The organism is Enterobacter sp. UCD-UG_FMILLET (assembly GCF_000762975.1).
Taxonomy (GTDB): Bacteria; Pseudomonadota; Gammaproteobacteria; order Enterobacterales; family Enterobacteriaceae; genus Enterobacter; species Enterobacter dykesii.
Genome location: NZ_JRJC01000027.1, coordinates 1 through 55008 on the forward strand (window position 1 = coordinate 1; position 55008 = coordinate 55008).

At 51.8% G+C, this 55008-nt stretch carries 62 protein-coding genes and 1 pseudogene (1 of these 63 only partly in view); 39 read left to right on the forward strand and 24 right to left on the reverse strand.

Annotated elements, in window-relative coordinates; genetic code table 11:
* Positions 1-168 (reverse strand): annotated as a pseudogene (locus LA04_RS24805) (acyltransferase family protein); the annotation flags it as partial.
* Positions 169-424: 256 nt separating this feature from the next.
* Here LA04_RS24805 and lolC point away from each other — a divergent pair.
* The 5 genes from lolC to cobB are packed head-to-tail and all read left to right on the forward strand — an operon-like array spanning position 425 to position 5363.
* On the forward strand, positions 425-1624 hold the full coding sequence (gene lolC, locus LA04_RS12685; protein ID WP_047651841.1) for a lipoprotein-releasing ABC transporter permease subunit LolC: 1200 nt from the start codon (positions 425-427) through the stop codon (positions 1622-1624).
* Positions 1617-2318 (forward strand): lipoprotein-releasing ABC transporter ATP-binding protein LolD, encoded by a 702-nt coding sequence (lolD, locus tag LA04_RS12690; RefSeq protein ID WP_047651843.1) that lies wholly within the window; start codon positions 1617-1619, stop codon positions 2316-2318. Before lolC ends, lolD begins: the two co-directional genes overlap by 8 nt.
* Positions 2318-3562, forward strand: a complete 1245-nt coding sequence (gene lolE, locus LA04_RS12695) for a lipoprotein-releasing ABC transporter permease subunit LolE (protein WP_047651844.1) — start codon at positions 2318-2320, stop codon at positions 3560-3562. Before lolD ends, lolE begins: the two co-directional genes overlap by 1 nt.
* A 53-nt stretch (positions 3563-3615) precedes the next feature.
* Complete coding sequence (gene nagK / locus LA04_RS12700; protein WP_047651845.1) at positions 3616-4527, forward strand: N-acetylglucosamine kinase; 912 nt, start codon at positions 3616-3618, stop codon at positions 4525-4527.
* A gap of 14 nt (positions 4528-4541) precedes the next feature.
* The gene (gene cobB / locus LA04_RS12705) at positions 4542-5363 is read left to right on the forward strand and encodes a Sir2 family NAD+-dependent deacetylase (RefSeq protein ID WP_047651846.1); all 822 of its coding nucleotides are present in this window, start codon (positions 4542-4544) and stop codon (positions 5361-5363) included.
* Between the two features lie 45 nt (positions 5364-5408).
* Here the strand turns inward: cobB and LA04_RS12710 are convergent, their stop codons facing one another.
* Entirely contained in the window at positions 5409-7340 is a 1932-nt protein-coding gene (locus LA04_RS12710; protein WP_047651847.1) for a methyl-accepting chemotaxis protein, read from the reverse strand.
* Positions 7341-7577: 237 nt separating this feature from the next.
* Between LA04_RS12710 and LA04_RS12715 the strand changes: the two genes are divergently transcribed.
* Positions 7578-8807 carry an EAL and HDOD domain-containing protein gene (locus LA04_RS12715; RefSeq protein WP_047651849.1) on the forward strand — a complete coding sequence of 410 codons (1230 nt, stop codon included), beginning with the start codon at positions 7578-7580 and terminating at the stop codon, positions 8805-8807.
* Between the two features lie 45 nt (positions 8808-8852).
* On the opposite strand, the gene potD is transcribed toward LA04_RS12715, so the two are convergent.
* Genes potD through potA form a run of 4 tightly spaced genes read right to left on the reverse strand, consistent with a single transcriptional unit; the run spans position 8853 to position 12661 of the window.
* Complete coding sequence (gene potD / locus LA04_RS12720) at positions 8853-9887, reverse strand: spermidine/putrescine ABC transporter substrate-binding protein PotD (RefSeq protein WP_047651851.1); 1035 nt, start codon at positions 9885-9887, stop codon at positions 8853-8855.
* Complete coding sequence (gene potC / locus LA04_RS12725; RefSeq protein ID WP_023311176.1) at positions 9884-10675, reverse strand: spermidine/putrescine ABC transporter permease PotC; 792 nt, start codon at positions 10673-10675, stop codon at positions 9884-9886. The genes potD and potC overlap by 4 nt, the downstream gene beginning before the upstream one ends.
* Positions 10672-11529 carry a spermidine/putrescine ABC transporter permease PotB gene (potB, locus tag LA04_RS12730; protein WP_047651852.1) on the reverse strand — a complete coding sequence of 286 codons (858 nt, stop codon included), beginning with the start codon at positions 11527-11529 and terminating at the stop codon, positions 10672-10674. Before potB ends, potC begins: the two co-directional genes overlap by 4 nt.
* Positions 11513-12661: a spermidine/putrescine ABC transporter ATP-binding protein PotA gene (gene potA, locus LA04_RS12735; protein ID WP_185807237.1), complete on the reverse strand. Its 1149-nt coding sequence runs from the start codon at positions 12659-12661 to the stop codon at positions 11513-11515. Before potA ends, potB begins: the two co-directional genes overlap by 17 nt.
* Positions 12662-12898: 237 nt before the next feature.
* Here potA and pepT point away from each other — a divergent pair, with 237 nt between their 5' ends.
* Positions 12899-14122: a peptidase T gene (gene pepT, locus LA04_RS12745; RefSeq protein WP_023311179.1), complete on the forward strand. Its 1224-nt coding sequence runs from the start codon at positions 12899-12901 to the stop codon at positions 14120-14122.
* 42 nt (positions 14123-14164) lie between these two features.
* On the opposite strand, the gene LA04_RS12750 is transcribed toward pepT, so the two are convergent.
* From LA04_RS12750 to rluE, 8 genes are all read right to left on the reverse strand, one after another.
* The gene (locus LA04_RS12750) at positions 14165-15286 is read right to left on the reverse strand and encodes a ribosomal protein uL16 3-hydroxylase (RefSeq protein WP_047651856.1); all 1122 of its coding nucleotides are present in this window, start codon (positions 15284-15286) and stop codon (positions 14165-14167) included.
* A 91-nt stretch (positions 15287-15377) separates the two neighbouring features.
* The gene (phoQ, locus tag LA04_RS12755) at positions 15378-16841 is read right to left on the reverse strand and encodes a two-component system sensor histidine kinase PhoQ (RefSeq protein WP_047651857.1); all 1464 of its coding nucleotides are present in this window, start codon (positions 16839-16841) and stop codon (positions 15378-15380) included.
* A complete protein-coding gene (gene phoP, locus LA04_RS12760) occupies positions 16842-17513 on the reverse strand; it encodes a two-component system response regulator PhoP (protein WP_028019015.1) in 672 nt (223 codons plus the stop codon). It lies immediately after the preceding gene.
* 123 nt (positions 17514-17636) lie between these two features.
* Positions 17637-19007, reverse strand: a complete 1371-nt coding sequence (gene purB, locus LA04_RS12765; protein WP_008500757.1) for an adenylosuccinate lyase — start codon at positions 19005-19007, stop codon at positions 17637-17639.
* 19 nt (positions 19008-19026) lie between these two features.
* On the reverse strand, positions 19027-19656 hold the full coding sequence (gene hflD / locus LA04_RS12770; RefSeq protein WP_013097081.1) for a high frequency lysogenization protein HflD: 630 nt from the start codon (positions 19654-19656) through the stop codon (positions 19027-19029).
* Positions 19657-19682: 26 nt separating this feature from the next.
* Entirely contained in the window at positions 19683-20795 is a 1113-nt protein-coding gene (gene mnmA / locus LA04_RS12775; RefSeq protein ID WP_032657963.1) for a tRNA 2-thiouridine(34) synthase MnmA, read from the reverse strand.
* Between the two features lie 40 nt (positions 20796-20835).
* Positions 20836-21309: an NUDIX hydrolase gene (locus tag LA04_RS12780; RefSeq protein WP_047651859.1), complete on the reverse strand. Its 474-nt coding sequence runs from the start codon at positions 21307-21309 to the stop codon at positions 20836-20838.
* A 9-nt stretch (positions 21310-21318) separates the two neighbouring features.
* Complete coding sequence (gene rluE, locus LA04_RS12785; RefSeq protein WP_023311239.1) at positions 21319-21972, reverse strand: 23S rRNA pseudouridine(2457) synthase RluE; 654 nt, start codon at positions 21970-21972, stop codon at positions 21319-21321.
* A gap of 117 nt (positions 21973-22089) precedes the next feature.
* Here rluE and icd point away from each other — a divergent pair, with 117 nt between their 5' ends.
* The 3 genes from icd (at position 22090) to LA04_RS23610 (ending at position 24791) form a co-directional block, all read left to right on the forward strand.
* Complete coding sequence (gene icd, locus LA04_RS12790) at positions 22090-23340, forward strand: NADP-dependent isocitrate dehydrogenase (RefSeq protein ID WP_032657958.1); 1251 nt, start codon at positions 22090-22092, stop codon at positions 23338-23340.
* 414 nt (positions 23341-23754) lie between these two features.
* Positions 23755-24237 (forward strand): outer membrane beta-barrel protein, encoded by a 483-nt coding sequence (locus LA04_RS12795; RefSeq protein WP_047651860.1) that lies wholly within the window; start codon positions 23755-23757, stop codon positions 24235-24237.
* Between the two features lie 17 nt (positions 24238-24254).
* A complete protein-coding gene (locus LA04_RS23610; protein ID WP_040017163.1) occupies positions 24255-24791 on the forward strand; it encodes a helix-turn-helix transcriptional regulator in 537 nt (178 codons plus the stop codon).
* A gap of 142 nt (positions 24792-24933) precedes the next feature.
* Here the strand turns inward: LA04_RS23610 and LA04_RS23125 are convergent, their stop codons facing one another.
* On the reverse strand, positions 24934-25533 hold the full coding sequence (locus LA04_RS23125) for a helix-turn-helix domain-containing protein (protein ID WP_052119547.1): 600 nt from the start codon (positions 25531-25533) through the stop codon (positions 24934-24936).
* 568 nt (positions 25534-26101) lie between these two features.
* Here LA04_RS23125 and LA04_RS12805 point away from each other — a divergent pair.
* A complete protein-coding gene (locus tag LA04_RS12805) occupies positions 26102-27403 on the forward strand; it encodes a polysaccharide biosynthesis protein (protein WP_235211334.1) in 1302 nt (433 codons plus the stop codon).
* A 156-nt stretch (positions 27404-27559) separates the two neighbouring features.
* Here LA04_RS12805 and LA04_RS12810 read toward each other — a convergent pair whose 3' ends face one another.
* From LA04_RS12810 to LA04_RS12830, 6 genes are all read right to left on the reverse strand, one after another.
* Positions 27560-28687 carry a site-specific integrase gene (locus LA04_RS12810; protein ID WP_040017164.1) on the reverse strand — a complete coding sequence of 376 codons (1128 nt, stop codon included), beginning with the start codon at positions 28685-28687 and terminating at the stop codon, positions 27560-27562.
* Positions 28668-28913, reverse strand: coding sequence for an excisionase (locus LA04_RS23615; RefSeq protein ID WP_071785721.1), 246 nt, complete (start codon positions 28911-28913; stop codon positions 28668-28670). The genes LA04_RS12810 and LA04_RS23615 overlap by 20 nt, the downstream gene beginning before the upstream one ends.
* 52 nt (positions 28914-28965) lie before the next feature.
* Positions 28966-31446, reverse strand: a complete 2481-nt coding sequence (locus tag LA04_RS12820) for an exonuclease (protein WP_081957700.1) — start codon at positions 31444-31446, stop codon at positions 28966-28968.
* A 176-nt stretch (positions 31447-31622) separates the two neighbouring features.
* Complete coding sequence (locus LA04_RS12825; protein WP_042863370.1) at positions 31623-31805, reverse strand: DUF1482 family protein; 183 nt, start codon at positions 31803-31805, stop codon at positions 31623-31625.
* Positions 31802-31924 carry a hypothetical protein gene (locus tag LA04_RS25110; protein ID WP_268747268.1) on the reverse strand — a complete coding sequence of 41 codons (123 nt, stop codon included), beginning with the start codon at positions 31922-31924 and terminating at the stop codon, positions 31802-31804. Before LA04_RS25110 ends, LA04_RS12825 begins: the two co-directional genes overlap by 4 nt.
* A 306-nt stretch (positions 31925-32230) precedes the next feature.
* Positions 32231-32650 carry a helix-turn-helix domain-containing protein gene (locus LA04_RS12830; protein ID WP_047651862.1) on the reverse strand — a complete coding sequence of 140 codons (420 nt, stop codon included), beginning with the start codon at positions 32648-32650 and terminating at the stop codon, positions 32231-32233.
* Between the two features lie 77 nt (positions 32651-32727).
* On the opposite strand from LA04_RS12830, the gene LA04_RS12835 reads away from it, so the two are divergent.
* The 10 genes from LA04_RS12835 to LA04_RS12880 all read left to right on the forward strand — a co-directional run bounded on the left by LA04_RS12835 (position 32728) and on the right by LA04_RS12880 (position 38044).
* On the forward strand, positions 32728-32940 hold the full coding sequence (locus LA04_RS12835) for a Cro/CI family transcriptional regulator (protein ID WP_047651863.1): 213 nt from the start codon (positions 32728-32730) through the stop codon (positions 32938-32940).
* Positions 32940-33392, forward strand: coding sequence for a hypothetical protein (locus LA04_RS12840; RefSeq protein WP_047651865.1), 453 nt, complete (start codon positions 32940-32942; stop codon positions 33390-33392). Before LA04_RS12835 ends, LA04_RS12840 begins: the two co-directional genes overlap by 1 nt.
* Before the next feature lie 22 nt (positions 33393-33414).
* On the forward strand, positions 33415-34332 hold the full coding sequence (locus LA04_RS12845) for a helix-turn-helix domain-containing protein (RefSeq protein WP_047651867.1): 918 nt from the start codon (positions 33415-33417) through the stop codon (positions 34330-34332).
* A gap of 2 nt (positions 34333-34334) precedes the next feature.
* Complete coding sequence (locus tag LA04_RS12850) at positions 34335-35075, forward strand: ATP-binding protein (protein WP_047651869.1); 741 nt, start codon at positions 34335-34337, stop codon at positions 35073-35075.
* A 17-nt stretch (positions 35076-35092) separates the two neighbouring features.
* On the forward strand, positions 35093-35749 hold the full coding sequence (locus tag LA04_RS12855) for a DUF1627 domain-containing protein (protein ID WP_047651870.1): 657 nt from the start codon (positions 35093-35095) through the stop codon (positions 35747-35749).
* Positions 35750-36187: 438 nt separating this feature from the next.
* A complete protein-coding gene (locus LA04_RS12860) occupies positions 36188-36511 on the forward strand; it encodes a hypothetical protein (RefSeq protein WP_047651872.1) in 324 nt (107 codons plus the stop codon).
* Positions 36512-36686: 175 nt separating this feature from the next.
* On the forward strand, positions 36687-36905 hold the full coding sequence (locus LA04_RS12865) for a hypothetical protein (protein ID WP_047651873.1): 219 nt from the start codon (positions 36687-36689) through the stop codon (positions 36903-36905).
* A gap of 144 nt (positions 36906-37049) precedes the next feature.
* Positions 37050-37343 carry a Ref family recombination enhancement nuclease gene (locus LA04_RS12870; RefSeq protein ID WP_039261958.1) on the forward strand — a complete coding sequence of 98 codons (294 nt, stop codon included), beginning with the start codon at positions 37050-37052 and terminating at the stop codon, positions 37341-37343.
* Entirely contained in the window at positions 37336-37704 is a 369-nt protein-coding gene (locus LA04_RS12875; RefSeq protein ID WP_039261960.1) for a RusA family crossover junction endodeoxyribonuclease, read from the forward strand. Before LA04_RS12870 ends, LA04_RS12875 begins: the two co-directional genes overlap by 8 nt.
* A complete protein-coding gene (locus LA04_RS12880) occupies positions 37697-38044 on the forward strand; it encodes an antiterminator Q family protein (RefSeq protein ID WP_047651874.1) in 348 nt (115 codons plus the stop codon). The genes LA04_RS12875 and LA04_RS12880 overlap by 8 nt, the downstream gene beginning before the upstream one ends.
* 26 nt (positions 38045-38070) lie before the next feature.
* Here the strand turns inward: LA04_RS12880 and LA04_RS12885 are convergent, their stop codons facing one another.
* From LA04_RS12885 to LA04_RS12890, 3 genes are read right to left on the reverse strand one after another with little or no spacing between them, the layout of a single operon-like run.
* Positions 38071-38688 carry a hypothetical protein gene (locus LA04_RS12885; RefSeq protein ID WP_047651875.1) on the reverse strand — a complete coding sequence of 206 codons (618 nt, stop codon included), beginning with the start codon at positions 38686-38688 and terminating at the stop codon, positions 38071-38073.
* Positions 38689-38691: 3 nt separating this feature from the next.
* Positions 38692-39051 carry a hypothetical protein gene (locus tag LA04_RS25010; RefSeq protein WP_235211335.1) on the reverse strand — a complete coding sequence of 120 codons (360 nt, stop codon included), beginning with the start codon at positions 39049-39051 and terminating at the stop codon, positions 38692-38694.
* A 9-nt stretch (positions 39052-39060) separates the two neighbouring features.
* Entirely contained in the window at positions 39061-39807 is a 747-nt protein-coding gene (locus tag LA04_RS12890; RefSeq protein WP_047651877.1) for a TIGR04255 family protein, read from the reverse strand.
* Between the two features lie 340 nt (positions 39808-40147).
* Here LA04_RS12890 and LA04_RS12895 point away from each other — a divergent pair, with 340 nt between their 5' ends.
* The 18 genes from LA04_RS12895 to LA04_RS12980 form a co-directional block, all read left to right on the forward strand.
* A complete protein-coding gene (locus tag LA04_RS12895) occupies positions 40148-40450 on the forward strand; it encodes a hypothetical protein (RefSeq protein ID WP_052119548.1) in 303 nt (100 codons plus the stop codon).
* Positions 40450-40986: a lysozyme gene (locus tag LA04_RS12900; RefSeq protein WP_047651878.1), complete on the forward strand. Its 537-nt coding sequence runs from the start codon at positions 40450-40452 to the stop codon at positions 40984-40986. The genes LA04_RS12895 and LA04_RS12900 overlap by 1 nt, the downstream gene beginning before the upstream one ends.
* Positions 40983-41516: a hypothetical protein gene (locus LA04_RS12905; RefSeq protein WP_047651880.1), complete on the forward strand. Its 534-nt coding sequence runs from the start codon at positions 40983-40985 to the stop codon at positions 41514-41516. The genes LA04_RS12900 and LA04_RS12905 overlap by 4 nt, the downstream gene beginning before the upstream one ends.
* A gap of 84 nt (positions 41517-41600) precedes the next feature.
* The gene (locus LA04_RS12910; protein WP_047651881.1) at positions 41601-42128 is read left to right on the forward strand and encodes a hypothetical protein; all 528 of its coding nucleotides are present in this window, start codon (positions 41601-41603) and stop codon (positions 42126-42128) included.
* Positions 42129-42319: 191 nt separating this feature from the next.
* A complete protein-coding gene (locus LA04_RS12915) occupies positions 42320-42808 on the forward strand; it encodes a DUF1441 family protein (RefSeq protein ID WP_020884621.1) in 489 nt (162 codons plus the stop codon).
* Positions 42808-44910 (forward strand): phage terminase large subunit family protein, encoded by a 2103-nt coding sequence (locus LA04_RS12920; protein WP_047651883.1) that lies wholly within the window; start codon positions 42808-42810, stop codon positions 44908-44910. Before LA04_RS12915 ends, LA04_RS12920 begins: the two co-directional genes overlap by 1 nt.
* Positions 44907-45122 carry a hypothetical protein gene (locus tag LA04_RS12925; RefSeq protein WP_001704123.1) on the forward strand — a complete coding sequence of 72 codons (216 nt, stop codon included), beginning with the start codon at positions 44907-44909 and terminating at the stop codon, positions 45120-45122. Before LA04_RS12920 ends, LA04_RS12925 begins: the two co-directional genes overlap by 4 nt.
* Positions 45119-46618 (forward strand): phage portal protein, encoded by a 1500-nt coding sequence (locus tag LA04_RS12930; protein WP_010429887.1) that lies wholly within the window; start codon positions 45119-45121, stop codon positions 46616-46618. Before LA04_RS12925 ends, LA04_RS12930 begins: the two co-directional genes overlap by 4 nt.
* A complete protein-coding gene (locus LA04_RS12935) occupies positions 46545-48578 on the forward strand; it encodes a ClpP-like prohead protease/major capsid protein fusion protein (protein WP_181875814.1) in 2034 nt (677 codons plus the stop codon). The genes LA04_RS12930 and LA04_RS12935 overlap by 74 nt, the downstream gene beginning before the upstream one ends.
* 82 nt (positions 48579-48660) lie before the next feature.
* Positions 48661-48987: a DUF2190 family protein gene (locus LA04_RS12940; RefSeq protein ID WP_010429891.1), complete on the forward strand. Its 327-nt coding sequence runs from the start codon at positions 48661-48663 to the stop codon at positions 48985-48987.
* A gap of 25 nt (positions 48988-49012) precedes the next feature.
* Positions 49013-49255 carry a DNA breaking-rejoining protein gene (locus tag LA04_RS12945; RefSeq protein WP_029485040.1) on the forward strand — a complete coding sequence of 81 codons (243 nt, stop codon included), beginning with the start codon at positions 49013-49015 and terminating at the stop codon, positions 49253-49255.
* Between the two features lie 9 nt (positions 49256-49264).
* Complete coding sequence (locus LA04_RS12950; protein WP_032623278.1) at positions 49265-49843, forward strand: phage tail protein; 579 nt, start codon at positions 49265-49267, stop codon at positions 49841-49843.
* Positions 49840-50241, forward strand: a complete 402-nt coding sequence (locus LA04_RS12955) for a phage minor tail U family protein (protein WP_047651886.1) — start codon at positions 49840-49842, stop codon at positions 50239-50241. Before LA04_RS12950 ends, LA04_RS12955 begins: the two co-directional genes overlap by 4 nt.
* A gap of 9 nt (positions 50242-50250) precedes the next feature.
* Positions 50251-50973 carry a phage tail protein gene (locus LA04_RS12960; RefSeq protein WP_047651888.1) on the forward strand — a complete coding sequence of 241 codons (723 nt, stop codon included), beginning with the start codon at positions 50251-50253 and terminating at the stop codon, positions 50971-50973.
* A 10-nt stretch (positions 50974-50983) separates the two neighbouring features.
* Positions 50984-51415, forward strand: coding sequence for a phage tail assembly chaperone G (gene gpG / locus LA04_RS12965; RefSeq protein WP_047651889.1), 432 nt, complete (start codon positions 50984-50986; stop codon positions 51413-51415).
* Between the two features lie 50 nt (positions 51416-51465).
* Positions 51466-51738 (forward strand): phage tail assembly protein T, encoded by a 273-nt coding sequence (locus LA04_RS12970; protein ID WP_047651891.1) that lies wholly within the window; start codon positions 51466-51468, stop codon positions 51736-51738.
* On the forward strand, positions 51722-54865 hold the full coding sequence (locus LA04_RS12975) for a phage tail tape measure protein (protein WP_047651892.1): 3144 nt from the start codon (positions 51722-51724) through the stop codon (positions 54863-54865). The genes LA04_RS12970 and LA04_RS12975 overlap by 17 nt, the downstream gene beginning before the upstream one ends.
* A 3-nt stretch (positions 54866-54868) precedes the next feature.
* Positions 54869-55008: the 5' portion of a phage tail protein gene (locus LA04_RS12980; protein WP_047651991.1), read on the forward strand. Its footprint extends 208 nt past the window's final position; the window shows 140 of its 348 coding nt (coding positions 1-140); the start codon lies at positions 54869-54871; its stop codon lies beyond the right edge, outside the window.

A 55008-nucleotide genomic window follows, 5' to 3' on the forward strand; every position in this document is an offset into this window, starting at 1 on the left:
CGGTGCGAGATAGAGGTTAAAATAGACCCAGCATTTGGCGAGAAGGCCGGAGAGCGGGTGTTGTAGCCCGATCAGATGCGGATAAAACGTGATAACCGAATGATAGATAACCACCAGGCAGATACACAGCCCTTTTATCTGGTTAATCCATAATGCTTTTTGCTTCATTGTTCGCCACTACCTTATTGCCATAAACGAACGAGCAATTGTTGTAAAACGAAGCCGGGATGTAATGGGTAACAGTCTGTATCCGGCGGTTTTTCGGAAAAGGTGGAGGTTGCGAGGTGAGTATTCAGACAATAGCATCCTGATTTATCTGAATTTTTCGGAAAAATGATTACCAAAGCTTACGGTTTCAGTCATTTACGCTTAACGGATTCGCTTATATACTCGTGGGTCTGCTATCAGCAAACAGACGGATTTCATGTATCAACCTGTCGCACTCTTCATAGGCTTACGTTACATGCGTGGGCGCGCCGCGGACCGCTTCGGTCGCTTTGTCTCCTGGCTTTCGACTATTGGCATTACGCTTGGCGTGATGGCACTGGTGACGGTGCTTTCCGTCATGAATGGCTTCGAACGCGAGCTGCAAAACAACATCCTGGGGCTGATGCCGCAGGCCGTTCTCTCATCATCCAACGGTTCGGTTAACCCGCAACAGCTGCCGGAAAGCGCGGCGAAGTTACAGGGCGTCACGCGCGTCGCGCCGTTGACGACCGGCGACGTGGTGCTGCAAAGCGCCCGCAGCGTGGCGGTCGGCGTGATGCTGGGTATTGACCCGGCGCAAAAAGACCCGCTGACGCCGTATCTGGTTAACGTGAAGCAGACCGATCTGGAAGCCGGAAAATACAACGTGATTCTGGGTGAACAGCTTGCCGGACAGCTTGGCGTCAGCCGTGGCGATCAGCTGCGCGTGATGGTGCCTTCTGCCAGCCAGTTTACGCCGATGGGACGCCTGCCAAGCCAGCGCCTGTTTAACGTGATTGGTACCTTTGCCGCCAACAGCGAAGTCGATGGCTATCAGATGCTGGTGAACATTCAGGACGCGTCGCGCCTGATGCGCTACCCGGCAGGAAATATCACCGGCTGGCGCCTGTGGCTCGACGCGCCGCTGAAGGTCGATACCCTCAGCCAGCAAAAACTGCCTGACGGCACCAAATGGCAGGACTGGCGCGAGCGTAAAGGCGAACTGTTCCAGGCCGTGCGGATGGAAAAAAACATGATGGGGCTGCTGCTGAGCCTGATCGTGGCCGTGGCCGCATTTAACATCATCACCTCGCTGGGCCTGATGGTGATGGAGAAGCAGGGCGAAGTCGCCATTCTGCAAACCCAGGGGCTCACGCCTCGCCAGATCATGGCGGTGTTTATGGTGCAGGGGGCCAGCGCAGGCATCATCGGCGCGCTGCTCGGCGCCGTGCTGGGGGCCTTGCTTGCCAGCCAGCTTAATAACTTAATGCCGATCATCGGCGCGCTGCTCGACGGCGCGGCGCTGCCGGTGGCTATCGAGCCGCTGCAGGTGGTCGGTATTGCGCTGGCCGCGATGGCCATTGCGCTGCTTTCTACGCTTTATCCTTCCTGGCGCGCTGCCGCCACTCAACCCGCTGAGGCTTTACGTTATGAATAAGATCCTGTTGCAATGCGACAACCTGTCCAAACGCTATCAGGAAGGCACTGTGCAAACCGACGTGCTGCACAATGTGAGCTTCAGCGTGGGCGAAGGCGAGATGATGGCGATTGTTGGCAGCTCCGGCTCGGGCAAAAGTACGCTGCTGCATCTGCTGGGCGGACTGGATACGCCAACCGAGGGCGACGTGATCTTCTCCGGCCAGCCGATGAGCAAGATGTCCTCCGCGGCGAAGGCCGAGCTGCGCAACCGCGAGCTGGGCTTTATCTACCAGTTCCACCACCTGCTGCCGGATTTCACGGCGCTGGAAAACGTGGCGATGCCGCTGCTGATTGGTAAAAAGAAACTGGCAGAAATTAACGCCCGCGCCAGCGACATGCTGAAAGCGGTAGGCCTGGGCCATCGCGGTAACCATCGTCCCTCTGAGCTTTCCGGCGGCGAGCGCCAGCGCGTGGCGATTGCCCGTGCACTGGTCAACAACCCGCGTCTGGTGCTGGCGGATGAGCCTACCGGTAACCTGGATGCTCGCAATGCGGACAGTATTTTCCAGCTTCTGGGCGAGCTGAACGCCTCGCAGGGCACCGCGTTTCTGGTCGTAACCCACGATCTGCAGCTGGCAAAACGCATGGGGCGTCAGCTTGAGATGCGCGACGGCCATCTGAACGCGGAACTGACCCTGATGGGAGCTGAGTAATGGCGTCACCGTTATCGTTACTCATCGGTTTACGTTTTAGCCGCGGCCGCCGTCGCGGCGGCATGGTGTCGCTGATCTCCGTCATCTCGACCATCGGTATTGCGCTGGGCGTGGCGGTGCTGATTGTCGGCTTGAGCGCCATGAACGGCTTTGAGCGCGAGCTGAATAACCGCATTCTGGCGGTAGTGCCGCACGGGGAGATTGAGCCGGTTAACCAGCCGTGGACGAACTGGAGCGATGCGCTCGCCAAAGTCGAAAAGGTGCCGGGCATTGCCGCGGCCGCGCCCTACATCAACTTTACCGGGCTGGTGGAGAGCGGGGTAAACCTGCGCGCCATTCAGGTGAAAGGAGTCAACCCCGCCCAGGAAGCGCGTCTCAGCGCGCTGCCAAACTATGTGCAGAACGGCGCGTGGGCCAACTTTAAGGCCGGCGAGCAGCAGATCATCATGGGTAAAGGCGTGGCCGATGCCCTGAAGGTGAAGCAGGGCGACTGGGTATCGATCATGATCCCCAACGCCAGCGCCGACCACAAACTGCAGCAGCCTAAGCGCGTGCGCCTGCACGTCACCGGTATTCTTCAGCTGAGCGGTCAGCTCGATCACAGCTTTGCGATGGTGCCGATGGAGGATGCGCGCCAGTATCTCGATATGGGCGACAGCGTGACGGGCATTGCCATTAAGGTGAACGACGTCTTTAACGCCAACAAGCTGGTCCGCGACGCGGGCTTGGTGACCAATAACTATGTCCACATTAAAAGCTGGATCGGCACTTACGGGTATATGTACCGTGATATCCAGATGATCCGCGCCATTATGTATCTGGCGATGGTGCTGGTGATTGGTGTAGCGTGCTTTAATATCGTCTCGACGCTGGTGATGGCGGTCAAGGATAAGAGCGGTGATATCGCCGTGCTTCGTACCCTCGGGGCGAAAGACGGCCTTATTCGCGCCATCTTCGTCTGGTACGGTTTGCTGGCGGGGCTGTTCGGCAGCCTGTGCGGCGTGGTGATTGGCGTGGTGGTTTCCCTGCAGCTGACGCCGATTATCAACGGGATTGAAAAGCTTATCGGCCACCAGTTCCTGTCGGGTGATATCTATTTTATTGACTTCCTGCCGTCTGAACTGCACTGGCTGGATGTTTTTTATGTGCTGGTTACAGCACTTTTACTGAGTCTGCTGGCAAGCTGGTATCCGGCGCGTCGCGCAAGCCGAATTGATCCGGCGAGGGTATTAAGTGGCCAGTAATTACGTCATGATCTAGCGGCTTTCGGGCCGCCAGGTTAAAAGAGGAATGCGTTATGTATTACGGATTTGATATTGGCGGCACCAAGATTGCGCTCGGCGTGTTTGATAAAAACCTCAGGCTGCAGTGGGAAACCCGCGTTCCCACGCCGCGCGAAAGTTATGACGAATTTTTAACCGCGATTGCCGCGCTGGTGGCGCAGGCCGATGAACGCTTTGGCGTCAAAGGCAGCGTCGGCATCGGCATTCCCGGGATGCCCGAAACCGACGACGGCACGCTGTATGCCGCCAACGTGCCTGCCGCCAGCGGTAAACCGCTCCGCGCCGATCTCTCTGCTCTCCTTGAACGCGACGTGCGTTTAGACAATGATGCTAACTGCTTTGCGCTCTCCGAAGCCTGGGACGATGAGTTCCGTCAGTATCCGCTGGTAATGGGGCTGATCCTCGGTACCGGCGTCGGCGGGGGGATTGTGATCAGCGGGAAGCCCATCACCGGGCGCAGCTACATCACCGGCGAGTTTGGCCATATCCGTCTGCCGGTGGACGCGCTGGAAGTGTTGGGGCGTGATTTCCCGCTAACCCGCTGCGGCTGCGGCCAGCACGGCTGCATCGAGAACTATCTCTCAGGGCGCGGGTTTGCATGGCTTTACGAACACTTCTATCATCAGAAACTTGAGGCCCCTCAAATCATTACCCTGTGGGAGCAAGGGGATGCGCAGGCGCGTGAGCACGTCGAGCGCTATCTGGATCTGCTGGCGGTGTGTCTGGGAAATATTTTCACCATCGTCGACCCGGATCTGCTTGTGATCGGGGGAGGGCTTTCAAACTTTACCGCGATTACGGAACGGTTGTCCGGGCGTTTGCCCCGACACTTATTGCCGGTTGCCCGCGTGCCGCGTATTGAACGCGCGCGACACGGGGACGCAGGAGGCATGCGCGGAGCCGCATTCCTTCATCTCACCGATTAGTTTACGAGGTTTCTATGCTGTCGCGTCGCCAAGGTCGACTCAGCCGTTTTCGCAAAAACAAACGCCGCTTGCGTGAGCGCTTGCGCCAGCGGATCTTTTTCAGAGACAGAATGATGCCAGAAGCAATGGATAAACCCAGAGTGGTGGTGCTGACCGGGGCGGGGATCTCCGCTGAGTCAGGCATTCGAACCTTTCGCGCGGCGGACGGGCTGTGGGAAGAGCACCGCGTGGAGGATGTCGCCACGCCGGAAGGCTTTGCCCGCGACCCGGATCTCGTCCAGGCGTTTTATAACGCCCGCCGTCGTCAGCTTCAGCAGCCTGACGTTGCGCCGAATGCGGCGCATCTGGCGCTGGCGAAGCTGGAAGAGGCGCTGGGCGATCGTTTTCTGCTGGTAACGCAGAATATCGACAACCTGCACGAACGGGCCGGTAACAAGAACATCATCCACATGCACGGCGAGCTGCTCAAGGTTCGCTGCGCCTGGAGCGGTCAGGTGCTGGACTGGCAAGAAGACGTGCTGCCAGAGGATAAGTGCCACTGCTGCCAGTTCCCGTCGCGCCTGCGACCGCACGTGGTCTGGTTTGGCGAAATGCCGCTGGGAATGGATGAGATCTACAGCGCGCTGGCGATGGCAGACGTGTTTGTCGCCATCGGCACATCCGGTCATGTTTACCCGGCGGCGGGCTTTGTCCACGAAGCGCGACTGCACGGTGCGCATACGGTAGAACTCAATCTTGAGCCAAGCCAGGTGGGCAGCGAGTTTGAAGAGAAACACTACGGTCTGGCAAGCACGGTTGTCCCGGAGTTTGTCGACAAGCTGCTGAAAGGGCTGTAACGGCAATCGCGTGAAAAGGCACCCGTCCAGCGGGTGCCTTTTTATTTATGAATGGAAGAACGCCAGCGTCTTCTCGAGCGATTTAGCCTGCTCATCCAGCGAGAGCGCCGCCGCAGAGATCTGCTGAACCAGCGAGGCGTTCTGCTGGGTTGTACTGTCCATCTGGTTAACGGCGGTGCTGACCTGGCTAATCCCCCGATTCTGCTCGTCCAGCGCCTGTACGATATCGTTGATGACCAGATGCACATGCGACACCGCTTCAATCACCTGTTTCATCATCACGCCGGTTTCATTGACCAACTCAACGCCTTTGCTCACGCGCCCTGAAGACTCGGCAATCAGCTGAGAGATCTCTTTCGCTGCGTTAGCGCTTCGTTGGGCAAGATTACGTACTTCACCTGCGACCACCGCGAAGCCGCGCCCCTGTTCGCCTGCCCGTGCCGCTTCAACGGCAGCATTCAGCGCCAGGATATTGGTCTGGAAGGCGATGCCATCGACGATGCTGTTAATCTCGCCGATCTTACGCGCGCTCTCATCAATTTCCCCAATCACCACGACCACGTCGTTCACCAGCGTTTCGCCATGCCCGGCGAGGCTCGCGGCGCGATCGGTCAGCGTGGTGGCCTTGTGGGCGTTGTCGGCGTTATTTTTCACCGTGACCGAAATCTCTTCCATGCTGGCTGCTGTTTCAACAATCGCAGCCGCCTGTTCCTCGGTGCGCGAGGCGAGGTCAAGGTTGCCCGCCGAAATTTCGCTGGTGCCGCCGTGCACGGAGTGGCTGGCTTCGCTGATATTGTCGACGATGCGCTTGAGCTGCATCTGCATGGTGTGCAGGGCGTAAAAAATGCTGTGGGTATCTCCGGAACGCACCGGGATAGTGTTGTTCAGATCTCCCCGGGCAACGGCCAGGGCGATCCCGGCGGCCTCTGAAGGTTCCCCCCCAACCGGACGGTCAACCTTGCGGGTAAAGATCTGGGCCATCACCAGGCTGACCGCCACGATGCTTAACACCATCATGATGATGGCTTTCAGTAAAAATGCCCGCGCTTCGGCCATCACTTCGCTGACCGGGGTGATAATGGCGAGTTTCCACGGCGTCTGGCTATTACCGACGGCGATGTCCTGCCAGGTGATGAACACGTCCTCCTTCAGGAGCGGATCGTTTACCCGGGTGACGTCATGACCGGCAATCTGACCGGCGTAAGGCTTGCCTGCCGCGCGTTTGTCCGGGCTGGACACCACGTTATTACCTGCAGAGAGGAGCAGGGCATAGCCCGTGCCGTTCCACGGTTTAATCGCGCCGATCGTCGATTGCAGCGTGGCGAGGGAGAAGTCAGAGGTAACCGAGCCCAGAAACTGACCGTCACGCATGATGGGAGCGGCAATCGAGGTGAGCATCACGTCCACCCCGTTGTAGGGATAGATATAGGGTTCGATGATCACATCTTTATGCCTTTGTTTCGGCAGCAGATAATAATCGCCGCTGCCGGGCGTTTCGATGTCCGTGAGCAGGTGTAATGCCGGTTTGCCGGTGGCGTCGCGGTCGACGTAGCGGGCGTAGCGCCCGGCAGGATCTTCACCGCTCTGACCGGCAAAGGCGGCATCTTTATCGTCAAACGCGTTAGGCTCAAAGGCCATCGACATGGAGAGAAACGATGGGTGAGCCGAGAGGTAGTGGATGAGCAGCTGGTTCAGGCTCTGACGATCGGATACCCCCGCCTCGCGCAGCGCCAGGGCGCTGTTGCCCATATCCCTCGCGGCAGTCAGGGCAGAATCCAGCTGTTTGCTGACCTGCAATGCTTGTACCTCGGCAATCTGGCGGATATGTTTTTTGGCCAGAACCTCCTGCTGGGCCATCCACTGCCACATCATAAACCCGATCGTTGCCGTAAAGCCCACCGTCACGGTGAGGAAAATGGACAATAGCATCAACGTCTTGACTCTTATTTTTTGTCTTCGGACCATGGCGTCTTTCATTCTCATTTCCCCTAAAGTCGTGCATGTCGGGCAGGCACAAATTACTTATCGGATATTTCATCCTCTTTCTGTAGAGCTCCGGGTATATTTAATTTAAATAACTGAATATAAAATCCTGTTAATTAGTGTGGATGCTTTTATTTTGTGCATTCAATCAAAATAGCGCTCGATAAAACTCGTTATCGTGGTGTAGAAAGAGGATGCTAATAAATATAAAGTTGTAGAGGAGGATGGGATATGTACGGATTTATTGCGCGACAACCCATTTTTAACCCTGAGATGAAGACGGTAGCCTACGAGCTGCTCTTCAGAGATGGGATGACAAACCGTTTTCCGGATGTGTCGGCGGAATATGCCACCTCCAGGATGATATCAGATCAGTTTTTATGCGTGCCGTCCCAGCGCATCGCCGGGACACATACGTCGTTTATTAATTTCCCTTCGCGAATGGTCATAGACCGCAGTGGAGAAGCGCTGGATAAAGAGAGCGTGGTCATTGAGATCCTGGAAGATGCTGTACCGGGAGCGGAGCTGTTGCAGGCCGTCAGGGAGATGAGTGCGGATGGTTATCAGTTTGCGCTTGATGATTTCACCCTTGCTCCAGAATGGGATGCTTTTTTACCCTATATTTCAATACTGAAATTTGACGTCAGAAATTATACCTTAGCGCAAATTAAACAGTATCTGAAAGATCGTAAACATTTAACCAAGCATATTAAATATCTCGCTGAAAAAATTGAGACTAAAGAGGAATTCAGCCAATACCGGGAAGAGGGATTCTCGCTGTTTCAGGGCTATTTTTTCTGCCGTCCGGAGATCATTAAATATAAGCGGCTATCGCAAAATCAGCTGGCTATTTTTCGGCTGCAAATGGAGGTCGGACGCAATAAACCCGATTTTCGGATCGTCGAGTCGTTGATTAAAACCGATCTCACGCTGTCCTGGAAAATCATGCGCTATATGAAGCATACGGCGTTTAAGCATGTCGGCGCCTGTAATTTCAGCAAGTTAACCCTGAGCGAAGTCCTCAGATACCTTGGAGAAAATCAGCTGAGACGGTTTGTTGCCGTCGTGGTCCTGGCAAGCGCGGGCAATGACACCGTCAGCGAGCTTTACCCGCTGAGCATGATGCGCGGTAAGTTCTGCGAGCTGATAGCCGAGACGATGAACGAACCGACGCTGGCTGAAAATGCCTTCATGTGCGGCCTGTTTTCTCTGCTCGATACCCTCCTCGAACAGCCGATGGCCGAGTTGATGAAGCAAATTGCGGTGCCGCAGAGCGTGAGCAACGCGCTGTGCCATCAGGAGGGGCAGTTAGCCGACATGATTAACCTGTGCCGTTATTATGAACAGCAGCAGTGGGATGAGGCGACCCGGGTTCGTCAGGCACTGGGTCTGTCGGATAAGGACGTGGTTGAGGCGATGAGAAAGGCGACAATTTGGGCTGGGGAGAATGCGGTCAGTTAATCCTCCTCACGCCGTACGGGCGGCGTGAGGAAGAACGCAATACCGTTACCGGCCCGCTTTTAATTTCTGGTAATACTCTTCGTAGAGACGGCTGGCGTCACCGACATCGTTCTGCCATTCACCTTTGCTGATGGTTTCGGCATCCGGGTAGAGCGATTTATCGTTAGCTACCTCAGGCTTCAGCAGTTTGCGTGCGGCGAGGTTTGGCGTCGGGTAGCCAATCGTCTCGGCAACCTGTTTCGCCACGTCCGGGCGCAGCAGGAAGTTAATCAGCTTATGCGCCCCTTCAACGTTTTTCGCGTTGGCGGGGATCGCAAGGCTGTCCATCCAGAAGATCCCGCCTTCTTTCGGCCAGACCACTTCAAGCGGCGTACCGGCCTGGCGGGCGACATACGCAGAGCCGTTCCACACCATCCCCAGATTCACTTCGCCTTCCATATACGGGTTTGCCGGATTATCAGAGTTGAACGCCGCCACGTTAGGCATCAGCTTTTTCAGCTCGGCATATGCCGCTTCGATCTCTTTGGGATCCGTCGTGTTGCCTGAGTAACCCAGCTTGCGCAGCGCGACCTGGAACACCTCACGCGCGTCGTCGGTTAACAGCAGGCTACCCTTGTATTCTGGTTTCCACAGATCCGCCCAGCTTGTCACCGTTTTCGGATCGACGGCCTCGCTGTTCACGCCAATCGCGGTTGCTCCCCAGATGTACGGAATGGAGTAGTCGTTATTAGGGTCGAACGGCTTGTTGAGCATCTCAGGATCGAGGTTTGAAAAATTGGTTAGCTTCGTTTTGTCGATCTTCTGAATCATGCCCTCTTTGCGCATTTTGTCGACAAAGTAGGTGGAAGGCACGACCAGATCGTACGCGCCGTCTTTGTAGGTTTTCAGCTTGGCGTACATGGTTTCATTCGACTCGTAGGTCGAGTAGATCACCTTGATGCCCGTCTCCTTCGTGAACTGTTCCAGCAGGCCCGGCGGCACGTATTCGGTCCAGTTGTAGAAGTAGAGCGTTTTACCGTCATCAGCGTGTGCGGCACCCATGCCAAGCACCAGTGCCGCAGCGGCGAGCATTTTTTTCATTTCATTGTCCCCTGAGATTTTGTTTTATCACGAGCAATAACCTGGCTGGCGATCACCAGAACCAGCGAAAACACCAGCAGAATGGTCGCCAGCGCGTTCACCTCCGGTGAGACGCCGACTTTCACCATTGAATAGATCTTCAACGGCAGAATTTCATAGCTCGGACCGGTGACGAAGGAGGACACGACCACGTCATCCATCGACAGGGTGAAGCTAAGTAGCCATCCGGCCGCCACGGCAGGCATCGCCAGCGGCAGGATGATTTTGCGCAGGATGATCATCTCGCTGGCGCCCAGATCTTTCGCCGCCTCCAGCATGCGCACGTCGAACCCTTTCAGGCGCGCGAAAACGGTCACCACCACAAACGGCAGGCAGAAGGTGATGTGCGAGAACAGCAGCGACCAGAAGCCAAGCTGTACCCCCAGCAGCATAAACAGCACCAGCAGCGAAATGGCCATTACGATGTCCGGCGACATCATCACCACAAACAGCATGCCGCTGACGAACGGTTTGCCGCGAAAGCGATAGCGGTAGAGCGCCACGGCGGTGAGCGAGCCAATCAGCGTGGCGAAGGTAGCGGAGAAGATCGCCATCGTCAGCGAGTGCTGAGCGGCCTGCAGCAGGCTGTCATTGTTCATCAGCAGGCTGTACCAGTTGGTGGTAAAACCCTGCCAGTTAATCCCGAAGCGCGAGCTGTTAAACGAGTTCACGATCAAAATAACGATCGGGATATAAAGATAGGCATAAATAGCGGTCATAAAACCGCCGCGAAGCAGTCGACCGATCATTCGAGTTCCACCTTCTTGTTCAGCAAGCGTGAGGCGCGCCAGTAGACCAGCAGCATCAGCCCCATGACCACCGTCAGCGTAATGCTGGTCGCGGATCCGAACGGCCAGTCGCGGATGTTCAGGAACTGGCTCTTGATCACGTTACCGATCAGCAGGTTTTTCGCGCCGCCCATCAGATCCGACACGTAGAACAAGCCCATCGCCGGGAGCATTACCAGCAGACAGCCCGCGATAATGCCCGGCATGGTCAGCGGGATAATAATGCGGATGAAGGTCTGGAGCCTGTTGGCACCCAAATCTTTTGCCGCTTCCAGCAGCGGTTTATCCAACTTTTCGATGCTGGAGTAGAGCGGCATCACCATAAACGGCAGCAGGATATAGACCAGACCGATAATCACCGCGCTCGGGGTAAACATGATGTGGATCGGCGTATCAATCACTCCCAACCACAGCAGAAACTCGTTGAGATAGCCCTTTGTGCTGAGGAAGATCTTCAGGCCATAAATACGGATGAGCGAGTTGGTCCAGAAGGGAACAATCAGTAAAAACAGCAGCAGGGGCCGCACCTTTTGCGGCAGGCCCGCGAGGAACCATGCGAAAGGATAGCCCAGCACCAGACAGGCAAGGGTGGCGATCAGCGCCATATTGAGCGAGTGCAGCAGCACGTCAAAATAGAGCGGATCGAGCAGGCGCGCGTAGTTGTCCAGCGTAAAGACCAGCGAAACGAAATTAGCGTCGTCGCGGGTCAGGAAGCTGGTGGCAACGATCATCAGGTTGGGTAAAAAGACAAACAGCACAAGCCAACCGACGATCGTGGCAATCACCACATTCTGGAATTTACTTGTGTTCTTCATCAGCCAGCACAACCTCCCAGCTTTCAACCCAGTTGATAACCATTTTCTGGTCGAGAGAGTGGTCGAAGTCAGGGTCGTCTTCGTTAAAAAACTCGCTGACCATCACCATTTTGCCGTTCTCCAGCTCGACAACGGACTCCAGCGTCATTCCTTTGTAGTTGCGCTCGCGGATATAGCCGATTAACCCTTCGGCCTCAGCATTGCCGTGAATTTCATCGACGCGCAGATCTTCCGGGCGCAGCAGAACGCTGAGCTTTTGTCCCTTTTCGACGGGGAAAGTCACCGTGATATTGCACTCGCGTCCTTCGACGCTGGCGCGCACGCGCTGGTCGTCCAGACGCTCAATCACCGTGGCGTCGAAGATATTAATCTCCCCGATGAAGCTGGCGACAAACAGATTCTTCGGCTCTTCGTAGATTTCACGCGGCGTGCCGTCCTGCTCGATTTTGCCGTCGCGCATCACCACGATGCGGTCGGACATGGTCAGGGCCTCTTCCTGATCGTGGGTGACGAAGACAAAGGTAATGCCGAGCTTGCGCTGCAGGGCTTTGAGCTCATTCTGCATCTGCTTGCGCAGCTTGTAATCCAGCGCGGAGAGGGATTCATCCAGCAGGAGCAGGCGCGGCTTATTGACGACGGCGCGGGCGATGGCCACGCGCTGCTGCTGGCCGCCGGAAAGCTGATGGGGTTTACGCTGGGCAAACGTCTCAAGCTGCACCATGCGCAGGGCGTCGGTGACGCGCGGTTCGATCTCATTCGCCGGCGTTTTTTGCATCTGCAGGCCAAACGCCACGTTTTCAAACACGGTCATGTGCGGGAACAGGGCGTAGCTCTGAAAGACGGTATTGACGTGGCGATCTTCGGCAGGAACTCGGGTGATGTCCTGGTTTTCAAGATGGATATGGCCGTTATCGACGCTTTCCAGCCCGGCGATAAGGCGCAGTACGGTTGTTTTGCCGCAGCCAGAGGGGCCAAGCAGCGTCAGAAACTCACCGTCATTGATGGTCAGAGTGAAGTCGGAGATAACGTCTTTACCATCAAAACTTTTACGAATTCGTTCCAGTTGCACCAGCGGTGAACGTGAACGGGATTGTGTATTCAATTTTTGCGCTGTCCCATATAGACGCCTCAGGCAGCAGACTGAAGCGGGGTTTGTGTGTAACCACCTTGGTGACTCGTAATGAGGGCGGACATTCTACGGCAATCCCCTGCAATCGCCAATCCTTGTCACTGATTCATAAGCTACATTAACTAACGCATAACGATATAAACGGAAAATATTCTCGTTTGCGGGATAAAAGTGACCTGACGCAATATTTGCGTTTTGATGCTTATTGATAATGTTGTCACAAAAAGTGAGGGTGACTGCATGGATAAATTACTTGAGCGTTTTTTACAGTACGTTTCGCTGGATACCCAATCTAAGCCGGGTGTTCGCCAGGTGCCGAGCACCGAAGGCCAGTGGAAGTTGTTAAACCTGCTTAAAGAGCAGCTTGACGCCATGGGGCTGGTCAACGTCACGTTAAGCGAAAAAGGCACTGTGATGGGAACGCTGCCGGCGAATGTCCAGGGTGACATTCCGGCGATTGGCTTTATCTCTCATGTCGACACCTCTCCGGATTTTAGCGGCAAACATGTGAACCCGCAGATTGTGGAAAATTACCGCGGCGGCGACATTGCGCTGGGCATTGGTGACGAAGTGCTCTCGCCGGTGATGTTCCCGGTACTGCACCAGCTGCTGGGCCAGACGCTGATCACCACCGACGGGAAGACGCTGCTGGGGGCAGATGATAAGGCGGGGATCGCGGAGATCATGACGGCGCTGGCGGTGCTGAAGGGCAAAAATATCCCGCACGGGGATATCCGCGTGGCCTTTACGCCGGATGAAGAGGTCGGCAAGGGCGCGAAGCATTTCGACGTGGAAGCCTTTAACGCGCAGTGGGCCTATACCGTCGACGGCGGTGGCGTCGGTGAACTGGAGTATGAAAACTTCAATGCCGCGTCCGTCACGATTAAAATTGTCGGCAACAACGTTCATCCCGGCTCGGCGAAAGGCGTCATGGTAAACGCGCTGTCGCTGGCGTCCAGAATTCATGCAGAAGTCCCGGCGGAAGAGAGCCCTGAACAGACCGAAGGGTATGAAGGTTTCTATCACCTGACCAGCATCAAAGGCACCGTAGATAGCGCGCAGATGCACTACATCATCCGCGATTTCGACCGCAAAGCCTTTGAGGCGCGCAAGCGCAAGATGATGGAGATCGCGAAGAAGGTCGGTAAAGGGTTACACCCTGATTGCTATATTGAGCTGATCATTGAAGACAGCTATTACAACATGCGCGAGAAGGTGATGGCGCATCCGCATATTCTCGATATCGCCCAGCAGGCGATGCGCGACTGCGATATTGAACCGCAGCTGAAGCCGATTCGCGGCGGCACCGACGGTTCTCAGCTGTCGTTTATGGGGCTGCCGTGCCCGAACCTGTTTACCGGTGGCTATAACTATCATGGTAAGCATGAGTTTGTGACGCTGGAAGGGATGGAAAAAGCGGTGAAGGTGATAGTGCGGATAGCGGAGTTAACCGCTAAACGCTAAGAAAAAGCCCGGTGGCGAAGCGCCGCCGGGCATGAGAGCGACTCAGTCCTCAAAGAACCAGTACCCGCTGTTGACCAGCGCGGCCAGCATCGCGAGGAAGGAAGGATCTTCCAGCGCATCGCCAAAGGTGTCAGCAGTCAGCACCAGATGGCTGGCAATGGCTTCCAGCGCCGGACGGTGCGGAGAGTCCAGCCTCTCGCCGTTGACGAACACCTCCTCACCAATGCGCAGCACGCGCAAACCGCCCAGACGCGTCAGCTTGTCGCCCTGCTGAAGCGCATCATAAATCTCGTCAGCCTGATAAGGTGGCTCCGGCGGCGCAACGTCCAGCTCATGACGAGACTGGCTGATAAACTCCCCAAACCACTGTTTGAAATGTTCCGGCTCGTTGATCAGATCCAGCATCATGCCGCGCAGCTTATCCAGCTCTGCGGGCAGGATATCGGCCGGATGCTCGCGCGCAGGCACACCAGGGTCGCTGTAACGATAGCTGCCCAGCTCGCGCTGCAGAACGTAGTCGGCAAATCCGCTGATCATCTCGCGGCCGCTTGGCGCGCGGAACCCCACGGAGTAGTTGAGTGAGTTTTCCAGGGAGTAGCCTTCGTGAGGGAATCCCGGCGGAATGTAGAGAATATCACCCGGTTCCAGCTCTTCGTCGATAATCCCTTCAAACGGGTCAACCTGAAGCAGATCCGGATGCGGGCAGTGCTGTTTCATTGGCACTTTTTCGCCCACGCGCCAGCGGCGGCGGCCCGTACCCTGAATGATGAACACGTCGTACTGGTCAAGATGTGGACCTACGCCGCCGCCCGGCACGGAGAAGGAGATCATCAGATCGTCCATGCGCCAGTCGGGCAGGGCGCGGAACGGGCGCATTAATGCGGCAGTGGGCTCATGCCAGTGGTTGACCGCCTGCACCAGCAGCGACCAGTTGTTTTCACCGAGGTGATCGTAGCTTTCGAAAGGACCGTGGCTAACCTGCCATTTCCCGTCCTGGTGGCTGACCAGACGGCTGTCGACTTCGTTTTCCATGGCCAGACCTGCCAGCTCGTCAGGCGAGATAGGGTCGACAAAATTGCTGAATCCGCGTTTCAGAACCACCGGGCGTTTTTGCCAGTAACGTTCAATAAACTCGGGCCAGTTAAGCGTTAAGTGATAATCCATATTTTTTTATTCCGCAGGCTCTTACTGACTCGGATTATAACGGAAGCTCAGCCCCCAGGCTGCGAGATCCTCGCATTTTTCACATAACGGGTTAACTATCGTTCAATGTGGGCTGCTGGCGACCCAAAATAACCTCCATTCTGGCGCCGCCCAGCAAGCTCTCACTGGTTTCTATTTTCCCGTCGTACTGGTCGACAATCTCGCGGGCGACGGCCAATCCTACGCCCTGGCCAGGACGTAGCGTATCGGCTCGCTGACCGCGATCGAACACCACGTCACGCTTATTGCTTGGGATCCCCGGGCCATCATCCTCAACGATAATATGCAGTTCGGTTTCCGTCTGACGCGCAGACACTTCCACGAACTCCAGACAGTATTTGCAGGCGTTATCCAGCAAATTACCCATCACTTCCATGAAGTCATTTTTTTCACCCACAAAGCTAATCTCTGGCGAGATATCGAGGCTGATGTTCACCCCTTTACGCTGATACACCTTGTTGAGGGCGGACGTGAGGTTATCCAGAAGCGGGGCTACCGGGTGCAGCTCGCGGCTCAGAAGCGCGCTGCCGGAACGCATGCTGGCGCGGTGCAGGTAATAGCCAATTTGCTGGGAAATACGGCTGATCTGCTCCAGCATCACCGGCTCGGCATCATCGACGCTCAGCTTCGAGCTGCGCATTGAACGCAGGGTACTTTGCATGACGGCCAGGGGAGTTTTCAGGCTGTGGGTCAGGTCGGTAAGGGTGGTACGGTATTTATCGTAGCGTTCGCGTTCACTTTTCAGCAGGCGGTTGAGGTTACGCACCAGGCTGGTGAGCTCACGGGTGGTTTCCGGGTTCAGCTTCTCGCGATGATGTTCTTCCAGCTCACGAACCTCTTTCGCCAGTGATTCAATGGGGCGCAAGCTCCACCACGCCGCCACCCACAGCAGTGGGATCACCAGCAGGAGATTCGCAGCCAGAACGTAGATGAACCAGCTCCAGACCATATAAGAGCGCTTCAGCTCGACCGGAATGGTGTCGATCACCACGATGGTCAGCTGCGGCATGTTCAGCGTCGCTGGATAGAGGTTGATCGCGACGGAGTGCGTCATCTCCGTCTCGGCGTTGTCGGCGCGGATCTCGTTCAGCTTTTGCTGCAGGGAGCGATCTTCATGGATCAGCGAGCTGGTGGTGTTGAGATCGGCTTCAATTTCGTGAAATCCGTTGGTTTTGAGCCATTCCGGACGAATGCTTTTGACCAGCCAGGGAATATCACGCTGCGCCCACAGTAATTTCCCCTTTTCGTTATAAATCAGGGCTAGCGTCGGGCTCTGCTGGTTGAGGTTTTCCGGCATTTCGACGGTAATTTGATTGTTTTCCCACTTCGCCAGGGTATAAAACAGATTGCTTTCGCCACGTAACAGCCGAAAGGTGGTTTTATCAAAGCTGACGCTGTAGCCTACCAGGGCGACCATGCCGTAGGAGAGCGACAGCACCAGCACGACGGCAGCCGTGGCCAGTAAGAAACGAACCCGCAGCGAGAGGGGCAGAATGTGGCGTAAAATCCGTCTCATTTAGCGTAATTCGAACAGATAGCCCTGGCCACGGACGGTGGTAATCACATCCTGCGGATACTGCGCCTGAATTTTCTTACGCAAACGTCCCATCAGCACGTCAATGGTATGGCTCTCGCGCAGTTCAGCATCAGGGTAAAGCTGGAGCATTAAGGAATCTTTGCTCACCACTTTGCCATTGTTGCGGATCAGCGTTTCCATGATGGTGTATTCGAAGGCGGTGAGCTTAATCACTTCATCATTGATCGCTAATTCCCGGCGGGAGAGATCGACCTGGAATGGCGGAATGGAAATAACCTGTGAAGCCAGCCCGCTGTTGCGGCGTAACAGCGCCTGCATGCGCGCCGCCACCTCTTCAATATGAAACGGCTTGGTGACGTAATCGTCGGCACCCGCGCTGAGCACTTCAACCTTATCCTGCCAGCCTTCACGGGCGGTCAGAACCAGAACCGGTAGAGAGACATCGTGGCTGCGCCAGCGACGAATTAACGACAGACCATCTTCGTCAGGCAACCCTAAATCGACAATGGCGATATCCGGCAGATGTTCATTGAGATAATAATCGGCTTCTTTCGCATCTTCAGCATCGTCCACCTGATGTCCCATCTCCTGAAGCTGAACCTTCAGGTGATGGCGTAGCAATGCGTTATCCTCAACAACCAGTACGCGCATCATCTCTTCTCCCTAAATAATTGGTATGAATAGTTTAACGCTGATTATGTTGTTGTGGGGATAAACATTGAGTAAACCGGGAAAAAGCATCCCCCTTTTCGGGCGAAGAGGGGGAGAAGGGCGTTACTTCAGCTCGTCGACCATGGTGATGGCGCGGCCAATGTAGTTCGCCGGGGTCATCGCCTTCAGGCGCGTTTTCTCTTCTTCCGGCAGCGCCAGACCGTCGATAAACTGCTTCATGCCTTCGGCGTCAACGCGTTTCCCGCGGGTCAGCTCTTTCAGCTTCTCGTACGGTTTTTCGATACCGTAACGACGCATCACGGTCTGGATTGGCTCCGCCAGCACTTCCCAGTTGTGATCCAGCTCGTCCAGCAGACGGTCACGGTTCACTTCCAGTTTGCTCACGCCTTTCAGGGTGGACTGGTACGCGATCAGCGCGTAGCCAATGCCCACGCCCAGGTTACGCAGTACGGTGGAGTCGGTCAGGTCGCGCTGCCAGCGGGATACCGGCAGTTTGCTTGCCATATGCTGCAGCACGGCGTTCGCCAGGCCCAGGTTGCCTTCGGAGTTTTCGAAGTCGATTGGGTTTACCTTGTGCGGCATGGTGGAAGAGCCGATTTCACCGGCGATGGTTTTCTGCTTGAAGTGGTTCAGGGCGATGTAGCCCCACACGTCACGATCGAAGTCGATCAGGATGGTGTTAAAGCGCGCGATGCAGTCAAACAGTTCGGCGATATAGTCGTGCGGCTCAATCTGCGTGGTGTACGGGTTCCACTGAATGCCCAGAGAGGTCACGAACTCTTCGCTGAACTGGTGCCAGTCCACTTCCGGATAAGCGGCGATGTGGGCGTTATAGTTACCGACCGCGCCGTTGATTTTGCCAAGAATTTCAACCTGTTCCAGCTGACGGTACTGGCGTTCCATGCGGTACGCGACGTTCGCCATCTCTTTACCCATCGTGGATGGCGTGGCTGGCTGGCCGTGGGTACGGGAGAGCAGCGGAATGTCGCGGTATTCCACGGACAGCGCTTTTACCGCGTCGATGATTTTACGCCAGTAAGGCAGCACCACCTCTTTGCGCGCGGTGGAGAGCATCAGCGCATGAGACAGGTTGTTGATGTCTTCAGAGGTACAGGCGAAGTGAATGAATTCAGACACGGCGTGCAGGGCAGGAACGCTTTCCACTTTCTCTTTCAGGAAGTACTCAACCGCTTTCACGTCGTGGTTGGTGGTGCGTTCGATGGTTTTAATGCGCGCGGCGTCTTGTTCGCTAAACTCGGCAACGATTTTATCAAGGTAATCGTTTGCCTTTTCGTCAAAAGCAGGAACTTCCTTGATTGCTGCCTGGGCGGCCAGCTTTTGCAGCCAGCGTACTTCAACCTGAACACGGAACTTCAGCAAACCATATTCGCTGAAGATCCCGCGCAGCGCGCTGACTTTATCGCCGTAGCGTCCATCGACAGGGGATACGGCGGTCAGTGAGGATAATTCCATAATTCGCAACTCCGGGAGGTTAACAATGAGCAAGAATTTGTTTTGCCTGAGTGGTCAGGCGATTACGAGAAAACATTAACTGCAGGCGGCCACCGCCCACCTGGTGCCACAGTACGGCTGCGCGGATCCCTGCCAGCAGGGACGCGCGCACTTTTGCCTGTACCTGCGGACTTTGCAGCACGGCAGGGGAGCCGGTGACCTGAATACGCGGCCCGAGCGGGCTGATGACGTCAACATAAATGCCGGCCATGGCGCTCAGCAGCGTTTCCGACTGCAGGTCAAAATGATCGAGCTGACGCTGTAATCCGGCAATACGATCGCCCAGGGTATTGAGCGCGCCTTTTGCGGCGCTCAGCTTACGCTCCAGCACCATCAGGCTCAACGTGTAGCGGGTCAGCTCCGCGTTTAATCCCTGACGGCTGCTGGCGTTAAGCACGCCGAGCAGGGTTTCAAGACCGAGACGAAGATTGGTTTCACTGCCGCCGAACACGCCCAGGGTCGAGCCGGGGTTGAGATCGATAACGCTGTTCAATGAAACGTGCAGGGCATCTGCGTCGCAATGACCCTGATGCGCCAGCTGTTGCACCAGACGGGCTGACTGGCAAATCCCCGCCAGCGCCAGGGTGATGTCATAGTAGTTCTTCGCCACACGGTCTCCTTTATGTGTGAATCGTATTAAACAGCAGGCAGCGGCAGGCGCTGTTCAATGATCCCGCCGCCCAGACAGATTTCGCCGCTGTAGAAGACAGCAGACTGACCCGGGGTGACGGCGGCCACCGGCTCGTCGAAACGCACGTCAATGCGATCGTCATCAAGCGCGGTAATGGTGCAAGGAATATCGGTCTGACGGTAGCGCGTTTTCACCGTGCAGCGCAGCGTGCCTTTCAGCGGCTCACGATCGACCCAGTGCAGCTGCTGCGCGATAAGGCCAACGGACATCAGACGCGGATGATCGTGGCCCTGGGCAACAACCAGAATATTGTTTTCGACGTCTTTGTCGACAACATACCATGGATCTTCGCTACCTTCTTTGGTCCCGCCAATACCCAGGCCTTTGCGCTGGCCGAGCGTGTGGTACATCAGCCCCTGATGCTGGCCAATCTCTTCCCCGTCGACGGTGACAATTTTACCCGGCTGAGCAGGCAGGTAACGTCCCAGGAAATCGCGGAATTTGCGCTCGCCGATGAAGCAGATGCCGGTAGAGTCTTTTTTCTTCGCGGTGATGAGGTCCAGCTCTTCGGCGATTTTACGCACCTGCGGCTTTTCCAGCTCGCCGACCGGGAACAGGCTCTGGGCGATTTGCTCATGGCTCAGCGTATAGAGGAAGTAGCTTTGATCTTTGTTGCCGTCCAGACCGCGCAGCAGCTGGCTTTTGCCATTCACGTCTGCACGGCGCACGTAGTGACCGGTCGCGATGTAGTCAGCGCCCAGATCTTCCGCAGCGAATTCCAGGAAGGCCTTAAATTTGATCTCTTTGTTGCACAGAATATCCGGGTTCGGCGTGCGGCCCGCTTTGTACTCTTCCAGGAACAGTTCAAAAACGTTGTCCCAGTATTCTGCGGCAAAGTTAACGGTGTGCAGTTCAATGCCGAGCTTGTCGCACACGGCCTGCGCATCGGCGAGATCCGCTGCGGCGGTGCAGTATTCCTCGCCATCATCTTCCTCCCAGTTCTTCATGAACAGGCCCTCCACCTTATAGCCCTGTTGCTGCAACAGGTAGGCGGAAACGGAGGAATCGACACCGCCGGACATGCCGACGATCACTTTTTTCTGGCTGTTATCTGACATGGAATACTCACGACATTGAACTTCAAGGCGGCGTATTCTATCACGCCCCCCCACCATTGACACCCTCTGTAAACGGCCAGTTAAATGCGCCGATGACATCCAGCGGCAGGCGTGCGCCTGACTGCCAGCAGCGAATGCTTTCCGCAACCAGCGGCGAGCGCAGGTTTGGCGCGTTCAGGATCTCGTCGGCGGTCACCCACAGACAGCGGTCGATATCGTCATCCTGCGGCTCAGTGGCGCACGTTTCGCTAAGCTCAACGGCAAATAAAAAGCGCAGGAACGGGGTGTGATCGGGTGCGATCCACTGATGCATGCGGATGAAGTACTGAGGCTCAGCGTGAATGCCGGTCTCTTCCCACAGCTCGCGTTTGGCTGCCTGCAGCAAGGTTTCATTGGCTTCAAGGTGTCCGGCAGGCTGGTTCCACAGCGCTTTGCCGTTAATGCTCTCTTCGACGACAAGGAATTTACCCCGGGCGTGGACCACGCAGGCAACCGTGACATGAGGTTTAAACATAGTGACTCCTTAAGGGGTAACGTCGCGCCATTCGCCGTTTGCCAGCGTTTCCAGGGTGTAGCTGCCCATGGCGTAGCGAATCAGACGCAGGGTAGGGAAGCCAACGTGCGCGGTCATGCGCCGAACCTGGCGGTTGCGGCCTTCATAAAGGGTTATTTTTAGCCAGCTTGTTGGGATGGATTTGCGTTCGCGAATCGGCGGGTTGCGCGGCCAAAGCCACTCCGGTTCATTCACGCGCTCAATACCTGCGGGCAGGGTTGGGCCGTCGTTCAACGTCACGCCGCTGCGTAGCGCTGCCAGCGTCGCGTCATCCGGCTCGCCTTCCACCTGGACGAAGTAAATTTTACCGGTGCGTTTGCCCGGCTGCGTGAGCTTCGCCTGCAACGCGCCGTCGTTGGTTAAGACCAGAAGGCCTTCGCTATCGCGGTCCAGGCGCCCGGCTGCGTAGACCCCCTGAACAGGGATGTAGTCCTTCAGCGTGCTGCGCCCGGCTTCATCGGTAAACTGCGGCAAAACATCGTAGGGTTTATTGAACAAAATAACCCGCTTCGGCTGGGTTTCTTGCGGTCTTCTGGCGGCTTGTCGCGAGCTGAATCGCTCAACCCGGTGTTTTGTAAAAGAAGTTTTCTTCATGGTATTTTCAGGCGTTATCAATTGCCGCATTATAGCCTAATAACGAAGACCTTTCATGGCGCAGGACAATCAGGTACTATCGAAGGGCTCATTACAATTTATTAACATAAGATCAGTAACAACCAGAAGCGCTCGAAGGAGAGGTTAATGGAAAGCAAAGTAGTTGTTCCGGCGGAAGGTAAAAAGATCACCCTGCAAAACGGCAAGATTAACGTTCCTCACAATCCGATTATCCCGTTCATCGAAGGTGACGGAATCGGTGTAGACGTTACCCCGGCAATGCTGAAAGTGGTTGATGCCGCTGTTGAGAAAGCCTACAAAGGCGAGCGTAAAATTTCCTGGATGGAAATTTACACCGGTGAGAAATCTACTCAAGTTTATGGCCAGGACGTCTGGCTGCCAGCAGAAACGCTGGACCTGATCCGCGACTACCGCGTTGCTATTAAAGGCCCACTGACGACGCCAGTTGGCGGCGGTATCCGTTCCCTGAACGTGGCACTGCGTCAGGAGCTGGACCTGTACGTGTGTCTGCGTCCGGTTCGTTACTATCAGGGCACCCCAAGCCCGGTTAAGCACCCTGAACTGACCGATATGGTTATCTTCCGCGAAAACTCAGAAGACATCTACGCGGGTATCGAATGGAAAGCGGACTCTGCTGACGCAGAGAAAGTGATCAAATTCCTGCGCGAAGAGATGGGCGTGAAGAAAATTCGCTTCCCTGAGCATTGCGGTATCGGCATCAAGCCATGCTCTGAAGACGGTACTAAACGTCTGGTGCGTGCGGCCATCGAATACGCGATCACCAACGACCGTGACTCTGTGACCCTGGTTCACAAAGGCAACATCATGAAGTTCACCGAAGGCGCGTTCAAAGACTGGGGCTACCAGTTGGCGAAAGAAGAGTTCGGTGGTGAGCTGATCGACGGTGGCCCATGGCAGAAGATTAAGAACCCGAACACCGGCAAAGAAATCATCATTAAAGATGTGATCGCCGATGCGTTCCTGCAGCAGATCCTGCTGCGTCCTGCAGAATACGACGTGATTGCCTGTATGAACCTGAACGGTGACTACATCTCTGACGCCCTGGCAGCACAGGTTGGCGGTATCGGTATCGCCCCTGGCGCGAACATCGGTGACGAGTGCGCCCTGTTCGAAGCGACCCACGGTACTGCACCTAAATATGCAGGCCAGGACAAAGTGAACCCAGGCTCTATCATCCTGTCCGCAGAGATGATGCTGCGTCATATGGAATGGTTCGAAGCCGCAGACCTGATTGTTAAAGGTATGGAAGGCGCGATCAACGCGAAAACCGTAACCTATGACTTCGAACGTCTGATGGAAGGCGCTAAGCTGCTGAAATGCTCAGAGTTTGGCGACGCGATTATCGCGAACATGTAATCCAGATTCTGGGTTAAACAAGAGCGGGAGCCGATTGGTTCCCGTTTTTATTATTAGTTTTCGAACGGTTATCAACAATTTATCAAAATAGATTATCAAAATCCTCTCTTAATCAGATGTTTTTCCCTATTATTTCCGCATTTTCCAAAACAATTTACCAGACGGCATACAGGTTACTATAAGCATATAATATGTATTCGGGCGTTGTAGTTTCCAAACTATCAGAAATGTATACAACGTCGGTTCTCATATCCTTTTGCTATTTTATCTGGGAATCACTGGTTCCTGTTGATTTCCTTAGTCAATATACAAAAATATACATTTCATTGTGTGATTATAACTTTTTCTTGCGTATTTATATGCTGGTAACACAATTTTATCTCTGTATATTTAAGAGAAATTTTTGGAGGATTTATGCATAAAATTAAGCTTGCAGTGCTGTTTCTTTTTATTTGCGTTTTTAACACGACTGTATCTGCTAGTAATTCAATGTCTATGAATTATGCCATAGGCAAGAAAAATGGGGCAGAAAATATGCATGGAATGAATATCATGTTTAGACACGATATGAATAATTTCGCACTGGTCGCATCAGGCACTTATATACAGAACACCAGCGGATCTGGATATTCTTATTTAAAGAATAAATATGCATCTATTATGCCGGGTATAGCATTTAACATTACGCAAGATTTAAAATTATATGGGCTTGCTGGTCTTGCGTCTGGTTCAAAAATGCAACCTAATCAAACACATGAGGTTTATGGAGCCGCTTTTGGTGCTGGTTGTTTTTACAATTTAACAGACAACATTCAATTAAATTCAGGATATGAATTGGGTATTATTGATAACAAAGAAATAAATACTTTCATCATTGGGATAGGATATTTGTTTTGATTTTGAAGGTGAATAAAATGATCTCTAAAAAATTATTAAGAATATACGTTATTACTGACAATTATTTTTTATATCACGGCATCAGGGAACTTATTGAAGATTCAAAAGTTTTTGAATCTTATACATATAACGTTGAGCAAACAACAAAGCTTCCAACACTTATTTTTTATCATAAGTATCATACTCAAGATATTATTATTACAGATAACTTTTTACATTGTTATGCAGTTTCAAAATACAGACCAGAAAAAACTTTGATTTTACCATGTAATTACGACTTGGATAAATACATTGAGTGTTTTAATGATTTAACAGACCAAAATGACTTTCATGATATGCTTCATTTTAAAAAACTATCATCAAAAGAGGCTCTTTTGTTCACTTTGTTTTCTGAAGGAACAACAGATGACAACATTGCAATTATTCTTAACATAACAAAAAAGACAATAAGCACACATCGGCGTAATATTTTGCAAAAATTAAATTTAAAAAATAGACATGAACTTTATATGTATGCTCTGGCAACAAAGGAAGGGGTTTATGAGCATGTATAATATAATATCTATTGTATCGATAATGGTATTGATTCCATTCTCAATCTATTGTCTTTATGCTAATTATCGCATAAACGAAAAGAAGAGTATTACATCAGAAACAACACCATTATGGAGAAAGATTTTTCTGCCGCCTAAGTGATTAATATTTTAGCGGTAGGTTTTTAATGTTTAAAAGTTTTCCTCTGTGAATTTTAATATACCCCCCATCATTGAGGTCTTTTAGAACTTTATTTAAGGAGCTACGAGATATTGTACTTCTAGATAAAATGAATTTGAAAACTGAAATTTGAGATCTTTCATTTTCTGGTAATTCCCATATAGCTTCTAAGTTGTTTTTTATAATATCGTAGGCATTTTTTGATGAAAATCTTTGATCCCTTTTGAAAAAGTTTGAAGCGATTTCACAAGTCATTAAGAAAAAATGTTTCCACAAATCATTACTATCAGCCAGGTAGTTCAGTTCTATAGTTGGAATTGCTGTAAAGGTTGCATCCGTTGAAGCTCTGAAATAATGATAATCATTCTTTTCGAACATAAAAAATAACCCTAAAATATGAGGTGCATATACAGTGAAAATTAAAATATCGTCTGTTTTCCTATAAATATCTACTCTACCTTCGGTGAGAAAGTAAACATGTGGTTTATTATTGAGTGTGCTGTGTATCTGCTGTCCATTTGACGCATAAATGCGTATAAATTTGTTAGAAGCTTCAACAATCTCTAAGATATGGTCAAACATGATTTAATGCCTCTGCTATTATTTTCATTCTTAAAGTTTGATGTTAGGCAATCATATGATCTTTTTAGGGGATGGCAAGTTTAAATTTAAATATGTTCTTGTGTAATTATACATATTTTATCTATTAGTTAAATTACCAGCAGGCAGTTCTGGGTTCGTCAAAAAATATCAATCTATCATTCTCAATAGTCGTTTGGATGTGTATTTTGTGTTAGTTGATTGTTTGGTAGGGTGCTAATAATATATATTATAACTATTTATAATATATAGCGTGCATACTAATGTTTTCCATGCTTGAGTATTGCTAAAAACACTTCTGCAATTCTATTTTTTTGCGATATTTTTACTAATCTACTCATTCTTTTTTGAATTATATTGGTTTTGAATTTAATGTTAGAAAGAGGATTGAATATGTTATTTCTACTTTCATGTATTGTCTTATTGATACTGATAGTTGCTGTTGTTTACGTTATGCTATTGAATAAAAATAGCATGGATATAACGCAATTCATAGATTTACTATATAAAGATGATGAAGAGAAATAAATATTTAAAAGAGGTTGGATAGGTGTTAACTAAAACTCAAAAAAATATCATTTGGATGATTACAGAAAAATCAATAGGCGTAATTGGTCTTTTCTTTATAAACGCTTTAGTAGCTAAATACTTGGGGCCTGTAGTAATTGGGCAAATAGCAATCGCAACTGCGATTTTTCAAATTATCCAAGTTGCCGCGGTTTTTGGTAGCGATAGTATTTTCTATAAAAGAATAACCACAAATTTACTGGGCGGCATTCAATTAATGTTGCCTGTATTCATATTGAGGAGTGCGGTATTTATATTTTTTGCATGTGCTTGCATCATGATTTTAAATGTGCAAATGGATTTAACAGGTATGGTGTTAGTGCTGTCAATATGTTTGGCATATTACTTTTACACAATTGATACATATACCAGCCTTAATGAGTCATTACTGAACTCTAGAATGAATGCTCTTGCAAACGTAACCGGACTTATTTTCGGTTTAGTAGTCAGAGCATTAATGGTTAAATATAAAGCTCCGGTTATCTTTTTTGGATTGCCTCTTATAATTATAAGCGCCACCCCTTACTTTTTGAAGTTATTTATATTCCGGAGGGAGTATAAAAGTAAAGTGTCAATAAAATACAAAGTATTAAGAAAAAGATTTTTTCACCTGAGTTATGCGGGTAGTATTCTCGTTATTCCTTCTGTTATTGCATCAATCTATCCGAGGTTGAATTTACTTGTAATATCATGTTTGTATGGTGATCATGATGTCGGCATATATTCAGTTTCTCAAACTCTTGCTACTAGTTGGAATTTCATTTTGCTATCATTGCTAACCTCTTGTTTACCAGCAATATTTCGAGAGAAAAGTAAATCAAAAATAATAAATCTTGGTGCAAGACTGCATTTGAATATCATTTTACTGTCAATTCCAGTAATATTGCTGATGACGTTTTTGATAAACTATATAATTTTCTACATATATGGGGGTGAGTATAATGAATCTATAGCGCCTTGCATTTTATTATGTTTTGCAACATTATTATCTACACTTGGAATGGCTTCATCAAAAATAATTGTTAAGTTTTCTGGATATAGATTTTTGCTATATAAAACTATATTTGTTTTGGTTTTTAGTTTGGTGCTTTCTTATTTGTTTTCTCTAAGGTTCGGGTTAATTGGTGCTGCCTTAGCGGTTATCATCACTGAAATTTTTTCTCTAACAATTTTTAACTACTTGTTCATGCAAGGTTTTATATTGTCAGTGCATATCGAAATAATAAAGGTTATTTGCGGGTGCGTTCAAAAGTTATTTAAAATAAAAGCGCTCGATAAAGATTAGCAAAGAGAAATCTTTATCTGAATAGGTTAAGATAAAAGTTTACGTCTAAAATTCATTCTTAATAAAAGATATTAATTGTTATGTTTAATTAAATTGGTAAGGCGTTTTGCAGTCCGGTGGGGGTTTAAAAATTAATATAAAGGAGTGTATACTCCTTTATATAAATATTTTAATCCAATCTTTACCCCGATCATCATGATATCGAGCCGTTTGATTCGGTGACTTATGACCTAGCAACTTCTGAGTATCTATCCCTTGAATCTCATATAGTCTTTCCGCTAACGAGCGTTGTTCATGGAAAGTAGCTGGCGTGCCATTCCCCCAATTTATGTCTGATTTATCACGAGCCTTACTGAAGTTCATTGTTATTGTGTTCGACTTTACCTGAGCACCTCGTTCTGCCATTGAGGTTGCCCGAAAGAAGTGGATTAGGTATGGACTCACTGCATAGTCACGGCAACGTGCAACTACATCCCTCAAACTCCAGTCAATCGCGTTAAGCCTTAGGGATAGAGGGATCGCTAGCTTGCTCCCTGTTTTCTCCTGAACGACATGCAGATGGTCATCCCAAATATCGCTAAACTTCATGTTGGAGATATCCCCAAGGCGTTGACCAGTAACGAGTGCCAATAGCATTGCATTACCCATGTATTGATGGCGGGCATCAGCTATCTCGAAAATCTTTTGCCATTCGTCAAGGTTAAGACGCTGTCGGGTAATCCGTCGGCGTGGTTGTTTTGTAGCAAGAGCCGGGTTATAACCCGGCGGTACCTCGCCATAATGCTGTGCTTCCTTGAAAACATCGATCAAAACAGAGCGGATTACCTGGGCCATCCTCGGTTGACCCTCTGCAACATAGGACTCCAGTATCTGGGCAACATCCCGAACATCGACGGATGAAATCAATTTCATTCCCACGCTCTCACGAAGTAGGGCTACTGGTTTAGCCTTTTGTTTATGAGTGTTCGGCTTGATATCACCATTCTCCAGTCTTTCATCCTGAATTTTCCAATAACGATCTAACCACGTATTTGTTGTTATCGCCTTTTCTTTGCTGGTGGCGATCTTGTCACTGAGAGCCAAAACCTGCCTAGTGCGCTGTTCAGCTAGTCGCTCATTAGCTTCGATTGCTATTGCTGTTGCTTCAGCCTCGTTAGTTCCGAGGCTGTGAAATTTACCAGTAATAGGATGCTTATAACGCCAGTAGATTTTATTTACCTTACGACTGTAGAGCGGATAAAGATTAGGTATCTTAACGTTGTTTTTACGTGGTCGGGCAGCCATCAGACAGTATCCTTTGAAGCATAGGAGAATCAGATTTTTTAATAACGGGCTGGGTTAAATTACCTGTAATCTCGGCATCTTCTCTTACCCGCCAGTATCTTCCTTCTTTGGTGGCCGGGGGAGTGAACATGCTCTCTTTAGCGTATCGGCGTAAAGTATTCAGACTTGGGGGATTACTCCGGTATTTTTCCGCAGCCCATTCTTCTAAAGTCAGCATTTGAAGCATATGATTTACCTCATAATGGCCCATATCAGAGCCATTTTCTGAAATTAAAAAATCAGTGTTCAGTCAGACGCTGCCAGATTGCAGACACGTATTTGATCTGATGATGAGCATCCGAAATAGCCTTGTGAGGTTCTCCCTCAAATGGGATCTCATAGCGAGGCTTGCAGCCAACGGCTTTACCCAACTCGACAATTGTTCTTACATCCCGGTTATTCCAGAACTTCCATGGGCAGGGGATCCCCGTCCGGTCGTAAGATGCCTCAAGCAGGACATTGTCATAAGTGGCACCATTACCCCAGACCTGAACAGAATCAGGGCCGTTAACCGCATTCTCGCCTATAAACTCATTTAGCTGCAGTAATGCATCATCGAGCGGAATAGCATCATCCATCACTAACTCTGAACGAGCTTCAGGTGAAGCTTTGAGCCAGAATATTATCGTAGATGCATCCGGAACCCCGCCGCTGGCCATTGAAGATTCCAGGCTAATCACTTTGTAAAATTCCGATCCGGTATTACCTGTAGATGGATCAAAGAACACAGCTCCGATAGATACGACTGGCGAATCAGCCTTTTTACCAAACGCTTCAATGTCGACCATAAGGTGTGTATAGAGCATTTCAGGCTCGGCATGATTATGATGACCGGAATCATTATTTATAGCAGCTGTGCTGTTATAAGTTTCAGTAGTGCTTGCGCCTGAGATAGTTTCTTCCGTGACTTCTGATAACGCAGCACAGTTCGGGGTTTCATCATTACCAGTTTCTTCCATCTGCACATTATCGACGTACTCCGCTGCGGTATCTTGTTGGTCGATTTCAGCGTTGCTAGTGGCCAACCCTTCAATAGAAAAAAGACCATTACCAACTTTTTCGAGAACCGGCTGCGTGTCGCCGTCGACCTGAGTCCACTCATTCTGGCCGCCAGTTTCAACAGCAGAGTCATTAGTTACCTCGTTTGTCCAGCTCACCTCAGGGTTATGGCGCGCAGCCGCAAGAGTTTCGTCTGATGGAGCAGAATGTTCGCTTTCAGTCAGGTTCGCGTTAATGAATCCGCTGAGACGTGCCGGATACAGGTAATGCTCTGGGTGAGCGCTGCGGATAAGTGCAAAAATAGCTGCACGCGAGTAATCCAAAACTCCCGGAGTTGCACGAAGAGCTTTAGACCATTCTTTGAATGGACATTCTTTTTTACTCACGATCTCTTTTGCCCGACGGAAAACACCACCAGGGATATCATAAATGTTGAAATCCATTGGTAACGTGGCCAGCGCAATCTCTAAATCGAGAGTGTCTAGATCATGTTTAAGGTCAGGGTTTCTGTCGGTCTTGTTGCCTCCGCCAGCATTCGTACCGCTTTCAGTACGCTGTATTTCTGCAACGCGACTGCCTTTGGCCCATTCTTTTACCAGCAGGCCGCGGTCAATGTAATCAGTCGCCGCCCAGATTCTGGTGAATCGGAGAACCAAAGCGAGTTCGTGACGCTTTTCCTGGCTAAACACTTTGCGAATGGCGTCGGTATAGCGCCAAAGGTCTTTAGCATCGTAACCCTTAACCTGTTCGCAGTTTTCTGCCGCCAGCAGCAGGTTCTGGACATAGCTATTGTCAGTGTCCATCTCCAGCGCGCTGATACCTTCGTATTCTTCGCGGGTTAAGTGGTGGCGCAGTTCGTCGGAGGTGAACTGGGCGAGTACCTGCTTGCGGAAGGGCATGCGTACGACTGGATAACGTGTGGTTTCGTCATCATTCTCGTCAATCTGGATACCGTTATCAGGTTCAAGACCCTGATCTGCTATAACACCGGTGTCGCTGGTGCTTTCAGATTTCACATGGGTAAATTTGCTGCTACGCCAGGCTTCGACTAATTGGTTGCGATCGTTGGCATCTGCTTTAGCCCAGTCAGCCATGAATGCAGCGATATTTTCAGTTTCGTGAACTTCATCTGGCGCGAATACCTGCTTAATCGCCTGAACGAGTTTCCACTCAGCGTTCAGGCTGAGTTCGGTAAATTCAGGGATGTCGTTCTTCGCCAGCAGCAGTTTCTGAAGATAGGTGTTGCCTTCATCCAGTGACATTTCGCTGGCAGCCAGCTGCTGCTCTTTAGTGATATGTGACTGGTATTTGTCGCTGGTCAGGTGGACGGCATAACGAACCGCTGGAGTGCGGTTTTCAAGCGGGACAGTCTCGACGGTAGTTTCGACTTTAACGGTGGTTTCCGGTGCGGCAGAGTTGTCCACGGGTCCAGTCGACCCATCACCAGCCTTTGGCAGCCAGGTGCGTCCATCGTCCTGCAGTTCGTAGCGTTTGCACCAGGTGTAATCCACTGTGCTTTCTTCCGGCAGGTCGTTGTAAACAGGGAAATCGGTACGGACAGGCTTGCTATAATCCTTGCCCCGGCCGGTTTCAATGCCAGCATCTTCCAGCTCTACATCCAGCTGCAAATTGGCTCGCGCTTCTGATTTAGCCGTGAACCAGATAACGGCATCTTCTTTGCCGGATTTCTGTGTTGCCTTGATTAAATGAAAGAATTCCATATCGGGCCCTTAATTTTGGTTGTAAGATACCCGCAGCTAGTGATTGCCGCCTTGGGTAGTGGTCATTGGTCAAAACTCGATTCCGGAAAGCTTTGGTCGGCTGACCGGGTACTTAACCCGCCTTGCGCGGGTTTTGTGCTTTTAGGGGCTGGTAACAGCCATTGGTCATAACTCGATTAAAACTTGAAAGCAGGCTGTTGGTCTCCAGCCGGTTTATATGGGTAACACACTCCTTTAATGTGCTGCTCTTTGGCAGCTGCATCACAGCCAGATTCGGTTTTGTATACACCGAGCATGATGTCTGAGCATTCCCCGGTGAGGGCACAGACGGTAACGATCAGGGCAAAGAATGAGCTCATGCTTTTAGCTCAGGATTGCCTTTTTGGGCCAGTAAGTAGCAAAGCTTACGAACCAGAACTTCAAACAGATTTAAGCGAACGGTTTGGCAGCCAGCTTTTTTGCGTGCGAAATCGATCATGGTTAACTCCTATGTGCCTTTAACGCTTGGCTGGTGGACCGGTAAACCTGCTGCGCGATTGTCTTGCCATCTCACCTTTGTTTCGTATGCTGCCGGCAGCTACTTCCTGGGCATCCTGCCTGTTCGCTCTGTTTACCCTTATCGCCGGGTAGGCGGAACGTTTACTGATTACTGCTGTTAAGTTTTGATAACGCTGATTGTTATTTAAACCTAACAAGCAGTCAAGTGTAAATTTAGTAAAACCTAACAGAAGAGGTGCGGAAAACGCAAAAAGGCCGCTATTGGAGCGGCCTATGAGGGTGAAAATTATTTGATGTCGAGGTTTTTGAGGATCTGCAGGATTTCTTCTTTGCTTTTGGTTTTTATGAGGTCATTGAACGTTTCATCATAGTCCTTGACCTTATCCCGCAAATTGATGATGTGTTGTTCTTTCTCTGCATTAGGAAGCTTGTCGAAGAGCTCTAGAAGCTGATGCTGCTGTGGGGATAACAATCTGTAGGATTCGGCTGGTGGTGGTTCATACCCCTCATCACCCTTAATAATCCAGCCCGGCTCTACCTTCAGTGCTGCAGCAAGTTTGAATAGGTTATCGCCTCTCGGTGAGGTTTCATCACGTTCCCACTGAGAGATTGTGACATGGGCAACCCCAGCCTGTTTACCTAGGCTGCGCTGGGTATATTTCAAGGCAGAGCGTCGCTCTTTTATACGCTGACCGATCGTTTTCATAGTTCGGAAATCCTAACGCGCATTGACTCTTGTTTCCTTAACATATAAAGTTAGGAAAACTTACCAAGGAGAACCCAATGAAAACCGAAGATGTAATAAAACACTTTGGGAAAAAAGCCAATGTGGCGAGAGCTCTCAACATCGCTCGATCCTCTGTCAGTGAATGGGGGGAGTTGGTCCCTGAACGACGAGCCGCGCGACTGGAAAAGATAACGGGTGGTGCATTGAAGTACGACTCAGTTTTGTATGAGTACAAAGATAACCCAAAAGATTCAAAGGAGTCTGACTGATGGAAATCAAAAAACTAGCATGTGAGCTGGAGTCCTGGGCGCAGGAAAAGGGCTGGAAGACGGTCACGCAGCTGATAACCCCGCATCATTTCGGTGATTTGCTGCTGTCTCTCAATGACGTAACTGACCCTGACGAGTATGCGCGCCGGCTGCACAACAACAAGCAAATTATTCAGCGCGCGTTCAGAAACGATACACCTAATTATCTCAAGCAGGCAGAGGCGCTGAGTTATGCGGTGCGCGCCGCGATTGATACCCAACTGGAGCTGAAGGATTGCATGTTCTACCGAGCCGCCAAAGTGAACAAAGAATGCATCGAAGCCACCAACGCGGTATTCACCGGCAAACCGCAACCGGTTATCAGGCGAGAAACTTTGGAAGCGATCGATGCGCTGGCGCAGCTGGTTGGCGTCAAAGTGAAGCTGATTTCGACTTGTTCGAACATAGCCTAGTTCAGTTGTATTGAGGTGTTCTATGAGCATGGAACTGATGGTTCAGGCGATGAAGGTCAAGGTAGGAAATCCGCTGCGCAAGCTGGTTCTCCTTAAGCTGGCCGATAACGCCAGCGACCAGGGCGAGTGCTGGCCGAGCTATCAGCATATAGCTGATCAGTGCGAGATCAGCCGTCGTTCCGTCATGAATCATGTTGCCGCGCTTTGTGAGTCTGGCCTGATGCGAAAAGAGACCAGATCAGGCCCGAAAGGTAACGGCAGTAATTTTTACCGACTAACCCTGAACGGTGCAAATACCAGTTCGAGGGTAGTGCAGGAAATTCACCAGGGTGGTGAAGCAAATTCACTAGGGGGTGGTGCAGGAGATTCACCAGATGGTGAATCAAATTCACCAGGGGGTAGTGAAAGAGATTCACCCAGAATCAGTCACTCTTCTGAACCAGTCAAAGAACCAGAAAATCCTTCTTGTCCGGACGCTCCGCCGTCGGACGGAAAGATGTCAAAAAACGAATTTTTAAAGCGCCACCCTGAAGCAGTGGTATGCAGTCCCGCGAAACGCCAGTGGGGAAGCCAGGAAGATTTGACCTGTGCGCAATGGATTTGGAAGCGTGTGCTGAAACTTTACGAAGAGGCAGCAACCTTTGACGGCGAGATTGTTCGTCCGAAAGAGCCGAACTGGACGGTCTGGGCGAATGACGTTCGACTGATGCGCTCACTTGATGGGCACACTCACAAGCAGATTTGCGAGATGTTCAGGCGTGTTCAGAGCGATCCGTTCTGGGTTCGCCAGGTTAAATGCCCGGCGAAACTCCGCGAAAAATGGGATGACCTGATACTTCGCCTGGCGTCAGCGGGAGCGGGGCATTACCAGGCTGGTGGACGGGATATAAATCAGATCTCCCGTCCAGATAACACCGTTCCGCCAGGATTCAGGGGGTAAGCATGCAAAACGCAGGTTCGATTCTCGATCGCCTTCGCCGTGTGATTCCGGCAGGCATTGAACCCAAATTCAAAAGTGCAGCTGAGTTGATGGCCTGGCAGCGTGAAGAAGGGCAAAAGCGCGCAGCGGAAATCGACAAGCTCAACCAGCAGGTACGGGCAGAGAAAATTTTTGGGCGATCCGGAATCCAGAACCTGCACCGCAGCTGCAGCTTCGCGAATTACATGGTGGAGGGCGATGGCCAGCGCCATGCGCTGAGTATGGCAAAGAGCTATGCGCAAAATTTTGGTACCGGATTCGCCAGTTTCGTTTTCACAGGAAAGCCAGGTACCGGGAAAAATCACCTCTCAGCGGCCATTGGAAATTATCTGCTGAAACAGGGCCGAACGGTTCTGATTGTTACGGTGCCGGACCTGACTCTGCGCGCCAGGGCCTGCTACGACGAAGGGCTGTCTGAAGCCGCGTTGCTGGATGACCTCTGCAAAGTGGATCTGCTGGTGCTCGACGAAGTCGGCATTCAGCGCGATAGCCGCGGCGAGAAAGTTTTATTGAACCAGATTATCGATCGCCGCCTGGCCGCAATGCGCCCGGTTGGCGTTCTGACCAACCTGAATTACGACGCGCTGGTAGAGACCCTGGGGGCAAGGGTTATCGATCGCCTGCGCATGGATAACGGCATTTGGGTGAACTTTGACTGGGAGAGCTATCGCGGAAACGTTAGCCACCTGAGACCTGTTAAGTGAATTTTGAGGAGAAAATTATGGAAACCGTACTGGATGCACTGAAAGCCATGAAAAAAGCAACATATCGCGAGGTTGCTGCCCGTCTGGAAATCGAGCCCGTTGAAGCGCTGAACATGCTGCGCGAGCAGAAAGAGCAGGGACTGTGTGATTTTGCTGACGGCGGCTGGTTCCTCGGTACCGCGACAGAGCAGAAGCCGAAGCGTATCAGACCCAAGCAGCAGTCGCCGCTGGTTGAGAGGGTGCTGTCAGCAATGCAGGGCCAGGGGGCAATGACCGCCAATCAGGTCGCAGAAAAACTGGGTAAAGTTTCGCGAGCCCTGAATGCTTCGCTGGGTGCAATGTGCAAGGACGGTCTGGTCCTGCGCCATGTTGACGGTAAAAACATCACCTGGAGTCTTGCGGGTGAACCGGTCACTAAGCCAGAACCGCAGGAACCAGCGCCAGAGGGTTGCGACCAAGCAGCTGCGCCAGCCAGCAAATCCACTGCTGAAATTATTCAGGATATCCCAGCTTTCGCCAGCCGCCCTGATGACCTGATTATTCCGTCATCGCGCTATATCTCGACCGAAATCCGCCGCACGAAAACGAAGCTAGCAAACCTGCAGCGTCTGCAGGGCGCCGTTCGCGAGCTGCGCCGCCACAAACATCTGCTGCAGGGGATGGGAAATGACTGATTTGCCGAAATGCCCTGTATGCGGCATGTCTCCTGCACTGAGGGTCCGCAGTCGCGGGATGAACTGGGGGTCTGCAGAGGTCCGCTGTTCGAACGGTTGTCCTGGTGTCCGCGCGGGATTTTCGTTCCCGCCTGATGGAGAGGCAGCGGCCCGGCAGTTGCTTAAAGAAAAATGGAAAGAGTTAGCGGGGGCAAAGTTAGCAATGTGGAGGGGCTAGTGACGTCTCTGCAGGAGGTGAAACAGTGTATCTGATGGAGCTGTTATCAGGGGCTATATGGCTGGTGGTTTTAATCCTACTGGTGGTGCTGGCTATGAGAAGAATTGATTATTGATTAAGCACTTACCCGCTCCGGCGGGTTTTTTGCGCCCAAAATCTTGACCCTCGTTTTTTTGGTGTTACTGTATAAATATACAGTTAATTATCAGGGGGTGGTTATCATGGGTTTTCCATCACCAGCAGCAGACTACGCAGAACAGACGCTCACTATCACCAGCCTTTGCGGCTATGACGGCAACTGCCGCACCATCGAAACATCGGCCGGGTACGCGATCATAAACGTCGCCAGAAAGCCGGAAAAAGGCGACACAGTCCTGATTTCGTTCTGCGGAAGTCTGGACTTCGCAAAAGTCCAGGGGAAGGCACTGATCACTCAGGATGGAGAGGCGATTGAGGGTGATGTGCTGGATGATGCAACCGTAATGGGAGTCGTAACGCACCTCTTAAATCGTGTGACCGATATTGATAATCGACCTGTTATTTAAAAGTCCGGATCTGATTCCTGTGTCTAGAAAACAGATCGGTTAGACAGGTCAATTACGGTTAATTGATCTTTCTAACCTATTAGACATCTGGTTAGCGAAAACCTTAATGAAATCTGTTCACAGGGAGAAAAGGACAACCCCCGCAAGGGGAAATCCATTTTTTAGGGATGTGCCCATGAAATTGAACGAATTTGCTGCCGGTCTCACCAAAGACGGAATGCTAGTTTTATGCCTTACTGATGGTGAAATAACAGACTACCTGGTGACCAGAAAGGCATTGCGCACACTGATTCGCCGGGAAGGAGGCGGCATTTCAGCCCAGGTTCTGGACGATGAAGATCGGATTATCAACTTGAACTCCCTGCCAGAAGCACTCAAGGTTCTCAAGCTGTAAGTGTTCATTTATAATAATCAAACGGGCTGAACACCCACTGATTACTGCGCCGACCTGAGGAATCAAAATGGCGCAGAGCATTACCCTAAACAACACTCACCGCCCATCTATGTGCGGTGTTTCTGCTTATGCTGGTGGTCCAGCATGAAGAAAGCAGATAGCCTCCATCTTTCGCGTGTGGCCGCGTTGGGCTGCATCGTGTGCAGAAATCAGAACCTGGGCGAAACGCCTGCGGAAATCCACCACATCCGAACCGGGCAGGGCGCAAGCCAGCGCGCTGACCATCGAAAATCAATTCCTCTGTGCCATATGCACCATCGCAACGGCGGTTATGGTGTAGCCATTCATGCTGGCCGTAAGCAATGGGAGAGAAACTTCGGTACCGAGTTGCAGCTGCTGGAGCAGGTCCAGTTAGAACTGGGAGTGTTCTATGCCTAAATACCTCATCACTCCTGTCGGAAAACCACGCATGACCCGCGCTGATAAGTGGAAGCAGCGCCCGCCGGTGATGCGCTATCGCATGTTTTGCGATGAAGCCCGCCTGCATGGAATTCGGGTGCCGGAGAACGGCGCACATATCACATTCGTTTTGCCGATGCCGACGAGCTGGACCAAGAAAAAACGCGCAGCTATGGACGGACAACCCCATCAGCAAAAGCCCGACCTGGACAACTTAACAAAATCTCTGTTGGACGCCTTGTTTGAGGATGATTCCCACATTTGGGACGCCCGGACATCAAAAGTATGGGGCGAAACCGGAATGATAATTATCGAAAACATTGGAGAGAAAAATGCGTGACATGTATGAGGTAATGGATCGCTGGGGTGCCTGGGCTGCAGCTGATAGCAGTGGAGTCGACTGGCAGCCTATCGCTGCTGGTTTTAAAGGGTTGCTACCGCATGGTAAAAAGTCACGCCTGCAATGTGATGATGATGAAGGGATCATGATTGATGGTTGTATCGCACGTCTGAAGAAATATAAACCTGAAGAGTACGAGTTGGTTATTGCCCATTTTGTAATGGGGATCTCATTACGAGCAATTGCTAAAAAGAGAAGATGTGCAGATGGGACTGTAAGAAAGGAAATGGAAACTGCGCTTGGATTTGTTGCTGGAGTGTTAGCAATATTGAGCAATTAAACCAATGGAGGGAATCCCTCCATTGGTTAGTTGTCATAACGCGCAACACCTTCATGAAATCTACAGAAATGAATAGATAACTTGAAAAGCAGAATGTAAAAACCAACCTGGCTTAAAGTTAGGATTTTATCCTGTTTCTCTAGGGATGTACGTAATTGTTCGGTGGGGATTTGGTGAACATCATCAAGAAAAATAATGCTCTCCGGAATATGGTCACATTCAGGTAAATAAACGATATTTGTGACTAATTGTTTTTTAATGGCATCCAACTTCGCTACAATAGTATCTTCCGGAATTTTTGCGCCTCGAAGTTTTTCTACCATGGCGGCTAAATTAACTAGGGGCGCAAAAACTGCACGCATAGGAAAGTCACGTTTGTTTTGAGTGTCTATGTCACAACTATTACTTAAAATAATACCTTTTATCTGTCGAGAACCCTGGGGGCCATATATGGTTAATCCTTGAAAAACATCACCTTGCAATGCTGCTGTTTTTAAATCGACAGGATAGTTGGATAAATAGTAGTTAGTGTTATCAGGGAAATCTTCTAATGCTTTAACAAGCCCTTCTTTTTGTGGTTGAGTAAGGTAGTATGGTATTTGATCTTTAAATTTCTCAACATCAAGAAAAACATTAGTGCTCATGGATTAGTCCAGATAAATATCCCATAAAGAATCGGCGATCACCGATTCAATTTCACTTCCCAATATAATTTGGCTGGAAGACATGGCACCGTAGAATTTAGAAACGGCAGACGCGAATCTGGCATCATTAAAGCCACTTTCATCGCTCTTATACATAGCAAGAGTTGGTGTTGTAGATGGCATCAGATTCTTATAACCAGGCAAGTTTTGTGAACCAGATATTGAAGTGCGCTGAATGGGGCCAGAAAGCAAATCCTCTTTAGCATCAATTGCAGAAGATGCAATGTATAACCCACACATTAGGCAACCTAAAAACTGAGCGTGAGTTTTATAACTAGTCGTATTCCTGTAGAGATTAGACATAATTTACTCCTAGTATACTGGTTCTAATTCTTCTAATGTACTTTCTCTGATGCAACTGAAAAAAGTAATTTTATTGCATTCATGCAGTTTATCTAGAGCACTCTGTCGATCGTTATTAAACGAAGTGATTTCAGACTCGTCTGTAATTCTCTTGACAGTATCAATATCTAATATCAAACCGTTACGATTATATGTTTCATTACCAGACAAAACTAATGCGTGACTTACTACTTGAATAATATTGTCAAAGGTTTGGTCAGGTTTATCTAATCGTAACGTGATTGGGTAAGAGGACATAGACTCTCCTGCCATCACAACATCAATATTTAGTTTAGGGAATAAATTATCACTATCTTTAGATTCAAAGAAATCAACATATTTGACAGAGTATCTACTAATGTTGTTATTAAGATTCAGTTTATCAAGCTCAACTAAAACCTTTAATATCATGCTCTTAAAATGCGTCCAGCCCTTGTAAGTACCAGAAGTTGATATAACTATGCCATGATCGCTAAGGCCAATGTAATAGTCTTCAACCTCTAACCGTGAAATTATTGCATAATGCAACTGTTCATCGTCTTCCCTAACATTTTTCGGAATTTGGCTAGGCGGCAAGCTCATCACTGGCTTCTTGCAACCTAATGCATGAAAAAGAAACCCCGGAACAATTTCAGAAACTTGGGTCTCTTTAGAGTAACGTAACTCGAAAGCAGCCTCGATCACTGGTTGCTTCTTCAACGAAGTCGGAATGCGCATTTAGTATCCACTGGTTAAAATTTGAGCTATAGGTTTTCTTTGGACATAGCTACCGCACGAGCCTTGCAGTAAGACTCAGAGAAGGGATTAGCGAGTAAGTCTTTGTTCGCTACTTTATGATGCGGATAAGTATAAGGTTAACTCATTGCCCCTTCCAACTTAATTTGCTCACGCGTACGCATTTCTTGTTGTATCGTGTTAAGAGTGCTCTTTATGCCACAGTCTTAAATCTCTTTCTAAACCCCGTCATTACGGGGTTTTGTCATTTCTAAAGGTTGCCTACGAACTGCCTTTCACCTTTGTTACTAAACAGCCCCCCGTCATCACGGAGGTGGAGACCATGAAAATGAATGATTCAGGGAACATCTTCACGCAGTTCTTTGCGTGGGTAGCAGCTCTGGCTTCTGCCATTGGATTTACCACTCAGGATCTGGTGTTCATGTTCTTTGGCGCTGCTGGTTTGCTTATCTCGCTTGCCTCCTACATCAACGGGCGTGTAGATGCACACCGTAGGCGTAAAGAGGATGAGAAGCGAACAAAAATGGTCAATGACTACCTGAAAGGCGTTGGTGACAAACCCCTTCACGAACGTCCCGCAGCTGCAAGCGTGGTCGTTGAGGCATTACAAAAGGAAGGTGACTGATGGGGACCAAAGCAAAACTGAGTGCTGCTGTTCTGGGGCTGGTACTCGCTGGTGCGCCAGCATCCGTTATTCTCGATCAGTTTCTGAATGAGAAGGAGGGTAACAGCCTCACGGCGTACAAAGATGGCAGTGGTATCTGGACTATTTGCCGTGGCGCCACGATGGTTGATGGTAAAGCGGTTGTGCAGGGCATGAAATTGACACAGGCCAAATGCAATCAGGTGAACGCCATCGAACGCAATAAGGCTCTGGCGTGGGTAAACCGCAATATTACGGTACCGCTTACCGAACCGCAGAAGGCCGGGATCGCATCTTTCTGCCCGTACAACATCGGGCCGGGTAAGTGCTTCCCTTCCACGTTCTACAAGCGCATCAATGCCGGTGATCGCCACGGGGCATGCGAGGCGATTCGCTGGTGGATTAAGGACGGTGGGCGTGATTGCCGCCTGACAAAAGGGCAGAAGAATGGCTGCTATGGGCAGGTCGAGCGGCGTGATCAGGAAAGTGCGCTGGCGTGCTGGGGGCTGGACCAATGAAAATTAATCCGGGTCTTATCGGCGTTGTCGTTATTGCTGGCCTTTCTGTCGCTCTAGTTAAGAGTTGCTCTGACGCCAGTAGCCTTCAGAGCGATAACGACGTTCTGCGAAGTGACAACTCTATTCAGGGGCAGGTGATCGCCACCCAGGCATTCAACTTCAATCGATTCAATCAGGTTGCTGAACATGCCAATAGGCTTAATTCCCTGATCGACACCAGCACCGAAGAAACCGTAATCGAATACCGGGAGATTCTCCGCCGTGAAAAAACCTGTGATCTGCCTGTTCCTGCTGACATTGCTGGTGGGCTGCTCGAATACGCGTACCGTTTACGTGCCAGCGCAATGCACCCCGATACCGGCGGAACTGACCCAACCGATGATCGTGCCATTACCGCCAGCGGATTGACGTATTGCAAGGCAGTTCTTTGGATCCAGCCGCTACTGGCAGAGATAGAAAAGGGTAATAACCAGCTGGAGGGAATCAGAAGTGTTGAGGGTATACGGCATGACAGTGTTGAAAACTATTAGTGATATCAGGGATGTTCAATAATTATTTTGCTTCCTGACGAATAATTGCTGATTTATGATATGGCTTCTTAACTAGGAGGTCATATGCAGGAAACTACAAGTTGGGTGCCTTCAATTACTAATTTAACAAGTGTACTTGTTGCTCTTATCAGCATCGGGCTAGGTTTTGTATTGAATTCAATTGCTAGTCAAAGACAACGAAAAAATGACGAGCGTAGACAAAACAAAATGGTTCTGATTCAGAAAGGTGAGGAATTGCACCAATTGATATCTGAATGGGCAAAGTTCGTAAATAGCCATAACCTACTTCGAATGAGTGTGGCTGAAGGTAAAATTACGCACGAGCAAATGAATGATATTTTAGATACTAAAAATATAGGTAGAGTGCATGATCGACTAGATACGATTTTGCGAATTTATTTCCCAAGTCTATCGGTGTATTTGGAATTAATAAGTAAAGAACTTGAAAAGGTCAATACATTCTTTAATCAAGGCGGTTATCAGTGGGGAATTGTTCCCCCTGAAATAAAAAATAGCGCCATGCAAGCCGCAAAAAAGCTGGAAGAGCTTCAGTCAGATTTGCAAGATAAAATAATCGCCCTCATTAACTAAACAACATGGTTTGATAATCATTATCATTTCAATGGGTCCTCCCGACGTGGGGGCCTGCCACGGGGCGGCGCGCTCGCGGGAAACGGCTAGTTTTTCGGATCCAGGGTCATCATCATCATATGCGCAGGTCTTTGATTTAATTAGAGGCCATTTTCTCAAGATGTCGAATCGTTCAAAAAGTGTTCACCATCATGGACCAGGAAATTGCCACTTTAAAACTCAATATCAACCAGCTGGCAGGGATAACCGGCGTACACCGTCAGACGGTTGCCGCGAGACTGAAAAATGTTGAACCTGCTCCAGGCAGCAACAGCAAGTTAAAGCTCTATCTGGTGACCGACATTCTGACCGAACTGATGATCCCTACCGTTTCGGCCAACATCGATGATATGCCCCCCTCTGACAGGCTGTCCCACTGGAAAGCAGAGAACGAGAGGCTGAAGTTCGAACAGGATACGGGGCAGTTAATACCCGCAGATGAAGTGGCGCGAGAATTCTCATTGATGGCGAAAGCTGTCGTCATGGTACTTGAAACCCTCCCGGATGTGCTCGAGCGCGACTGTGCTTTAACGCCTGCTGCGGTAGTTCGTGTGCAAAGCGTTATCGATGATCTGCGCGACCAGATGGCGGAGAGGGTGCAGGACGCTGAAAAAGAGGAGGAAGAGCCTGAGGAGGACTGATGGCAAAGCGGGCATCCGCCAGGGACATCCGCCGTGATGTTTCCGGTATTTTACGAGCCCCGCGTCGTATGCCGGTGGCCGATGCGGTCAGTACTTATATGCGCGTGCCGATGGGGGCGGGAAACTCAGTTCCGTGGGATCCGGATCTGGCACCCTATGTGATTGAGCCGATGAACTGCCTGGCATCGCGTGAATACGATGCGGTGGTGTTTGTGGGCCCGGCACGAACGGGTAAAACCATCGGGCTGATTGACGGCTGGATTGTTTATAACATTGTCTGCGATCCGGCAGATATGCTTGTGATTCAGGTATCTGAGGAAAAAGCGCGCGAGCATTCCAAAAAACGCCTCGACCGCACTTTTCGCTGTAGCCCTGAAGTTAAAACCCGGCTAAGCCCAAGACGTAACGATAACAACGTCTACGACCGTACATTCCGCGCCGGTAACTATCTGAAGCTGGGCTGGCCATCCGTCAATATCATGTCGTCCTCGGACTATAAGAGTGTGGCGCTGACGGATTATGACCGCTTTCCGGAAGATATCGACGGGGAGGGGGATGCTTTTTCACTGGCATCAAAACGTAACACGACATTCATGTCCTCCGGGATGACGCTGGTTGAGAGCTCGCCCGGGAGAGATATCAGAGACACAAAATGGCGGCGCTCCACGCCCCATGAAGCCCCTCCGACCACCGGAATTTTATCGCTCTATAACCGTGGTGACCGCCGTCGTCTTTACTGGCCATGCCCGCATTGCGGCGAATATTTCCAGCCGGAAATGGACAATATGACCGGATACCGCGACAGCAGCGATCCTGTGCTTGCCAGCGAAGCGGCGTTTCTTCAATGCCCTGCCTGCAAAGGGAGGATCACGCCGGACATGAAGCGTGCGCTGAACATGAAATGTGTCTGGCTCCGGGACGGACAAACCATCGACAGTAAAGGCCTGGTTAGCGGTGACGGCCGTCGTTCCCGTATTGCCTCCTTCTGGATGGAAGGTCCGGCAGCTGCTTACCAGACCTGGTCGCAGCTTATTTATAAGTTCCTGACCGCCGAACAGGAATATGAATCCACGCGCAGCGAAGAAACCCTGAAGACGGTGATCAACACCGATTTCGGCAGGCCCTATTTGCCGCGGGCCAGCATGGAGCAGCGTAAAAGTGAATTGCTTGAACAGCGTGCCGAAGAAGTCCCAAAACGCTCGGTACCGGACGGCGTGCAGTTTCTCACTGCGACCGTGGACGTGCAGGCCGGGCGCAACCGGCGCTTTGTTGTGCAGATTACGGGTTATGGAAGTATGGGTGAGCGCTGGATAGTTGACCGTTACAACATCCGGCATTCGCTGCGCTGCGACGGCAACGGGGAAAGCTTACAGGTGGATCCGGCGAGCTACCCGGAGGACTGGGATCTTTTACTCACCGACGTCTTTGATAAAACGTGGCCACTCGCAGCTGACCCGTCAAAGGGCATGCGGCTGATGTCGATGGCCGTGGACTCAGGGGGGGAAGATGGCGTGACGGATAATGCCTACAAATTCTGGCGCAGATGTCGTCGTGAAGGGCTGGGTAAGCGTATCTATCTCTTCAAGGGGGACAGCGTCAGGCGCAGCAAACTTATCCAGCGAACGTTTCCCGACAACACGGGCAGATCAACGCGCCGCGCACAGGCGACGGGTGATGTGCCTCTTTATCTTCTCCAGACCGATGCCCTTAAAGACCGGGTGAACAATGCGCTGTGGCGTGATTCACCCGGCCCTGGCTATGTGCATTTCCCCGCCTGGCTGGGCAGCTGGTTCTATGACGAACTGACGTATGAGGAACGCTCGAATGAAGGGAAATGGAGTAAGCCCGGCCGGGGCGCAAACGAAGCATTTGACCTGCTCGTTTATGCCGACGCGCTCGCCATCCTTAGTGGTTACGAAAAAATCAAATGGCCGTCAGCTCCTGAGTGGGCACGGCGGGAAACGTGGATCGAGGACACGCAGACGGAAACTGGCGAAATGCCATCCCCGCCGCCTGCGCCGAAATCTAAATCAAAACCAAAACGTGAGAAGCCCGTAACCGAGCAGGCTAATCCGTGGTCTTCGTCAGGAGGTTGGGTGTGAATCCAGCAGATATTCAAAACATGATCGACCGCTACGCTGCAGCCGAGCTGTCTGTTCTGGAGGGGAAATCAATCACTTTCAACGGACAGCAGATGACGCTCGAAAACCTGTCGGAAATCAGAAAAGGCCGTCAGGAATGGGAGCGACGACTGGCAACGCTCAATAACAAACGCCGCGGGCGACCCGGCTACAGGCTGGCGAGGTTTGGATGAGTTTTTTAGATGATGCGATTGGCCTGTTTTCACCAGGCTGGAAAGCCTCACGCCTGCGTGCCCGCGCAGTTATTAAGGCGTATGAGGCGGTAAAGCAAACGCGTACCCACAAAGCCCAGAAGGAAAATCGTTCAGCCGATCAGCTCAGCCAGATGGGGGCGGTTTCACTGAGGCAGCAGGCGCGCTGGCTGGACAACAACCACGATCTGGTGATTGGCGTTTTCGACAAGCTGGAAGAAAGGGTGGTGGGTGCGAAGGGCATCATAGTTGAACCGCATCCGATGCTGACTAACGGGAAGATAGCTAAAAAGCTGGCCACTGATATCCGCAGAAAGTGGGGTGAATGGTCCGTAAGACCCGATGTTACAACCCAGTTTACCCGCCCCATGCTGGAGCGGCTGATGCTGCGAACGTGGCTCCGGGACGGTGAGGTATTTGCTCAGCTGGTTCGCGGTACCGGAAATGGTCTTCAGCCGGTTGCTGGCGTGCCGTTCTGGCTGGAAGCGCTGGAGCCGGACTTCGTGCCGATGAACAGCGATGCCGCCACCCAGCTCAATCAGGGCGTTTTTGTCGATAACTGGGGGCGCCCGAAAAAATATCAGGTCTATAAAAGCCTGCCAGTATCCGGGCGTCAGTTCGATACCAAAGAGATTGATGCAGAAAACATGCTTCATCTCAAATTCACACGACGCCTGCACCAGACCCGCGGAACGTCTCTTTTGTCAGGTGTTCTGATGCGTCTGAGCGCGCTGAAAGAGTACGAGGACTCGGAGCTTACCGCTGCCAGAATTGCTGCCGCACTCGGCATGTATATCAAAAAAGGCGACGGACAGAGCTTCGAGTCTGATTCCAGCAGCGATGACCGCGAGCTGATGATTCAGCCCGGTATGCTCTATGACGAGCTGCAGGCCGGGGAAGAAATCGGGATGATTAAATCCGATCGCCCGAACCCTAACCTCGAGTCGTTTCGTAACGGACAGCTGCGTGCCGTGTCCGCCGGCAGTCGCCTCAGCTTTTCCAGCACATCCAGAAACTACAACGGAACGTACAGTGCCCAGCGGCAGGAGCTTGTCGAGTCAACCGACGGATATCTGATTCTTCAGGACTGGTTCATCGGTTCAGTGACCCGGCCCATGTACCGGGCCTGGCTGAAGATGGCTATTGCTGCCGGAGAAATCAAGCTGCCGAGAGGCATCGATATGGACTCGCTTTATAACGCGGTTTATTCGGGGCCCGTTATGCCGTGGATTGATCCCGTTAAAGAAGCGAATGCCTGGAAAACGCAGATCCGCGGCGGTGCTGCTACTGAATCCGACTGGATACGTGCCAGCGGTCGCAACCCGGATGATGTTAAGTCACGCCGTAAAGCGGAGGTTGACGAGAACCGTGAACAGGGCCTGGTGTTTGACACCGACCCCGCCAATGATAAAGGAGGCACCAGTGCCGAAGCCAAAGAACCGGGCGCGCCACCGTCCGAAAGCCAGCGCAAAAAGTAATTCGTGGTTCCGCATGCAGGCCAGCAATAACAGCGAGGCCGACATTTTTATCTATGACGAAATCGGGTACTGGGGCGTAACGGCGAAACAGTTCGTCAATGATCTCCGGGCACTTGGGGACGTCACCCACATCAACCTTTATATCAACTCGCCCGGTGGTGATGTCTTCGACGGTATTGCTATTTATAACGCGCTGAAGCACCACGGCGCGGCGATTACCGTGCATATCGACGGTCTCGCGGCCTCCATGGCCTCGGTGATTGCGATGGTAGGCAATCCGGTCATCATGCCTGAAAACACGATGATGATGATCCATAAGCCCTGGGGGTTTGCTGGTGGCGATGCGAGCGATATGCGCGACTATGCGGATCTTCTCGACAAGGTTGAATCCGTTCTTATCCCGGCTTATGCGCAGAAAACCGGAAAATCCACCGAAGAAATTGCGGCAATGCTGGAGGACGAAACCTGGATGAACGGCAGCGAGTGCCTTGAACTGGGTTTTGCCGACCAGGTGACACCATCCCTTCAGGCTATGGCCTGTATTCATTCAAAACGTATTGAGGAATTTGAAAAAATGCCAAAAAGCATTCGCAACATGATCACCCCGCCGCGCAACACTACCCAGCGTGACCCGGTTATTACCCAGCCTCAGGCACCGCAGGCAAAAACAGACCCGGCGCCGGATGAAAATGTGATCCGCGCGCAGGTGTTAGCTGAGCAGAAAGCTCGTGTTAACGCTATCGGCGATCTCTTTGCCATGTTCGGCAATAAGCACATGGAACTGCAGAATCAGTGTGTGGCCGACCCTGATTGTTCCGTCGATAAGGCGAAAGATTTGCTGCTGGCAGAACTCGGTAAAACGGCCACGCCGTCCAATAAAACCACCCAGCCGCATATTCATGCGGGCAATGGTAACTTCGTCGCGGATGGTATTCGCCAGGCACTGATGGCGCGTGCCGGGTTCGAAGGTCAGGAGCGGGATAACGTTTATAACGGTATGACGCTGCGCGAGTATGCGCGTATGGCCCTGACTGAAAAAGGTATCGGCGTGGCCAGCTACAACCCGATGCAGATGGTTGGCCTGGCGCTGACCCACAGCACTTCTGACTTTGGCAACATTCTGCTTGATGTTGCGAACAAAGCGCTGATTCAGGGCTGGGACGAGGCGCAGGAAACCTTCGAACAGTGGACCAAAAAAGGCCAGCTGTCGGACTTCAAAACGGCGCATCGTGTCGGCATGGGTGGTTTCCCTTCTCTGCGACAGGTTCGCGAAGGGGCCGAGTACAAGTACATCACTACCAGTGACAAAGGCGAAACCATCGCGCTTGCCACGTATGGTGAAATCTTCTCAGTAACCCGCCAGGCGATCATCAACGACGATCTGAACCAGCTTACCGACGTACCGATGAAGATGGGGCGCGCGGCGAAAGCAACGATTGGCGATCTGGTTTACGCCATTCTGACCAAAAACCCGAAACTCTCAGACGGAAAGGCGCTGTTCCATGCCGATCACAAGAACCTGAGCTCGGGCGCAATTTCTGTGGCCAGCCTGGACGAATCGCGCAAGCTGATGCGTCTGCAGAAGGAGGGGGAGCGAACCCTGAATATCCGTCCGGCCTACATGCTGGTGCCCGTCGCCCTGGAAACTCTGGCAAATCAGACCATCAAGTCGGCCAGTGTTAAAGGTGCAGACATCAATGCCGGGATCGTTAACCCTATCCAGAACTTTGCAGAAGTCATTGCCGAACCACGCCTGGATGAAGCTGATGCGAAAGCCTGGTATCTGGCTGCCGCGAAGGGCACCGACACCATCGAGGTCGCTTATCTCAACGGCGTCGACACGCCATACATCGATCAGCAGGAAGGCTTTACCACTGATGGTATCGCCACGAAAGTGCGTATTGATGCAGGTGTGGCGCCGCTGGACTATCGCGGCATGACCAAATCCTCTGGTCAGTAAAAAACAGTCCTGACAAACAGACGCCCGTAAGGGCTTTTTTTATACCTGAAACCAGCCCCGCAAGGGGCTGAATGGAGAAGTTATGGCTAAGAACTATGCGCAGGACGGGAAAACGATCCCTCTGGTAAACGGCGGTGCAACCGATGTTCACAGCGGCGACCCGGTTGTTGTTGGAAAACTTATCGCGGTGGCAATTACCGATATCCCAGCTGGCGATACCGGGGACGGTTTTACCGAGGGTGTTTTCCTTCTGCCAAAAGTATCCGCAGATGCGGTTACTGCCGGGGCGCAGGTGTATCTGAAGGACGGCAAAATCACGATCGAAGAAACGGACGCCGTTGCCGCGGGCATCGCCTGGGAAGATGCAGGGGCAAACACCACCGTTGTTGAAGTTAAGATCAATGCCTAACCCCTTTGACCGGATGGCGGCGCGCATGGACGCGGCCACCATAAAAAAGATGGGAAAGACAGCGATCATCAATGGCAGCAGCTATGACGTTGTTCCAGCCGATCAACTCGAGGAAATGGGACCATTGTCGGGAACAGGTACTTCGCTGGTGGTTTTCTCTGAGCTTTACCAGCCACGCCGAAACGACAGCGTCGACTACGACGGTAAGAACCTGACCGTTACCCGCTATGACATGTTCAACGGAAAACCCCGCATCCATCTCGAATGAGGAGGCGCTATGTCTGTGAAAGGACTGGAAAGGGCTATTCAGAACCTGAACAGCCTCAGCCGGTTAATCGTTCCTGAGGCAACCGCGAAAGCACTAAACCGGGTGGCCAGCAGAACGATAAGCCAGGGGAGCAAAGCTGTAGCGAAAGAAGCAACAGTTGATGATAACCGGAAAAAGGGGCTTCCGGTTCGTCTGGTCCGCCAGCGTTCCCGTCTGCGCAAGGCTCGTCACGATCGCCCGGTCGCGTCGATAAAAATCAACCGCGGTAATCTTCCGGCGATAAAGCTCGGCACGGCGCGCGTCCGGCTCTCGCGTAAAAAAGGGGCCAGAAACGGAGCGGGCAGCGTCCTTAAAATCGGGCCCTATACCTTTCGTAACGCTTTTATCCAACAGCTCTCGAACGGGCGCTGGCAGGTCATGCGGCGCGTAGGTCAGGCCCGTTATCCGATTGATGTGGTCAAAGTTCCTCTTGAGACACCGCTGACCGTTGCCTTCACCGCTATTTCAAAGCGCCTTATTGAAAGCGATATGCCCAAAGAACTTTCCGCAGCCCTGAAAAACCAACTGAGGATCCACCTGAAGCGATGAACAGACACAGCGCAATTCGTGCAGCCATTCTGGCAAGACTGAAAGCCGAGATCACCGACACGGTCACCTGGTTTGACGGGCGCCCTGTTTTTCTTGAAGAGCAGGATCTCCCTGCCGTGGCTGTATACCTTTCTGACGCGGAGTACACCGGCGATTCGCTTGACGAAGATTCGTGGCAGGCGGTTGTTCACATCGAGGTATTTCTTAAAGCCTCCAGCCCCGACAGCGCGCTTGATTCCTGGATGGAAGAGAAAGTGTATCCGGCAATGGCCTTCATCCCGGGTCTGACCGAACTGGTCGAGACGTTCACCCCGCAGGATTATGACTATCAGCGGGATGATGAAATGGCCACCTGGGGTTCAGTCGATTTCACGTACTTAATCACCTATTCAATTTAAGAGGTACTTATGCCTACTCCAAACCCGCTGGCCCCCGTGAAAGGTGCCGGTACCACCCTCTGGCTTTACACCGGAACGGGCAACGCTTTCGCTAACCCACTCTCGGATATCGACTGGAACCGCCTAGCTAAAATTAAAGAGCTGACGCCGGGCGAAATGACCGCCGAATCGTATGACGACACTTACCTCGACGACGAGGATGCCGACTGGAACGCGACGGCCCAGGGGGCAAAATCTGCTGGCGATACCTCTTTCACCCTCGCCTGGAAGCCGGGCGAAGAAGGGCAAAAAGACCTTGTCGCATGGTTTATTGATGGCTCAGTACGCTATTACAAAATCAAATACCCGAACGGTACCGTCGACGTTTTCCGCGGCTGGTGCAGCAGCCTGGGTAAAGCCATTCCGGCAAAAGAGGTCATTACCCGTACAGCGAAAATCACCAATACCGGCAAGCCGGAACTGGCAGAAGAAAGCGGGACCCCGAATATCCCCGTGACCGGCGTTACGCTCGATAAAGCCACGGCAAGCGTGGCCGTCGGCGCAACCACAACGCTCAATGTGACGGTTAACCCTGCCAGCGCCTCAGATACCTCGTTCCGCGTGGCAACCTCCGACGGGGCAAAAGCAACGGTCACCGTCACCGGCGTGGCGGCAGGCACCGCTGACGTTATTGTTATGACCAGCGACGGTAATTTCGTTGCGGTCTGCAAAGTCACCGTAACTGCAGCGTAAGGAAGGACGCATGTTTCTGAAAAAAGAGAAGTTCACCTGGCAAACAGAATCCCTGACCATCTTCGAGCTGTCGGCGTTGCAGCGTATTGAGTACATCACGTTTATGGCCGCAGAGGAAAAGGCCGTCAGCGCTGACAGCGACGGCATCAGCGATCAGGAAATGACGGCCAGGCTGATAGGCTCAAATATTCGCTGCGGTGCGCGTTTGATCGCGATGTCTTTGTGGCATAACGATCCGGCTGGCACGGATGTGGAAACGCTTTATCAGCAGGTGCTTAGCGGCTGGCCGCCGGAGGCGATCGGTAAAGCAGAGATGGAAATAAAGCTGCTCTCCGGCATGCTCGTTCCGGTTGATGATGACAACGTTGCCGATCCGGATGCCTCAGCGGAGGCCGAAAGCGCTGAACCCTTTACGGCGGAAAAGCCCTTGCCAGCGAGCTGAAGTTTGTCCTGAATCTGGCGCGCGAGTTCGGGAGACCCGACTGGCGCGCCATGCTGGCTGGAATGACTTCCAGTGAACTGGGCGACTGGCACCAGTTCTACCGGGAGCATTATTTTCAGGACGCGCAGCTCGATGCGCATTTCTCAGAGCTGCTTTATTCCATCTCCACCCTTTTCTTCCGCGATCCGGAACTTACCCCCGCACATTTCAGCCTGCTTTCTCCTTCCGGTATCGTCATCAGCGATGACGAGCCGGATGATGATTCGCTGATGGCCGCAGCTGAGGGGATAACAGGAGGTATCCGATATGGCCCAGCAGATTAGCGATCTGGTCATCAACCTTGACGTCGACAGCGCCACGTTTAGTGAGCAGGTTGCCCGCATAAAGGGCCAGCTAACCGGGATGGCTGAGGACTCTGAAAAAGTCCAGACCCGAATGCAGCGCGCTTCCGAGCGGCAGGCGGCTGCGTTTAAAACCGTGGGCGACGCTGGCGCGGCGGCTGCTGCAGATATGAAATCCCGCCAGTCGGCCGCAACGGAAGGGCTGACCAAAGACTGGCAGAACGTTTCCAGGTCCGTTGATGAAACTCACCGCCGCGTGACCGAGCTTAATCAGCGCATGCGTGAGAATGACGGGCAGGCCGCAGCGCTTGCCCGTCGACAGGATGAACTGGCGGCATCATTTTTCCGCCAGATTGACGGCGTTCGCCAGCTCAATGGTGAGACACAGTCGCTTGCGAACGTGCAGGCGCGCTTTCGCGCAGCGAGGGCACAGGGCAACATAACCCAGCAGGATTATCTCGCCCTTATTTCCCGCACCACGGCCCGGCAAAAAGAACTGCAGATCGTGGAGGAAAAATCGGCCGCAGCGCGCACGCGATTCCTCAGCCAGCTGAAGCAACAGGTTGCAGAGCAAAAGCTCTCCGGTACCGAGCTGCTGCGCATGAAGGCGGCGCAGGTCGGTGCCAGCGATGCGGCTGAGGTCTATATCCGCAAGCTTGAAGCTGCCAAAGTGGCCACGCATGGTCTGGGGCTGCAAAGTGCTGCTGCCCGGCAGGAGCTGGGGGTACTTATCGGCGAGGTCATGCGCGGTAACTTCGGTGCGCTGCGCGGCTCCGGGATCACGCTGGCGAACCGGGCAGGATGGATAGACCAGCTGCTGTCGCTGCGCGGCCTGGGGATCGCCGGCCTGGTTGGTGGGATTGCCGCGGCGGTATTCGGGCTGGGTAAGGCCTGGTATGACGGCAGCAAAGAGTCTGAGGAATTTAACAGGCAGCTGATCCTGACCGGGAACTACGCGGGGAAAACATCAGGGCAGCTGCAGGCGCTGGCGCGCTCGCTGGCAGGTAATGGCATCACGCAGCATGCCGCTGCAGGCGTGCTGGCGCAGGTCGTTGGCAGCGGCGCGTTCAGCGGTAATGACGTCAGCATGGTCAGCAATGTTGCCGCCAGGCTGCAGCAGGCTACCGGACAGGCCGTCGACGAAACCATAAATCAATTTAAACGTCTGAAGGATGATCCGGTTAACGCAGTCGCTACGCTCAACGATTCCCTTCACTTTCTGACGGCTACCCAGTATGAACAGATAGCTTCTGCTCAGGCGCTGGGGGATTCGCAGAAAGCTGCCGAGCTGGCCATGCGGGCATATTCCGACGCGGTCATTCAGCGCGCCGGGGCGGTCGAGGATAATCTTGGCTCCCTCGAAAAAGCCTGGAACTGGGTGAAGAATGCCGCCTCCGGCGCATGGGATGCGATGCTTGGCATAGGGCGTAATCCTGACTCCGCGATGAAGCGCCAGGACTCTTTTGCTGAATGGCAGGCAGCAGAGAAAGAGTACCGCGCGCTGTCCAGCAATCTTAAAGTCGATCCGGATTATGCCGGTAACAACGTTCTGCAGAAAGCGGATGCGGAAAGGCTGAGAAACGCGCGCCAGCAGGTGGAGCTGAAAAAGCAGGCTTACGATCTTGCCGATCAGCAATATGCCCAGGAAGGGCTGGCAGCCGCGCGGGAAAAAATGCGGACGGACCAGCAGGCTCAGGCAATCCGCAACCAGCAGCAGTTTAATCAGCTGGTGGAGTCCGGCGCGACGGCGGCAGAAAAGCGGGCTTCAGCAGAGAAAAAGCTGAGTCAGCTTATTGAGAAAAACCGCCAGGATGCGAAAGACGGTGTCGCCACGCTGTGGACTGAAAAGGACATTGCCGCGGCCCGCGCCGGGATTGAAAAGCAGTGGAAGGATCCAAAAACGCCGAAAGGCAAAAGCTACTCAACGCCCGCCGGGGATAAAGCCGAGGAAAAGGCGCAGGCCGAACTTCTCACCCTTCAGGCCCAGCTTAAAACGCTCGAGCAGCATACCAGCGTGAACGACGTCATAAGCAAACAGCGTCAGGATCTCTGGCAGACTGAAAATCAGTTCACCGTTCTGCAGGAGGCCGCGGGGCGTCGACAGCTTACGGTACAGGAAAAATCCCTGCTGGCGCACAAGGAAGAAACGCTCGAGTACAAACGGCAGCTGGCCGACCTGGGCGATAAGGTTGCCAGCCAGCAAAAGCTCAACCAGCTGGCCGATCAGGCCGTGAAGTTTGAGCAGCAGCAAAAAGCCGCCAGGGCGGGCCTGCAGGCTCAGTCTGAGGGGGTATCCACCCGGGAAGCCGGGCGACAAACTACGCTGCAACGCCTCAGCGAAAGCTATTCCTACAGTCCTCAGGCACAGCAAAAGGTTCTGGAAGAGCAAAGGGCGACGTTCGAGGCTGAAGATGCCCTGCGCGCAAACTGGCTGGCCGGTGCTAAACAAGGCTGGGCTGAATATCAGGACTCAGCGACAAACGTCTTCAGCTCGGTACAGCAGATTTCGCAGGCAACGTTCAGCGGGCTGGCGGGCCAGCTTACCAGCCTGACAACAACCGGGAAGGCGAGCTTCAGGGACTTCACGACGTCGATCCTCAAAATGATTGTCTCCGTTATCAACCAGCTGCTGGTGGCCTACACCATCCAGAGCGCGATGGGCTGGGTGAATGGTGGTACCAATACAGCATCTGCAGGTCAGTCATTTTCGGTTCCGTCTTTCCGCCCTACGGGCTTTGACGCAGGCGGCTTTACCGGGCATGGCGGCAAGTACGAGCCAGCCGGTATCGTTCACCGCGGGGAGTTCGTCTTCACCAAAGAGTCAACCAGCCGCATCGGCGTGGCCAATCTTTATCGGCTGATGCGCGGGTATGCATCCGGTGGTCTGGTCGGCGGGGGGAGCGCAGCAGCTTCTGGTATCGGTGGGATTAACGTTTACGCACCCGTTTCAGTGACTACAGCGCAGTCTAACGATACGAAGCAGCAACAGAGTGGTGATGGTGCACTTGCTCAGGCTTATCAGAAAGTGGTTGATCGTTCGGTCCGCGAAGGCATCGCGCGCGAAATAAGGCCTGGGGGAATCATCTGGAATGCCAATAAACAGAGGTAAATGATGGCCATAGAGCATTTTGCATGGAAGATTCAGGCAGCAAGCCAGCCCACTCTGAGCAGCAAAGATACAGTCAGAACGGCGCAGTTCGGTGATGGGTACAAGCAGGTATGTGGTTCTGGCCTGAACGATGAGGTTCTAAA

What these genes read in the sequence shown, in the direction of transcription:
- LA04_RS12835 (WP_047651863.1), top strand. Translation starts at nt 32,728, where the DNA reads ATGAAAACCGAAGATGTAATAAAACACTTTGGGAAAAAAGCCAATGTG.
- pepT (WP_023311179.1), top strand. Translation starts at nt 12,899, where the DNA reads ATGGATAAATTACTTGAGCGTTTTTTACAGTACGTTTCGCTGGATACC.
- rluE (WP_023311239.1), bottom strand. Translation starts at nt 21,972, where the DNA reads ATGCGGCAATTGATAACGCCTGAAAATACCATGAAGAAAACTTCTTTT.
- LA04_RS12900 (WP_047651878.1), top strand. Translation starts at nt 40,450, where the DNA reads ATGGGGACCAAAGCAAAACTGAGTGCTGCTGTTCTGGGGCTGGTACTC.
- LA04_RS12825 (WP_042863370.1), bottom strand. Translation starts at nt 31,805, where the DNA reads ATGAGCTCATTCTTTGCCCTGATCGTTACCGTCTGTGCCCTCACCGGG.
- LA04_RS12940 (WP_010429891.1), top strand. Translation starts at nt 48,661, where the DNA reads ATGGCTAAGAACTATGCGCAGGACGGGAAAACGATCCCTCTGGTAAAC.
- LA04_RS12860 (WP_047651872.1), top strand. Translation starts at nt 36,188, where the DNA reads ATGGGTTTTCCATCACCAGCAGCAGACTACGCAGAACAGACGCTCACT.
- LA04_RS12920 (WP_047651883.1), top strand. Translation starts at nt 42,808, where the DNA reads ATGGCAAAGCGGGCATCCGCCAGGGACATCCGCCGTGATGTTTCCGGT.
- LA04_RS12935 (WP_181875814.1), top strand. Translation starts at nt 46,545, where the DNA reads ATGATAAAGGAGGCACCAGTGCCGAAGCCAAAGAACCGGGCGCGCCAC.
- LA04_RS12950 (WP_032623278.1), top strand. Translation starts at nt 49,265, where the DNA reads ATGTCTGTGAAAGGACTGGAAAGGGCTATTCAGAACCTGAACAGCCTC.
- LA04_RS12820 (WP_081957700.1), bottom strand. Translation starts at nt 31,446, where the DNA reads ATGGAATTCTTTCATTTAATCAAGGCAACACAGAAATCCGGCAAAGAA.
- potD (WP_047651851.1), bottom strand. Translation starts at nt 9,887, where the DNA reads ATGAAAAAAATGCTCGCCGCTGCGGCACTGGTGCTTGGCATGGGTGCC.
- LA04_RS12750 (WP_047651856.1), bottom strand. Translation starts at nt 15,286, where the DNA reads ATGGATTATCACTTAACGCTTAACTGGCCCGAGTTTATTGAACGTTAC.
- potC (WP_023311176.1), bottom strand. Translation starts at nt 10,675, where the DNA reads ATGATCGGTCGACTGCTTCGCGGCGGTTTTATGACCGCTATTTATGCC.
- LA04_RS12710 (WP_047651847.1), bottom strand. Translation starts at nt 7,340, where the DNA reads ATGAAAGACGCCATGGTCCGAAGACAAAAAATAAGAGTCAAGACGTTG.
- LA04_RS12955 (WP_047651886.1), top strand. Translation starts at nt 49,840, where the DNA reads ATGAACAGACACAGCGCAATTCGTGCAGCCATTCTGGCAAGACTGAAA.
- icd (WP_032657958.1), top strand. Translation starts at nt 22,090, where the DNA reads ATGGAAAGCAAAGTAGTTGTTCCGGCGGAAGGTAAAAAGATCACCCTG.
- lolE (WP_047651844.1), top strand. Translation starts at nt 2,318, where the DNA reads ATGGCGTCACCGTTATCGTTACTCATCGGTTTACGTTTTAGCCGCGGC.
- cobB (WP_047651846.1), top strand. Translation starts at nt 4,542, where the DNA reads ATGCTGTCGCGTCGCCAAGGTCGACTCAGCCGTTTTCGCAAAAACAAA.
- LA04_RS12930 (WP_010429887.1), top strand. Translation starts at nt 45,119, where the DNA reads ATGAGTTTTTTAGATGATGCGATTGGCCTGTTTTCACCAGGCTGGAAA.
- lolD (WP_047651843.1), top strand. Translation starts at nt 1,617, where the DNA reads ATGAATAAGATCCTGTTGCAATGCGACAACCTGTCCAAACGCTATCAG.
- LA04_RS12915 (WP_020884621.1), top strand. Translation starts at nt 42,320, where the DNA reads ATGGACCAGGAAATTGCCACTTTAAAACTCAATATCAACCAGCTGGCA.
- LA04_RS12845 (WP_047651867.1), top strand. Translation starts at nt 33,415, where the DNA reads ATGAGCATGGAACTGATGGTTCAGGCGATGAAGGTCAAGGTAGGAAAT.
- LA04_RS12895 (WP_052119548.1), top strand. Translation starts at nt 40,148, where the DNA reads ATGAAAATGAATGATTCAGGGAACATCTTCACGCAGTTCTTTGCGTGG.
- LA04_RS12970 (WP_047651891.1), top strand. Translation starts at nt 51,466, where the DNA reads ATGCTGGCTGGAATGACTTCCAGTGAACTGGGCGACTGGCACCAGTTC.
- LA04_RS12910 (WP_047651881.1), top strand. Translation starts at nt 41,601, where the DNA reads ATGCAGGAAACTACAAGTTGGGTGCCTTCAATTACTAATTTAACAAGT.
- LA04_RS12810 (WP_040017164.1), bottom strand. Translation starts at nt 28,687, where the DNA reads ATGGCTGCCCGACCACGTAAAAACAACGTTAAGATACCTAATCTTTAT.
- LA04_RS23610 (WP_040017163.1), top strand. Translation starts at nt 24,255, where the DNA reads ATGATCTCTAAAAAATTATTAAGAATATACGTTATTACTGACAATTAT.
- LA04_RS12890 (WP_047651877.1), bottom strand. Translation starts at nt 39,807, where the DNA reads ATGCGCATTCCGACTTCGTTGAAGAAGCAACCAGTGATCGAGGCTGCT.
- lolC (WP_047651841.1), top strand. Translation starts at nt 425, where the DNA reads ATGTATCAACCTGTCGCACTCTTCATAGGCTTACGTTACATGCGTGGG.
- LA04_RS12780 (WP_047651859.1), bottom strand. Translation starts at nt 21,309, where the DNA reads ATGTTTAAACCTCATGTCACGGTTGCCTGCGTGGTCCACGCCCGGGGT.
- nagK (WP_047651845.1), top strand. Translation starts at nt 3,616, where the DNA reads ATGTATTACGGATTTGATATTGGCGGCACCAAGATTGCGCTCGGCGTG.
- phoP (WP_028019015.1), bottom strand. Translation starts at nt 17,513, where the DNA reads ATGCGCGTACTGGTTGTTGAGGATAACGCATTGCTACGCCATCACCTG.
- LA04_RS12905 (WP_047651880.1), top strand. Translation starts at nt 40,983, where the DNA reads ATGAAAATTAATCCGGGTCTTATCGGCGTTGTCGTTATTGCTGGCCTT.
- purB (WP_008500757.1), bottom strand. Translation starts at nt 19,007, where the DNA reads ATGGAATTATCCTCACTGACCGCCGTATCCCCTGTCGATGGACGCTAC.
- LA04_RS23615 (WP_071785721.1), bottom strand. Translation starts at nt 28,913, where the DNA reads ATGCTTCAAATGCTGACTTTAGAAGAATGGGCTGCGGAAAAATACCGG.
- mnmA (WP_032657963.1), bottom strand. Translation starts at nt 20,795, where the DNA reads ATGTCAGATAACAGCCAGAAAAAAGTGATCGTCGGCATGTCCGGCGGT.
- LA04_RS12855 (WP_047651870.1), top strand. Translation starts at nt 35,093, where the DNA reads ATGGAAACCGTACTGGATGCACTGAAAGCCATGAAAAAAGCAACATAT.
- LA04_RS12975 (WP_047651892.1), top strand. Translation starts at nt 51,722, where the DNA reads ATGGCCCAGCAGATTAGCGATCTGGTCATCAACCTTGACGTCGACAGC.
- LA04_RS12945 (WP_029485040.1), top strand. Translation starts at nt 49,013, where the DNA reads ATGGACGCGGCCACCATAAAAAAGATGGGAAAGACAGCGATCATCAAT.
- potB (WP_047651852.1), bottom strand. Translation starts at nt 11,529, where the DNA reads ATGAAGAACACAAGTAAATTCCAGAATGTGGTGATTGCCACGATCGTC.
- LA04_RS23125 (WP_052119547.1), bottom strand. Translation starts at nt 25,533, where the DNA reads ATGTTTGACCATATCTTAGAGATTGTTGAAGCTTCTAACAAATTTATA.
- gpG (WP_047651889.1), top strand. Translation starts at nt 50,984, where the DNA reads ATGTTTCTGAAAAAAGAGAAGTTCACCTGGCAAACAGAATCCCTGACC.
- LA04_RS12960 (WP_047651888.1), top strand. Translation starts at nt 50,251, where the DNA reads ATGCCTACTCCAAACCCGCTGGCCCCCGTGAAAGGTGCCGGTACCACC.
- LA04_RS12870 (WP_039261958.1), top strand. Translation starts at nt 37,050, where the DNA reads ATGAAGAAAGCAGATAGCCTCCATCTTTCGCGTGTGGCCGCGTTGGGC.
- LA04_RS12880 (WP_047651874.1), top strand. Translation starts at nt 37,697, where the DNA reads ATGCGTGACATGTATGAGGTAATGGATCGCTGGGGTGCCTGGGCTGCA.
- LA04_RS25110 (WP_268747268.1), bottom strand. Translation starts at nt 31,924, where the DNA reads ATGATCGATTTCGCACGCAAAAAAGCTGGCTGCCAAACCGTTCGCTTA.
- LA04_RS12885 (WP_047651875.1), bottom strand. Translation starts at nt 38,688, where the DNA reads ATGAGCACTAATGTTTTTCTTGATGTTGAGAAATTTAAAGATCAAATA.
- LA04_RS12865 (WP_047651873.1), top strand. Translation starts at nt 36,687, where the DNA reads ATGAAATTGAACGAATTTGCTGCCGGTCTCACCAAAGACGGAATGCTA.
- LA04_RS12875 (WP_039261960.1), top strand. Translation starts at nt 37,336, where the DNA reads ATGCCTAAATACCTCATCACTCCTGTCGGAAAACCACGCATGACCCGC.
- phoQ (WP_047651857.1), bottom strand. Translation starts at nt 16,841, where the DNA reads ATGAGACGGATTTTACGCCACATTCTGCCCCTCTCGCTGCGGGTTCGT.
- LA04_RS12850 (WP_047651869.1), top strand. Translation starts at nt 34,335, where the DNA reads ATGCAAAACGCAGGTTCGATTCTCGATCGCCTTCGCCGTGTGATTCCG.
- LA04_RS12830 (WP_047651862.1), bottom strand. Translation starts at nt 32,650, where the DNA reads ATGAAAACGATCGGTCAGCGTATAAAAGAGCGACGCTCTGCCTTGAAA.
- LA04_RS12715 (WP_047651849.1), top strand. Translation starts at nt 7,578, where the DNA reads ATGTACGGATTTATTGCGCGACAACCCATTTTTAACCCTGAGATGAAG.
- LA04_RS12840 (WP_047651865.1), top strand. Translation starts at nt 32,940, where the DNA reads ATGGAAATCAAAAAACTAGCATGTGAGCTGGAGTCCTGGGCGCAGGAA.
- LA04_RS12795 (WP_047651860.1), top strand. Translation starts at nt 23,755, where the DNA reads ATGCATAAAATTAAGCTTGCAGTGCTGTTTCTTTTTATTTGCGTTTTT.
- LA04_RS25010 (WP_235211335.1), bottom strand. Translation starts at nt 39,051, where the DNA reads ATGTCTAATCTCTACAGGAATACGACTAGTTATAAAACTCACGCTCAG.